General features: G+C 35.6%; 45 protein-coding genes, 2 tRNA genes, 5 pseudogenes and 1 riboswitch. Of the genes and pseudogenes, 25 read left to right on the top strand and 27 right to left on the bottom strand.

Annotated elements, in window-relative coordinates; genetic code table 11:
• Positions 1–8: 8 nt before the first annotated feature.
• From JCM6256_RS04855 to JCM6256_RS04820, 8 genes are all read right to left on the bottom strand, one after another.
• Complete coding sequence (locus JCM6256_RS04855; protein ID WP_025080650.1) at positions 9–749, bottom strand: amino acid ABC transporter ATP-binding protein; 741 nt, start codon at positions 747–749, stop codon at positions 9–11.
• On the bottom strand, positions 742–2,232 hold the full coding sequence (locus JCM6256_RS04850; RefSeq protein ID WP_025080649.1) for an ABC transporter substrate-binding protein/permease: 1,491 nt from the start codon (positions 2,230–2,232) through the stop codon (positions 742–744). The genes JCM6256_RS04855 and JCM6256_RS04850 overlap by 8 nt, the downstream gene beginning before the upstream one ends.
• Before the next feature lie 105 nt (positions 2,233–2,337).
• A complete protein-coding gene (locus tag JCM6256_RS04845; protein WP_025080648.1) occupies positions 2,338–3,171 on the bottom strand; it encodes a hypothetical protein in 834 nt (277 codons plus the stop codon).
• A 15-nt stretch (positions 3,172–3,186) separates the two neighbouring features.
• Positions 3,187–3,870: a TetR/AcrR family transcriptional regulator gene (locus JCM6256_RS04840; RefSeq protein ID WP_025080647.1), complete on the bottom strand. Its 684-nt coding sequence runs from the start codon at positions 3,868–3,870 to the stop codon at positions 3,187–3,189.
• A 157-nt stretch (positions 3,871–4,027) separates the two neighbouring features.
• Positions 4,028–5,014, bottom strand: a complete 987-nt coding sequence (locus JCM6256_RS04835) for a ribose-phosphate diphosphokinase (protein WP_025080646.1) — start codon at positions 5,012–5,014, stop codon at positions 4,028–4,030.
• Between the two features lie 135 nt (positions 5,015–5,149).
• Entirely contained in the window at positions 5,150–5,788 is a 639-nt protein-coding gene (locus tag JCM6256_RS04830; protein ID WP_025080645.1) for an NAD(P)H-binding protein, read from the bottom strand.
• A gap of 78 nt (positions 5,789–5,866) precedes the next feature.
• Complete coding sequence (locus JCM6256_RS04825; protein WP_025080644.1) at positions 5,867–6,523, bottom strand: alpha/beta fold hydrolase; 657 nt, start codon at positions 6,521–6,523, stop codon at positions 5,867–5,869.
• A complete protein-coding gene (locus tag JCM6256_RS04820; RefSeq protein ID WP_025080643.1) occupies positions 6,507–7,373 on the bottom strand; it encodes a glycosyltransferase family A protein in 867 nt (288 codons plus the stop codon). Before JCM6256_RS04820 ends, JCM6256_RS04825 begins: the two co-directional genes overlap by 17 nt.
• Positions 7,374–7,536: 163 nt before the next feature.
• On the opposite strand from JCM6256_RS04820, the gene JCM6256_RS04815 reads away from it, so the two are divergent.
• The 3 genes from JCM6256_RS04815 (at position 7,537) to cls (ending at position 11,026) form a co-directional block, all read left to right on the top strand.
• Positions 7,537–8,502 carry a DUF1002 domain-containing protein gene (locus JCM6256_RS04815; protein ID WP_025080642.1) on the top strand — a complete coding sequence of 322 codons (966 nt, stop codon included), beginning with the start codon at positions 7,537–7,539 and terminating at the stop codon, positions 8,500–8,502.
• A gap of 109 nt (positions 8,503–8,611) precedes the next feature.
• Positions 8,612–9,550: an alpha/beta hydrolase gene (locus tag JCM6256_RS04810; protein ID WP_025080641.1), complete on the top strand. Its 939-nt coding sequence runs from the start codon at positions 8,612–8,614 to the stop codon at positions 9,548–9,550.
• 18 nt (positions 9,551–9,568) lie between these two features.
• The gene (cls, locus tag JCM6256_RS04805) at positions 9,569–11,026 is read left to right on the top strand and encodes a cardiolipin synthase (RefSeq protein ID WP_025080640.1); all 1,458 of its coding nucleotides are present in this window, start codon (positions 9,569–9,571) and stop codon (positions 11,024–11,026) included.
• Positions 11,027–11,059: 33 nt separating this feature from the next.
• On the opposite strand, the gene JCM6256_RS04800 is transcribed toward cls, so the two are convergent.
• Positions 11,060–11,548, bottom strand: coding sequence for a hypothetical protein (locus JCM6256_RS04800; protein WP_420835900.1), 489 nt, complete (start codon positions 11,546–11,548; stop codon positions 11,060–11,062).
• 89 nt (positions 11,549–11,637) lie between these two features.
• Between JCM6256_RS04800 and JCM6256_RS04795 the strand changes: the two genes are divergently transcribed.
• The 3 genes from JCM6256_RS04795 (at position 11,638) to JCM6256_RS04785 (ending at position 13,694) form a co-directional block, all read left to right on the top strand.
• Complete coding sequence (locus tag JCM6256_RS04795) at positions 11,638–12,342, top strand: NAD-dependent protein deacylase (RefSeq protein WP_025080638.1); 705 nt, start codon at positions 11,638–11,640, stop codon at positions 12,340–12,342.
• A 61-nt stretch (positions 12,343–12,403) separates the two neighbouring features.
• On the top strand, positions 12,404–12,919 hold the full coding sequence (locus JCM6256_RS04790) for a methylated-DNA--[protein]-cysteine S-methyltransferase (protein ID WP_025080637.1): 516 nt from the start codon (positions 12,404–12,406) through the stop codon (positions 12,917–12,919).
• A complete protein-coding gene (locus tag JCM6256_RS04785; protein WP_025080636.1) occupies positions 12,906–13,694 on the top strand; it encodes a TerC family protein in 789 nt (262 codons plus the stop codon). The genes JCM6256_RS04790 and JCM6256_RS04785 overlap by 14 nt, the downstream gene beginning before the upstream one ends.
• Here the strand turns inward: JCM6256_RS04785 and JCM6256_RS04780 are convergent.
• Positions 13,689–14,048: a DUF488 domain-containing protein gene (locus JCM6256_RS04780; protein ID WP_025080635.1), complete on the bottom strand. Its 360-nt coding sequence runs from the start codon at positions 14,046–14,048 to the stop codon at positions 13,689–13,691. The two genes, JCM6256_RS04785 and JCM6256_RS04780, sit on opposite strands and share 6 nt — an antisense overlap.
• Positions 14,049–14,090: 42 nt before the next feature.
• On the opposite strand from JCM6256_RS04780, the gene JCM6256_RS04775 reads away from it, so the two are divergent.
• The 4 genes and pseudogenes from JCM6256_RS04775 to JCM6256_RS04760 all read left to right on the top strand — a co-directional run bounded on the left by JCM6256_RS04775 (position 14,091) and on the right by JCM6256_RS04760 (position 18,497).
• On the top strand, positions 14,091–14,729 hold the full coding sequence (locus JCM6256_RS04775; RefSeq protein WP_025080634.1) for a DNA-3-methyladenine glycosylase: 639 nt from the start codon (positions 14,091–14,093) through the stop codon (positions 14,727–14,729).
• Between the two features lie 65 nt (positions 14,730–14,794).
• A riboswitch (Lysine riboswitch) is annotated at positions 14,795–14,970 on the top strand.
• Positions 14,971–15,077: 107 nt separating this feature from the next.
• A pseudogene (locus JCM6256_RS09815) lies at positions 15,078–16,690 on the top strand (ABC transporter substrate-binding protein/permease).
• On the top strand, positions 16,690–17,445 hold the full coding sequence (locus JCM6256_RS04765) for an amino acid ABC transporter ATP-binding protein (RefSeq protein WP_025080633.1): 756 nt from the start codon (positions 16,690–16,692) through the stop codon (positions 17,443–17,445). Before JCM6256_RS09815 ends, JCM6256_RS04765 begins: the two are co-directional and overlap by 1 nt.
• Positions 17,446–17,546: 101 nt before the next feature.
• Positions 17,547–18,497, top strand: coding sequence for a DUF805 domain-containing protein (locus tag JCM6256_RS04760; RefSeq protein WP_025080632.1), 951 nt, complete (start codon positions 17,547–17,549; stop codon positions 18,495–18,497).
• Positions 18,498–18,545: 48 nt separating this feature from the next.
• Here the strand turns inward: JCM6256_RS04760 and JCM6256_RS04755 are convergent, their stop codons facing one another.
• From JCM6256_RS04755 to JCM6256_RS04735, 5 genes are all read right to left on the bottom strand, one after another.
• Entirely contained in the window at positions 18,546–19,463 is a 918-nt protein-coding gene (locus tag JCM6256_RS04755; protein WP_025080631.1) for an HNH endonuclease, read from the bottom strand.
• A 3-nt stretch (positions 19,464–19,466) separates the two neighbouring features.
• Entirely contained in the window at positions 19,467–20,108 is a 642-nt protein-coding gene (locus JCM6256_RS04750; protein WP_025080630.1) for a YfbR-like 5'-deoxynucleotidase, read from the bottom strand.
• Positions 20,109–20,238: 130 nt separating this feature from the next.
• A complete protein-coding gene (locus JCM6256_RS10690; protein WP_155833163.1) occupies positions 20,239–20,379 on the bottom strand; it encodes a hypothetical protein in 141 nt (46 codons plus the stop codon).
• A 79-nt stretch (positions 20,380–20,458) separates the two neighbouring features.
• Positions 20,459–22,243: a glycerophosphoryl diester phosphodiesterase membrane domain-containing protein gene (locus tag JCM6256_RS04740; RefSeq protein WP_025080629.1), complete on the bottom strand. Its 1,785-nt coding sequence runs from the start codon at positions 22,241–22,243 to the stop codon at positions 20,459–20,461.
• Positions 22,244–22,338: 95 nt separating this feature from the next.
• On the bottom strand, positions 22,339–22,740 hold the full coding sequence (locus tag JCM6256_RS04735; RefSeq protein WP_025080628.1) for an iron-sulfur cluster biosynthesis family protein: 402 nt from the start codon (positions 22,738–22,740) through the stop codon (positions 22,339–22,341).
• A gap of 192 nt (positions 22,741–22,932) precedes the next feature.
• Here JCM6256_RS04735 and JCM6256_RS04730 point away from each other — a divergent pair, with 192 nt between their 5' ends.
• The 3 genes from JCM6256_RS04730 (at position 22,933) to htpX (ending at position 25,604) form a co-directional block, all read left to right on the top strand.
• Entirely contained in the window at positions 22,933–24,033 is a 1,101-nt protein-coding gene (locus JCM6256_RS04730) for an SLC13 family permease (RefSeq protein WP_025080627.1), read from the top strand.
• 101 nt (positions 24,034–24,134) lie between these two features.
• Complete coding sequence (locus JCM6256_RS04725) at positions 24,135–24,695, top strand: LemA family protein (protein WP_025080626.1); 561 nt, start codon at positions 24,135–24,137, stop codon at positions 24,693–24,695.
• Between the two features lie 18 nt (positions 24,696–24,713).
• Complete coding sequence (gene htpX / locus JCM6256_RS04720) at positions 24,714–25,604, top strand: zinc metalloprotease HtpX (RefSeq protein ID WP_025080625.1); 891 nt, start codon at positions 24,714–24,716, stop codon at positions 25,602–25,604.
• A gap of 35 nt (positions 25,605–25,639) precedes the next feature.
• On the opposite strand, the gene JCM6256_RS04715 is transcribed toward htpX, so the two are convergent.
• Positions 25,640–26,581, bottom strand: coding sequence for an AraC family transcriptional regulator (locus JCM6256_RS04715; RefSeq protein ID WP_025080624.1), 942 nt, complete (start codon positions 26,579–26,581; stop codon positions 25,640–25,642).
• A gap of 167 nt (positions 26,582–26,748) precedes the next feature.
• Here JCM6256_RS04715 and JCM6256_RS09810 point away from each other — a divergent pair.
• From JCM6256_RS09810 to JCM6256_RS04695, 4 genes and pseudogenes are all read left to right on the top strand, one after another.
• Positions 26,749–28,127 (top strand): annotated as a pseudogene (locus JCM6256_RS09810) (ATP-binding cassette domain-containing protein).
• A pseudogene (locus tag JCM6256_RS09805) lies at positions 28,111–28,765 on the top strand (energy-coupling factor transporter transmembrane component T family protein). The pseudogenes JCM6256_RS09810 and JCM6256_RS09805 overlap by 17 nt, the downstream one beginning before the upstream one ends.
• A gap of 9 nt (positions 28,766–28,774) precedes the next feature.
• The gene (gene pepI, locus JCM6256_RS04700; protein ID WP_025080623.1) at positions 28,775–29,656 is read left to right on the top strand and encodes a proline iminopeptidase; all 882 of its coding nucleotides are present in this window, start codon (positions 28,775–28,777) and stop codon (positions 29,654–29,656) included.
• Positions 29,657–29,734: 78 nt separating this feature from the next.
• Complete coding sequence (locus tag JCM6256_RS04695) at positions 29,735–30,280, top strand: CAP domain-containing protein (protein ID WP_025080622.1); 546 nt, start codon at positions 29,735–29,737, stop codon at positions 30,278–30,280.
• A gap of 88 nt (positions 30,281–30,368) precedes the next feature.
• Here the strand turns inward: JCM6256_RS04695 and JCM6256_RS10755 are convergent, their stop codons facing one another.
• The 10 genes and pseudogenes from JCM6256_RS10755 to yycF form a co-directional block, all read right to left on the bottom strand.
• Positions 30,369–31,394: an SLAP domain-containing protein gene (locus JCM6256_RS10755; RefSeq protein ID WP_035438309.1), complete on the bottom strand. Its 1,026-nt coding sequence runs from the start codon at positions 31,392–31,394 to the stop codon at positions 30,369–30,371.
• A 104-nt stretch (positions 31,395–31,498) separates the two neighbouring features.
• The gene (locus tag JCM6256_RS04685; RefSeq protein ID WP_025080620.1) at positions 31,499–32,167 is read right to left on the bottom strand and encodes an Rgg family transcriptional regulator; all 669 of its coding nucleotides are present in this window, start codon (positions 32,165–32,167) and stop codon (positions 31,499–31,501) included.
• A gap of 4 nt (positions 32,168–32,171) precedes the next feature.
• On the bottom strand, positions 32,172–32,444 hold the full coding sequence (locus tag JCM6256_RS04680; RefSeq protein WP_025080619.1) for a helix-turn-helix domain-containing protein: 273 nt from the start codon (positions 32,442–32,444) through the stop codon (positions 32,172–32,174).
• 34 nt (positions 32,445–32,478) lie between these two features.
• Positions 32,479–32,958 (bottom strand): 23S rRNA (pseudouridine(1915)-N(3))-methyltransferase RlmH, encoded by a 480-nt coding sequence (gene rlmH / locus JCM6256_RS04675; protein WP_025080618.1) that lies wholly within the window; start codon positions 32,956–32,958, stop codon positions 32,479–32,481.
• A 451-nt stretch (positions 32,959–33,409) separates the two neighbouring features.
• A pseudogene (locus JCM6256_RS09795) lies at positions 33,410–34,632 on the bottom strand (S1C family serine protease).
• 73 nt (positions 34,633–34,705) lie between these two features.
• Entirely contained in the window at positions 34,706–35,503 is a 798-nt protein-coding gene (locus JCM6256_RS04665) for an MBL fold metallo-hydrolase (protein WP_025080617.1), read from the bottom strand.
• A gap of 11 nt (positions 35,504–35,514) precedes the next feature.
• Positions 35,515–36,339 carry a two-component system regulatory protein YycI gene (locus tag JCM6256_RS04660; protein WP_025080616.1) on the bottom strand — a complete coding sequence of 275 codons (825 nt, stop codon included), beginning with the start codon at positions 36,337–36,339 and terminating at the stop codon, positions 35,515–35,517.
• Positions 36,340–37,688: pseudogene (locus tag JCM6256_RS09790) on the bottom strand (YycH family regulatory protein).
• Positions 37,669–39,534, bottom strand: a complete 1,866-nt coding sequence (walK, locus tag JCM6256_RS04650; protein WP_025080615.1) for a cell wall metabolism sensor histidine kinase WalK — start codon at positions 39,532–39,534, stop codon at positions 37,669–37,671. The pseudogene JCM6256_RS09790 and the gene walK overlap by 20 nt, the downstream one beginning before the upstream one ends.
• Positions 39,535–39,600: 66 nt before the next feature.
• Positions 39,601–40,317, bottom strand: a complete 717-nt coding sequence (yycF, locus tag JCM6256_RS04645) for a response regulator YycF (RefSeq protein ID WP_025080614.1) — start codon at positions 40,315–40,317, stop codon at positions 39,601–39,603.
• 175 nt (positions 40,318–40,492) lie between these two features.
• Here yycF and JCM6256_RS04640 point away from each other — a divergent pair.
• From JCM6256_RS04640 to JCM6256_RS04600, 8 genes are all read left to right on the top strand, one after another.
• A tRNA-Lys gene (locus JCM6256_RS04640) sits at positions 40,493–40,565 on the top strand.
• 139 nt (positions 40,566–40,704) lie between these two features.
• Positions 40,705–40,929: a hypothetical protein gene (locus JCM6256_RS04635; protein ID WP_025080613.1), complete on the top strand. Its 225-nt coding sequence runs from the start codon at positions 40,705–40,707 to the stop codon at positions 40,927–40,929.
• A 121-nt stretch (positions 40,930–41,050) separates the two neighbouring features.
• Positions 41,051–41,126: transfer RNA gene (locus tag JCM6256_RS04630), tRNA-Lys, on the top strand.
• Positions 41,127–41,275: 149 nt separating this feature from the next.
• Positions 41,276–42,049, top strand: a complete 774-nt coding sequence (locus JCM6256_RS04620) for a lysophospholipid acyltransferase family protein (RefSeq protein ID WP_025080612.1) — start codon at positions 41,276–41,278, stop codon at positions 42,047–42,049.
• An 8-nt stretch (positions 42,050–42,057) separates the two neighbouring features.
• On the top strand, positions 42,058–42,891 hold the full coding sequence (locus JCM6256_RS04615; RefSeq protein ID WP_025080611.1) for a glycosyltransferase: 834 nt from the start codon (positions 42,058–42,060) through the stop codon (positions 42,889–42,891).
• Between the two features lie 15 nt (positions 42,892–42,906).
• Entirely contained in the window at positions 42,907–43,857 is a 951-nt protein-coding gene (locus JCM6256_RS04610; RefSeq protein ID WP_025080610.1) for a glycosyltransferase family 8 protein, read from the top strand.
• Between the two features lie 19 nt (positions 43,858–43,876).
• Positions 43,877–44,743, top strand: coding sequence for a lysophospholipid acyltransferase family protein (locus tag JCM6256_RS04605; RefSeq protein WP_025080609.1), 867 nt, complete (start codon positions 43,877–43,879; stop codon positions 44,741–44,743).
• Positions 44,744–44,839: 96 nt separating this feature from the next.
• Positions 44,840–45,067: a cytochrome b5 domain-containing protein gene (locus JCM6256_RS04600; protein WP_025080608.1), complete on the top strand. Its 228-nt coding sequence runs from the start codon at positions 44,840–44,842 to the stop codon at positions 45,065–45,067.
• An 81-nt stretch (positions 45,068–45,148) separates the two neighbouring features.
• Here JCM6256_RS04600 and JCM6256_RS04595 read toward each other — a convergent pair.
• On the bottom strand, positions 45,149–46,244 hold a 1,096-nt coding region (locus tag JCM6256_RS04595; RefSeq protein WP_025080607.1), incomplete at its 5' end, for an FAD-dependent oxidoreductase.

The following is a 46,244-nucleotide window of genomic DNA, read 5'->3' as shown; positions in this document are numbered from 1 at the left end:
TTACTTTGCTATAAAACTTTTGATAAGAAATCCTTTGCCCGGTCGCTAGTTGGATGTTCGAAAAATTGTTTAGGCTCTCCTTTTTCTTGCAAATAGCCGTCAGCCATAAACCAAATTTCATCCGCAACTTCACGAGCAAAGCCCATTTCATGCGTTACAACAACCATTGTCATCCCTGAATCAGCTAAGTCCTGCATAGTTTTTAAAACTTCGCCAACCATTTCTGGATCAAGCGCGCTTGTTGGTTCATCAAAGAGCATTACTTCTGGTTCCATCGCCAAAGCTCTGGCAATCGCCACACGCTGTTGCTGTCCACCGGAAAGGCTACTTGGATATTGTTTGGCACGATCTGCTAAACCAACTTTTTCCAAAAGTTCCAAGGCAGTCTTTTCGGCTTGAGCTTCATCAATACCCTTGACTTGCATAGGAGCTAACTTAACATTTTCAATTACATTCATATTTGGGAAAAGATTGAAGCTTTGGAAAACCATGCCCATCTTTTCTCTTAATTTATCTAATTCTTTACCATCTTTTAAATGTGCCAAATCTGTCCCATCGAAAATGATTTTTCCAGAAGTTGGTCTTTCTAAAACATTTAGGCAACGCAAAAACGTACTTTTACCTGAACCTGAAGGCCCAATAATACAAATTACTTGTCCTTTATCGACTTCGGCTGAAATGTCTTTTAAAACCTCATTTTTGCCAAAAGTCTTTTTAAGATGGTCAATTTCAATCATTGCTTTAGTCATTGTGCTTCATCCGTTTCTCAAAATGATTCAAAATTCTTGATAAAGTAAAGGTCATGATGAAGTAAAGAATCATGGCAATAAATAATGGCAATACACCCTTATACGTAGAAGTTTGAATCAATTGTGTTTGATACATTAATTCTGAAACTCCGATTACTGATACCAAAGAACTATCCTTCAATAAAGTAATAAACTCATTGCCAAGAGCTGGCCAAATATTCTTCAAAGCTTGAGGAATAATAACAAAACGGTAAGTCTTCGCCTGACTTAAGCCAAGTGAACGTGCCGCTTCAGTTTGACCTTTGGCAATTGAATTAATCCCTGACCGAATATCTTCGGCAACATACGCCCCAGAGTTAAGTCCAATGGCAATAATACCTGCAACAACGGCTGACAAGTTAGAAATCAAATATCCCACACCGAAGTAAACAAACAAGATTTGTACCATTTGCGGTGTACCACGGATAAATTCAATGTAGCAAACTGCAATCCAATGAATAATCTTGATCTTTGACAAACGCATTAATGCTAAAAGCGTGCCAAGAACTACCCCGATTATAACTGAAAAGATAGTGATAACAATCGTGTACCAAATACCCTTTACAAAGTAGGGAATATATTTGGACATGCCATTGTTTTTATTAGCTGTCTTCATATATTTGGCAGCTGCTGGTAAATAATCTTTATCAATTAAATTGTCTTTTTTGACATGATCAATAGTTTTATTAACTTGTTTAACTAAATCGTCTTGCCCCTTAGCAATTGCGACAGCGTTGCCGGCTTGTGATTCTTTCAAATCAGATTTAACTGCCAACAAATTCTTATTGTTTTGCGCATACGCCTTAGCAATTAATTCTTCGACAACAACACCGGCCACTTTGCCTGATTGAAGTGCCAAAACCAAGTTATTAATTTTTCCTAGCCCTTTAACAGTTGAGCCCTTCATCTGCTTTTGCACTAATTGGTATTGCATACTGCCCGTTTGTGCACCAACTGTTTGGCCTTTAAAGTTGCGGATGGATCGGTATTTATTACGGTCTTTTTTATTAATTAAGAAATATTCGCCACTTGGTTTATAGTAAATTTTTGAAAAATCTACGCTCTTTTTACGTTCAGGACTTGGCGTCATGGCAGAAATAACCATATCTACCTTTCCTGTTTCCAGAGCAACCAAAAGTGAATCAAAACTCATATTTTTGATCACCAATTTGGCATGCAAATCTTTAGCAATATCTTTTGCTAATTCAATATCTACGCCAACATATTTAGTATTACCATTTTGGCTGGCTGTGAACTCAAGTGGCGGATAGTCCGCTGAAGTTCCTACTACTAATGTTTTTGTTTTCTTAATCTTCTTTAAAACAGTACCTTCAGCCACTTTCTTGTCGCTACTTGCGGCATAAGTTGGCTTACTAAATGAAAAAAGAAGAGAAAACATCATAAGCAACGTCATAAACATTGCTGCAATTTTAGTTTTTCTCATAAAATCTCACCCGCTAGCTTTATTAAAAAATAATTAAACTATTGCACTAGTATAACATGGACAAACTAAAAGAGTCTAGAGCAAATGCCCTAGGCTCTTTATTTATTAATTTGGGGTAGTTGCCTGCCATGGAATTGCACAAACAATATACATGACAACACCGACAATTACGAAGTCTAAAAAGATGCTGCTGGCAATTTCTAACCAATAGCCTACATCACCCAACAATAAACTTTCTAAATTAAAGAAGATTGGAATAACTGATAACAAGCCAAAAATAAGAATTATCCAAAATCCGCTCCACATTCCCGCGGCTGTAATGTCATGAATAAGTTCTTTTAAACCGCTTTTTGACTTCATATCACTGATTAATGAAATAAAAGAAATAAATGTCACAATGACAATAATCACATTCACAACAAATAATAATGAGCAAATATTGGCGCCCAAAGTAACCACGCTCAAATCAAACGCGCGGCTCACCGCATAAGGTGCATTACTTTTTGTCTTTTTAAGTTTTTTACTTACGATCTGCGCATCGCTAGAAGCACCTTTATCAATGCTGGCATTAATATCGTTTAAAATTTGCTTGGCTAAATTGAGGTTGCTTACCTTTACCCAGTGAACTCCTAAAGCATAATCAATTACATGATCTGCAATTGGTTCTGCTTGATCAATAGTAAGCAAATTAGAATCTTCCTCATGATCTGCACCAATTAAATCTGCTAAGCGATCAAAATGTCCATTAACTTGCCGAACAATAACTGCACGATTGTTGCTTGTCCTAATCTGCTTCTTCATGAAAAAAGGATTCAGAAAAGTTGTTGTAATCATTGTTAAGGTCGCAATGATAAAAATAACAAAAGCAAGTATGCGTTTGTATTGGCTATTTTGCTCCTGATCCATTCGGCGCAAATCGGCTCGTGAGCCATTAACCATAAGCTCTCCCCTTTATTAGCTGATAATTTCTTTACCTTCATCAAACATTGTATCAATTGCACGATGAACTTTTTCCATATCAGCTGATTCAATAATATCGTGACCATCTTTCAAAGCTTGGTCAATTTCTTCTGGTTTACAGTGACAAAAACTAAACATTAAAGAGCCTGTCGCATAATCTGCCAATTGTTCTGCATTCAAATGATGCTTTTTACGATCATGATACAAACGACCCACACCAATTGTTACAAAAGAAATGCCGCTTTCTAATTCATCTTTGCTGGTATTTACTTCATCAAATAAATGAATGTCGCGTACCCAATCAAAAAGCATTATGCTCCAGTTATCTAAAGTTTCGTTATTGGTAAAAGCTTGAGAAATAATACGATCTAAGCCTTCATCTTTCATCCCTAAAACACCAATTGTATAGATAAATGCCTTCATATGTGCATATGGTGAACAATTGTTGATTTTATCATAGCTATCGACTTGTGAGCCGAGCGTAGTGAACAAGTTGCGTACAATATCACTGATCAATTTTGACTTATGTGGGTAATATGACTGAAGCAAAGATTTTGAAATACCTGATTTTTCCGCAATCATTTGCAAGGACACATTATCCATCCCGTTTTCTCTGATTAAACGAAAAGTATTCCCAAGAATAACTCTTCGTCTTTTCATATTTTTGCGTCTTGCCATTCGCTTTCTCCCTACATATCCCTTTATATAAAATAATTAGTTTTATTATATCAACGATAAAATATTATAAGAATACAAAAAGATCAATCGTTTCGATAAAAATAATCCCCAAATATTGAGGATTATTTTTTATTATTCAAACCAAATCAGATTAAAACTACTTCAAACGGTTTTGTTCATCAAAAATTTGGTGAATTGAACGATCGTTATAAACGTAATCAATACCGCGTGCAAGCAATTGATCAACAGAAATTCTTACCATTCTGTCTGGGTAGCGACTGTGCTTAATAGTGTCAGTTACAACAATTTGTTCAACTGGCAATTCGTTAAGAACTTCAGTTGCGTCTTTAGAAAGAAGTGCGTGAGTTGCAGCAACATAAACTTTCTTAGCACCTGCAGCCAAAACTGACTTGGTTGATGAGGCAATACGTGAACCTGTATCAATCAAATCATCAACGATAATACATTTCTTACCCTTAACGTCACCGATCATGTCATGAACTTCAGTATCGTAACGTGCGCCACGTTGATCAACAATAGCAATTGGAGCATCGAAGTATTGACCAAAGTTACGTGCAAGCTTTGCGCCTGAGTGATCTGGTGAAACAACAACGATATCATCGTCACCCTTAACTGCAATACCATTATCCAAGAAGTATTGTGCCAAAAGTGGCATTGCGTGCAAGTGATCAACAGGAACGTTGTAGAAACCTTGAATTTGTGAAGCATGCAAGTCAACGGCGATCAAACGATCCATACCAGTTAATTGAAGCAAGTTTGCGATCAACTTAGCAGTGATTGGTTCACGTGAACGGGTCTTAGTATCTGAACGTGAGTATGCCAAGTATGGAACAACAACGTTGATGGTATGAGCTGAAGCACGGTGCAAAGCATCCAAGATAATTTCAAGTTCCATGAAGTTTTCATTAACTGGATCTTGAATTGATTGGATTACGAATACATCACAACCTCTGACAGATTCACCAATGTTAACTTGAATTTCACCATCGCTGAAGTGATGAACAGCAGTTTCAATCAATGGTTGATTCAAAATTGCTGCAATCTTTTCGTTTAATGCTGGATTACCACCCAAACCAATAACTTTCATTGGGTGCAATAATTCATGAAGTTCTTCCTTGTTCATAGCTACCTCTTTTAAATAAAAATTATATATATGCACGTCTATTATAACCAAAAAAGCGTATAAAAGCTTGTAAAAAAGAAAATCGCTTCTCTAAATTGAGAAACGATTAATCATTCTTATTAAATTAGCTATTAATTAATACCAACTTGGCTTGTCGCCTTCAGTATTAGGCTTACCCAATCCAATTGATTGCTTAACATCTTCTTTAGGATTCTTAATCAAATGGTAAACGTAAGCAGCAACTGATTTTCTAGAAACTTCAGTATCTGTAATTGGTTCACCCTTCTTGGATTTTTCATAGTCAACTTCATTCTTATCGTCCATCCATGTTGGACGAATAATGGTGTAATCAAGATCAGAATCTTCAATTCTCTTAGCTGCCTTGGCATATTCAGTAATGTAATCGCCTAAAGTTTCCTTATTCCATTCACCAAATTTGCCTGGAACTTCATCGTAGATTCCCAAAGTAGAAATCCAAATAAGACGCTTTACATTTGCATTATGCATAGCTTCAACCACGGCTTCAGCTTCAAGGTCGATGTCATCTTTGCCACCTAAGTTTGCATAAACGATATCCTGACCCTTCATTGCCTTTTCAAGTTGAGCAGCATCTGTTGCACTACCATCAATAATGGTTGCTTCATTCTTTTTATCAGCCATACGTTCTGAATCACGTAAGAACAAAGTAGTATCTACATCTTTGTCTGCAAACAAAAATCTTTCTGCAATTTGTGCTACTTTTCCATGAGCACCAAGTACAACAACTTTGACCATTGATTTTCTCCTTTAATTAAAACTTATCCTTATAACTGTACTTTATCACAATATAATAGAAAGTTATACCAATTATAATTATTTGCAAAAAGTTTTAATTAAATCAAGAAGCTTCAAGCTTTTAACTGCGTAACTATCATGGGTTTGACGTGGCATAAGAATCAAACGACCATTAGGTATTAATTGACTATACCAACGAACATGTTCAACTTTAACCCAATCTTTTTCACCAACTACGCAAAGAGTTGGAATCTGAATTTTCTTTAAATTATCTTCCGACATGAAGCTTTCAGTTAATTCAACACGGCTATCACGATCTAATCTTAAAAAGCGATGGAAACCTTCTGTTAGATAATGGTAAGGACGAATCCCCGCACCATTAACGAAAACTCCAGCAACGATCAATTTTTTAAAAACATGTGCATGTTGACTAGCAAGCATTAGCGCCACCAAGCCACCAGCATCAAAGCCAAAGCAACAACAGCCTTCAATGCCAACTTGCTTAATAAAAGAATAAACGTCTTCAACTTCAGTTTGATAGTGTTCCGCAATATCGCCATTACTTAAGCCATGTCCACGCATATCAAGCACGTACACGGTAAAATACAGCGAAAGTGGCGCAATAATTTTATCAAACATACCACCATCTAAGTGATGACCATGAAGAAGAAGAAGCGGCGCTCCTTTTCCTAATTTATGATAATAGAGATCAACTCCATTAACCTTTTCTTTCATTACTATTCCCTTCATCAATACTGATCAAATTGCTTTGAGATCGACGAGAATTCCTCTTATGTTCATTCCATAAACTTGAAAGGATGATTTTCCAAACAATATAGTTTGCTTTGAAATTATCTGGCACCATTTTCAAATTAAAGTTATGAACCATGCTGTCATTACGTTGCCAATAATGGTATAAAGATACGCTATCACAGTAAAAACCATCGGTTAATGAAAGATATCTAACATTAAAAATTTGATCTTCCATAAAGGCAAGTTTCTTCACAAAACGCAAATTGTGCTTACGAACAACAGAAGTTTTATAGCCTTTATTCCAAGTATAGCCTTTAACAGGTGATACAAATGCCTTATTGAAAAATAGCGATCCTAAAAAGTTCACTATTTGACGATAAGTCTGAGCCTTAGTAAGCATTCGATGAATTGGCTTTTTAGTAGCCGGAATTGAATCCTTGCCATTTTTATCTTCATAATCAATCCAAAAGCCACAACTAACCATTGCAGCTTCCGGATGTTCATGAAAAGCACGTACAAAATAAGCAGTATAACCAGGATCAACCCAATCGTCGCCATCATGAAAAGTAAAGTATGGCGTATCGACATTATCCATCCCAACATTACGAGTATCAGATAAGCCACCATTTGGCTTATTAATTATTCTAAAATACCGAAACTTGTCACGATAACTTTCTGCAATTTCTCTTGTTTTATCTTTTGAACCATCGTTAACAATTAGTAATTTAAAATTGGAATCATTTTGTGCAGCTAGATGATCTAAGGCTCTAGCTAAGTATTTTTCCATATTGTAAACTGGCATAATCACAGTTAATTCAGGTTGATCTAACATATATTTTCCCCCATATTGTTAACATTATACCATCTAAAGTAGTGGAATACATTTTGACCATAATTAAGCTTTTACAAAGCTTCTTAAATTTAAATCAAGGCTTGACCTTTTTATTTAATCGTTTAGTATAATAGCGTTACATATAAAGGAGAAAATAAAAATCATGAAAAAAGCAATTACATTTTTGACAATTTTACTTGTCAGCACGGTCGCGTTTTTCAGTAATTTTGAGACCAAAACGGTGCATGCCGATGATGATCAAACCCCTGTTGTTACATTAGGAACATCCCTTACTGATAGTCAAAAACAAGGAACAATCAAAACCTTGACTGCTCCATTAAACGGTAGCAACTATCAGACCATTACAGTTACAGGTGAAGACCTAGTTAAATATTTGAATCCATCCGGTGACAACTTCACAACATCTTCTGGAGTTTGGTCAAGTGCGATGATTCAAAAAACAAGCTCTGGTTCAGGAATCAACGTTAAAATTCTTGACTATAACGGCAAAAACAATATCACAGCAATTACTGCCAACCAATATAAAAATGCTGCTTTAACAGCGGGAATTACCGATGCCAATATTTACGTTACAAGTGCAATTCCAATTGACGGTTCGGGCGCACTAGCCGGCGTTTACGCAGCTTATGCGAAAAACGGCAATGCTTTAAATCAAAGCCAAGTTAATGCCGCACAAGATGAAATGAATACTTTAAGTGGCATTACCAAGGAAAACAAGAATAAAGACGGCTATACTGATGCTCAATTGAATAATGCTGTCGCTGGTGCTAAAAACGATATGGCTAAAATCGGCAATAATATTTCTGACAGTCAAATTCGCGACATTGTTAACAACCAAATCAAGATCAACCACTTAGGTGACACTATTAACAACAATCAAAAGAATCAAATTGTTAATATTTTGATTGAAATTCGTGACTCTGGTGCCCTTAAAAATGGCCACTTCAAGGAGCAAGCGGCTGCACTTTCTCAAAGAATTCAAAACAGTGCTAAAGGCATTTTTGATAAATTGAATACACCAGAAAATCAAAATGCTCTTCAACAATTGTGGAACAGCATTGTTAACTTCTTCAGTCATTTATTTGGTGGCGTAATCGTAATTAAGTAATAGAAGCTAAAAAGAGTTTGGATCTCCAAGCTCTTTTTTGTTATTCTGATGCATCTAAATATTTTAGTTCAATGTTAGAATAGAATTATTATGCAAAGGTGGTGGAACTATGTTTTTCAATTCTAAAAAATATGCTGAAGAAGCTGAAAAAAATCGTAAACACAATTTATGGCAGGAACCTAGCCTTTTCAACATGATTTCTTTAGGATTAATCGCTAGTTTTGCCCCTACTCGTATCTTTTTGCGCATGCATAGAAAACACATTGAAGATCATGTAACTGTTGAAAAGAAAAAAGGCAACTTTGAACAAATTCCTATTATTTACTTCCATGGTTTTCGCGGCGGTGACTATACAACCAAAGTTATGGTTGATCAAGCATTAAAGGACACACACAAGCAAGCAGACAAATTTTTGAAAGTAACTGTTGATCTCTTTGGAAATTTTCGGCTTGAAGGTACATGGACCGGCGACAAGCAACCGATTATCCAAATCGCTTTTCGTCAGCGTATTGTCGGCATCTATGGCATTGATTATTATTTAAGCTTTGTCTTACCGTTTTTATCCAAACGTTACCATTTCAAAACCTATACAGCTGTTGCCCATTCACTCGCCTGTCCTTGCGTAATTCGAACAGAAATGAAACATTCCTGGCAAAAAAGTTTTCCGCATCTCAACAAATGTGCATTTATTGCCGGACCTTTTGATGGTGTAACTTACTTAGGCGATATTCCTAATGTTAACGTGTTGAACGAAAAAGGTCGCCCATCAGTTATGAACCCGCATTATCTATATCTTTTATTTAGACGAAAAAGATTTAATTCCAATATTTCTGTTTTAAATATTTACGGCAACGTTCTGGACGATACGAATACTGATAAATTCATCTCTGTTGTTTCCGCCAAAAGTATTCGCTACATTCTGGCTCCGCAAGCACATTTTTATCAAGAAGTTGAAATCCGGGGCGAAAAATATGCCGAACATAGTTGGATGCATGACAATCCTTTTGTAATCGACATTGTTGACAAATTTATTGGCATAAAGAAATAAGAAGTTAGGGGGAAAATTGTGATCTGGCTCCACGATCTTTGGCGCGTTATTGTCATTACTAACACCATTTTAGCCTTTTACATTGTCTTTCACAGACGACGCTCAGTTTCAACAACATGGGCTTGGTTGATTATTTTATTAGTACTGCCGGCTTTAGGCTTAACTTTATACGCTTTCTTCGGAAGAGGAATTTCACAAGAAGATATTTTTGCCATTAATCGCCAGCATCACCTTGGATTACAAAATGTTTTAAAAGAAATTGACAAAGCCCCGAGAAAAATCAGTCCTTCAGATACTTCAAATAAAGGTGAAATTGCTGTCAATTTTTTTAATAAAAACGGTGAAGTACCGCTAACCAAGAATAATTTAGTAAGACTTTATACTGACGGACGCGAAATGTTCGATGGTATGATTCGTGATATCAAACGTGCCAAAAAAACTGTAAATGTAGAGTTTTATACTTTTTATAATGATCAAATCGGCAACGAAATTCTTGAATTGCTTATCCAAAAGGCAAAACAAGGCGTAAAAGTTCATGTTCTCTATGACGCTTGGGGATCAATGGGGGCTACTAAAAAATGGTTTGATCAACTGCGCGACGCTGGCGGTAAAGTTTTACCATTCGTAACGTCACGCAACATGATTACGAGATATCGTATTAACTATCATTTGCACAGAAAAATCGTTGTTGTCGATGGAAAGATTTCATGGACAGGTGGCTTCAATATTGGTGATCAATATTTAGGAAGAAAAAAGAAATTCGGTTATTGGCGCGACAGCCAGGTGCGTATCGTTGGTTCTGCTTCGCTCTTTTTACAAGAACGCTTTGTAATGGACTGGAATGCATCAATCAGAAAAAACACTGACGTTATCACCTATAACAGCCTATTTTTCCCAGATTTAGATGAAAATCAAATCACTGAGGACTGCGTTTCAACGCAAATTGTATCTGATGGCCCAGATCGTTATGAACCATATTTGCGTAACGGGGTCATGCGCTTGATGCTATTAGCTAGAAAAAGATTATGGATTCAAACGCCATATCTCATCCCTGACGACGCCGTTTTTGCTGCATTGCAAACAATCGCTTTGTCTGGAGTTGACGTGCGAATCATGATTCCTTGCATGCCTGACCATCCATTCATTTATCGCGCAACACAGTGGTATGCCAACGAACTCACCCGTTACGGCGTAAAAATCTATATTTACAATAATGGTTTTATTCACGCTAAAACAACAATTGTCGATAATCTTTATTCTACAGTTGGATCAATGAATCAAGATTATCGTTCTTATGATCTTAATTTTGAAGATATCGCTGTCTTCTACGATAAAAATTTCAATAAAAAAATGGCTGATTCTTTCAAAAAAGATATGCAGCAATCTACTCTACTTACGAAGGAAATGATTCAAAAACAAGGACGCTGGCTACGCTTTTTACAGAGAGTTTCTAGAATGCTTTCGCCAATTTTATAGCAACCAAAAAATAGCCTTAGGTTAATCCCTAGGCTATTTTTGTAATTCTCGTACTTCTACACGAATGTTGTGATCCATATGTTGTTTTAAAACGCCCAATACTTGGTTAACATCCGCATTAAAGCGTAAATAATATTGTCTGCCTTTTGAAGTCCCCATGATACAGGCAACAGTTGGCTTTTTTAAGCCATTAATTTTTAACAAAAGAAGACTTTCAACTTCAGAATATGAAACTGTTCTTTTAAAGTATCCTGAAACAACTATTCTCTTTGATGCAAAACCTGTATATCCGTCAATAATACTGATTAATAAAAGTAAGGCTAAGAAAATATTTATTCCCGTATCGCTTTTTTCAAAATAATTCCAGCTAAAGCCTAGCCAAATAATTATAAGCGTCCAAATCAAAATAGAAATGCGATATTTTCCTCGCAATTCTAATTTTGCTTGCCAATACCAACTATAACAAGCATAGACAAGCAATAATATATTGATAATGCTATAAAAAGAATCCTGCATTTCTATTTTTCCTCTCTAATCATCTTCCATCCATTATATCAAATTGCGCTCTATAATTAATTTAATAGACGTTTTTAAGAGAAAGAGTGTAAATAGTGGACAATTCAGATGAAATTATAGCTTTAAAAAATGATCTTAATAATGCTAAACATGTTGTATTTTTAACCGGAGCAGGAGTTTCTACTCACTCAGGAATTCCTGACTATCGTTCAAAAAGCGGAATCTACAATGGTGTTTCAGAAAGTCCTGAAACAATTCTAAGTGCTGAAACACTATTCAATCGTCCTAAATTTTTCCACAATTTTGTCATGAACAATATGTACTTTCCTAATGCTAAACCTAATATTATTCATGAAAAGATTGCCAAAATATGTAATAAAAAAGGAACGTTAATTACTCAAAATATTGATAGACTAGATAGTAGAGCAGGAAATAAAAATGTCATCGAATTTCATGGCAATTTATATGACATTCATTGTCCTAAGTGTAATAAGCCTGTCTCATACGAAGAATACAGTCAAAGCTACCAGCATAAAAATTGTGGTGGAATTATTCGCCCTGGAATTGTTTTATACGGGGAAGCTATTAATCCAGAAAATTTGAATAGATCGGTAGAAGCAATGCAAAAATCTGATTTAGTTATTATTTCAGGGACAAGCTTTGTCGTCTATCCATTTGCTCAGCTTTTAGCTTATAAAAATCCGCAAGCAAAAGTTTGGGCTATTAATAAGACGGAAATTCCTGCTTCGGGAATCAACGCAATTATCGATGATGCTATTGATGTATTTGATAAATTATAATTGAAATCAATTTATATACTTGTTATTCTGTAATTTAAATTTTTTTAGGGTGGTGAGGATAATGGATGAAATACTCTACTATGATAATGTAGAAATTGCGCCTTGGACTTACGTTTTAGCGGCAACACGCGACGGCTTGGCTTACGTAGGCGTTAAAAATGATCAAGGAATTTCTATTTACAGCTATTATCCAAACCGCATGCTTATTCGTGATCCTGAACGGTTAAAGCCTTATGTAAAAGAATTAAAAGAATATTTTTCTGGAAAAAGACAAAAGTTTGATTTACCAATCGATATTTCAAGTTTTGGAACACCATTTCAACGAGGAGTTCTTGAAATGGTTACCAGAGTTCCTTACGGAACAACAGTTAGTTATGGTGACATAGCTGCCTCGCTTGATAATGCACGTTCTGTTCGTGCTGTTGCACACGCTGTGGCATTAAATCCTGTATTAATTGTTATTCCGTGCCATCGGATAATTATGTCTAATGGTAAAATTGGTGGATATCGTTTAGGTGCAAAAGAAAAATTACGTTTAATTAATTTAGAAAAGAGTTATTTGCATGGCAATTATTAAAATGTATGCCCCTTTTTTTGATTTTCAAAATTGGGGACACGTTCTTACTAGCGGCAAAGATTGGATGATCATTCTTACTTTGATCATTATGGAATGTTTGCTATCAGTAGATAATGCCGTAGTGTTAGCTGCACAGACACAAGTTTTACCTACTAAGGCCGAAAAGGAAAAGTCACTTTTATACGGATTATGGGGCGCATACTTATTCCGGTTTATTGTTATTGGAATTGGTACTTACTTAATTAATTTTTGGGAAATTAAATTAGCCGGCAGTATCTATTTATTTTACCTTTGCTTCAAATTTTTCTATGACCAACGTCACCCTAAGCAAGCTGCAGAACGTGAAAAAGAAAAAGAAGAACGTGAAGAAGCTCGTCATAAAGGCAAAAAAAAGAGAAAGCATGTACTTTCTCTTTTCTGGCGAACAGTTATTTCAATCGAATCAATGGATATCGTTTTCTCAATTGACTCCGTATTAGCTGCCTTAGCTGTTTCTGACAATCCAGTTGTTGTTTTAATCGGTGGAATGATCGGAATCTTATGCATGAGAGGCGTAGCCGAAATTATTATTAAGCTCATGGAAATCATCCCTGAACTTCAACCAATGGCTTACGTTCTTATTGGCATTATTGCCTTAAAACTTCTATTGGCTCTCCCACCGCTTCATTATGAAATGCCAAACACTGCTTTTGCCATCATTGTTTTCGCGGTTTTAGGTTTAACTATTTTATTCCACTTCTGGCGCATCAAACGTCATGGCAAAAAACATTTATAATTTATTTTCAACATAATTTTTGAGCACGACTGCTTGGTTGTGCTCTTTATTTTTAGCTCCGTATAAAAATAAAACATCACTTTTGCTTAAAGCATTTTTTACTGTTTTAATGAACTCGGGTGTAAAATCATTTTGATCAAGTTCCGCAATGTATTTCTTTTCAAATTCTGGAAATTTTTCATCATCATGATTAAACCATTTGCGAAGATCGTTGCTAGGACCAATTTGCTTATCCCACTCATCAAGTTTAGCATTTACTTTACTCATACCGCGTGGCCATAAGCGATCAACAAGAATTCGATAACCCTCTGGCTGTTCATGTTCATAAATTCTAACTAATTTAATTTCTGACATTTGTATCCCCCTTTTTCTTAAGTGTAATACAGAAAGGAAAATATGGATTATTCAACTTATTTTACTAATCATTCAACAGACGAAATAACTAAGGATTTAATTGGCCGCCCTTTAACCTATACTTATAAAGGCGAAAAACTTGGCGGATATATTGTCGAAGCTGAAGCTTATATGGGCAAAGACGATCGCGCCGCTCATTCATATAACGGACGTCGCAGTCAAGCTAATGAAGGCTTGTACCGTGCTGGCGGAACAATATATATTTATTCACAACGCCAATACTTCTTCTTTGATGTTTCCTGCCAAGAAGAAAATGAACCGCAGGGAGTTTTGGTTCGGGCAATCGAACCAGTTTGGGGTTTAGAAACAATGAAGAAGAATCGCAACGGTAAAGACGGTGTTTTACTAACAAACGGTCCTGCTAAAATGATGCAAGCCTTTGGTATTCACAGTCGTCATTGGGATCTTCATTTCCTTTCTGATTCACCTTTCACAATTGATCTAAATGATAATCATAAAAAAATTGCCCAGGAAATAATTGCTGCTCCTAGAGTTGGAATTAATCAATCTGATCCAATTTGGGCAAACAAGCCTTTACGTTATTATGTTGCTGGCAATCCATATGTTTCTGACATGAAAAAACGTTCCTATGACAAAAATAACGGCTGGAAAACGTTTTAATAGCTGAAGCTTATTGACAAAAGATTAAAAATCATTTAATCTTTTCAACAGTTAAATAAATATCCCAATGCAATAGAGGTTGCGGTAATCACAAAGTTAATGTGAGTTCACGAAAGCTAAGATCATTAATTTTAGGTTTATCGCCGAAACAAACTGCTTTTTCGTGAAAACAGCTTGTTGGGCTACAGAACAATATTCTGTAGACTGTCCTGGTTCGTCCCCAGGGAGCGCTATAAGATTTGGTTTAATTACTGATGATTTTATAACCTCGCTTGCTTTGGCAAGTGAGGTTTTTATTTACGCTTTTATTGTATTGGCTTTAGTAGAAAACATTTGGAGGTTTTTTCATTGAAGTCAAGATTTCGTTGGATCATTGCCTTATTGACAGTGCTCCTAAGCATATTTGTTGGATTTAGTTTTAACAGCCATTCAACTGAAGCTGCTAAAAAAGATTCTAATGTATTAAAAATCGGTATGGAAGCTAACTACCCTCCATACAACTGGACTCAAACCAATGATGCTAATGGTGCTGTTCCTATCAGTGGCTCGCATTCATATGCTAATGGTTATGATGTTCAAATTGCCAAAATTATTGGTAAGAAACTTCATCGTAAGGTCGTTGTAGAAAAGACTGAATGGGACGGTCTTCTTCCTGCTTTAACTTCAGGAAAAATCGACTTAATCATTGCAGGTATGAGTCCAACTCCTGAAAGACGCAGAGCCATTAACTTTTCAGAACCATACAGAAAGAGTACTTTTGTTGTAATTACGAATAAAGCAAGCAAGTACTCAAATGCTAAGAAGTTGACTGACTTTAAGGGTGCTAAATTAACTGCTCAACAAGGTACTTTGCATTATGGTTTAATTAAGCAATTAAAGGGTTCACACAGAGAACCTGCCATGCGTGATTTTTCAGCTATGCGTCAAAGTTTGTCATCAGGCACTATTGATGGATATGTTGCTGAAGACATTGAATTCCAAAGCTACCACAACGTTAACCCTAATATTATTGCTGTTAACTTAAACAAGATGGCTGGCTTCCACGTTGATCACGATGATTCAATAACCAGTATTGGTGTTAAGAAAGGCAACACTAACTTTTAAATGACGTTAATGCTGCTTTAAGAACCATTTCTACTAAGAAACGTGACCAAATGATGGCCACAGCTATTAAGGAACAACCTAAGGCTGGCAACAGTGCTAAGAAAGAAAATTGGCTTGTTTCTACTTGGAAGCAATACGGCAACATGATTCTTAGCGGTATCGGCATGACTCTTCTTTTAGCCTTAGTCGGTACTATCATTGGTTTCTTTATCGGACTTTTAGTAGGCATCGTTCGTACAATTCCTACTCCAACAACTCGTGGCAAGCGTTGGGCTCTTAATGTTATCAAATGGTTATTGTCAGTCTACGTTGAAATCTTCCGTGGTACGCCAATGATGGTTCAAGCTGCCGTTATCTACTATGGTATTGCTCAATTCTGGCATTTAAACTTGAACAGAACTGTTGCAGCTTTGATTATCGTTTCCATCAACACTGGAGCTTACCTTGCCGAAGTTATTCGTGGTGGTATTATCTCAACTCCAGAAGGTCAATTTGAAGCTGCCAGTGCACTTGGTATGTCTCACAACCAAAGAATGTGGCACATTATCTTGCCACAAGCTATTAAGAACTGCTTGCCATCCATTACTAATGAATTTATCGTAAACATCAAGGATACCTCAGTATTGAGTATCATTTCCGTTTCAGAATTGTTCTTCGTTGGTACAACTATTGCGAGTCAAACATTCCAATTCTTCCCAACCTACTTATCAATTTCTGTAATTTACTTAGTATTGACCTTTACTATTACTCGTATTTTCAACTTTATTGAAAGAAGACTCGAAGGCAATAAGAACTACAATTTGATGGCCAACCAAGTTCAAGTTGGTACACCTAAGGATGCGGAGGCTAACAACTAATGACTGAAAGTAATGAAATAATTTTAAGCTTAAAGCATATGCAAAAGTCCTTTGGTGATCACAAAGTTTTGCGTGACATTTCTTTTGACATCAACAAAGGTGAAATCGTAACAATCATCGGACCTTCCGGTGGTGGTAAGTCTACTACTCTTCGTTGCATTAATTTGCTTGAAGAACCTACCGGCGGTGAAATTGATTTCCATGGTGAAAACATTTTATCTCCAGGCTATGACCGTAATAAGTTCAGATCTAAAGTTGGCATGGTTTTCCAACAATTTGACTTATTCGAAAATAAAAATGTACTTCAAAACTGCATGATTGGCCAACAATTAGTTTTAAAGCGTTCAAAAGATGAAGCTAAGAAAATCGCTTTAGAAAACTTGAAGAAAGTTGGCATGGATCCTTTTATTAACGCCAAGCCAAGTCAATTATCCGGTGGTCAACAACAACGTGTAGCTATTGCTCGTGCTATTTCAATGGATCCTGAAGTTCTTTTGTTCGACGAACCAACAAGTGCTTTGGACCCAGAAATGGTTGGTGAAGTTTTGGACGTTATGCAAAAACTTGCCACTACTGGTTTAACAATGGTGATCGTTACTCACGAAATGGGCTTTGCTAAACAAATTTCTGACAATGTTTTATTCGTCAGCGATGGTGTTGTAACCGAACAAGGTCATCCTGATCAATTATTCGATAATCCTCAAAATGAAAAGACACAAAAATTCTTGCGTAACTTCAGAAAGATGGATTTCTAAAATAGAATAAATAATATCTAAGACAGAGGTAATGCGCCTCTGTCTTTTTTGTTAAAATTATATTAAACTATTAGCAAAGTTTTATTTCTTGGAGGAAAAATATGACTAACAGAGATTATTATTTCATTAAGCCATATGACGAAAATTTGACTATGCCACCTAAAGAAAGCTTTAGTCAAATTTTAAGCGAAGTATATTTGCATCCCTTCACTTGGAATGCTCGCACAACTCGTAAGTCATATTGGTGGAGCGTTTTAATTAACGCCATTTTATCAATTTTATGCATGATCATTTTAAGCTATGCTTTTAATAGCAATATCAATTTGGGCCTAAAATGGATCGACGGTGTAATTGTCGGCGTGATTCTGATCTGGTTATTTTTAGCTAATTTAGGACAAGCTATTCGTCGTCTTCATGACGTAAATTATAGTGGTTATTGGTATTGGCTTTGCCTTGTTCCAACAGGACAATTCTTCTTGTTCTATTTAAGCTTGCAGCCATCCCTTCAACGTCCGGTAAAATGGAATCAATATTTATTTACTGTCGATCAAAATTCATCTTCTGCTTATTATAATCAACCATATGAAGAAGAAAACGATCTTGATGACACTCCTGTACCAACAATTAGTCAAATTTTGAAAGAGCACTTCTTTGATTGCTTCAAATGGGACGCAAGATCAACAAGAACTTCATTTTGGGTTGGCACAGCAATTAATTCTGTCGCTTCCGTGATTCTTGTAATTTTCCTTTATATCTTTGGTTTTATTTTATTTCTTATTCCATCACCTAATGAAGAATTACACGGACTTTTCCCATTCCTAATCATCTTAGGAATCATCTTCATTGCCGCATTAGTTTGGTTGTTCTTAGCTCAACTTGGGCACACTGTTCGTCGTCTGCACGATGCCAACTTCATTGGTTGGTGGTACTGGATAAGCCTTGTACCATATGTGGGAGATTTGCTTTTAGCATTTTTCCTCTTCCATCCAACTGTAAAGAAAGATGTTAAATGGAATAGATATTTGTTTAAACCAAAGGATCGCATTAGATAATAATTTTCCAAATGAAAAAGCCTCGAGAATTTTCTCGAGGTTTTTTCGTTAAATAATATCTTGTTTTTGATTTTCTTCAGCAATCTTCCAGCCAGTATTAAAGTAGCTCTCACGCATTTTTCTCAAAGAGTCATAATCGCTTTGCAAGCTATCAATCGCGTCCTGAAGCTTCTTATTCTGCTTTCTAATGGCATTTAATTCAGGATCATTAACTACGCCTTTTAAATGCATTTTAACAGCCAGCTCACGCCGATGCCTTTCAAACTCGCCTTGTAAAGTTCCTAACGCATTTTCATATTTAACTAGTTTTTTATTGATGTCAGAAATATGGTCATTTAGCTTTTTAAAAAGTTTAAATGGCATATTAGACTTAATTCGATTGCATTCTGAACAAGACAAAATTAAATTATCTAAACTATTATTATGAGAAAGCGACACGGGATCCTTATGATCAACGCTATGACCACGTCTACCGCAATACTGACAGCGATAATGATACTTCGCTCTAATTCTTTCACGATTAATATAGTCTACTTCATTTAACTGAAAGTCGACTTTTAAGCCAAGCTGTTCCAAATTATATTGAAAATCTCGACCTTGATCTGGAACATAGTCAATTTCACCATTTTCACTTTTAATAATGGCTGCATTGAAATCTTTACGATCGAGCTGTTGTTCAGCTAATTCATTGCCATCGTAATCTTGTAAAAAGGCTTCGTAATGTTTACGATCTTGTTTAGTTTTGACGAAAAAGTCCTTTTCTTCATCATCGCCATCTTTACCGACAAAATTATAAAGCAAAGCCTCGGCAAAAGTCGCCACTGCATTATTTGCATAATCTTCCGCTATTTCTCCGCGTTGAAGACAAATGTCACAAATGCTGGTGAGTTTCGGATTCATTAATCCTGGTTGTTTAAAATGAAGTGAGTCCATACGTAATCCGCACGAACTGCATTGAAATTTCACGTTTTATTCCCCCATTAACAAGATGCTAAAAGCAATTCTTTGCATCTTATCCTTACCGGCGAAATCTCCCTTAAATAAATCAGGCAAAATATGTTTGATAAAGTATTGCACACAAACCAAATCATCAAACTTTTTAATGGTTTCAAGGCTTTCTTTAAACATTTGCATATATACCGGATTAGGATTTCCCAATTCAATTTCGCCATACGCTTCATAAAGTAAATCCAGCTTATCACAAATTGAAAGAATCTTGCCTTCCAACGTATCATCTTTTGCTTCAGATAAACGCTTTTTATAAATTTCTTGGAATTCTTCAGGAATTTCATCCTTAATAAACTTATGCGTCATTGTTTCTTCAACATCACCTATCATCTTGCGAAGTTGTGGTGTGGCATATTTAACAGGAGTTTTAATATCGCCAATAAAACGTTCAGTATAGTCGTGATTTAAACTCTTTTCATAGAGGGCTTTCCAATTAACTTTCTTCTTACCCTTAACTTCTTCAATATCTCCCATCATTTGAGCAAGTTCAGCTGTTCTGAAGCAGTGATCCGCCACAGAGTGATGATGATACTTGAAATAACCTGGTGCACGATCAATTGACTCCAAACTATTAAAACCTTGAATATAAGCATTTAATCCCATAATTAGTCCTCCTTAGTGAAAAAAGTTTAAAAATTTTTACTATGTTACCAAAGAAATAACAGGAATGCAAGATACAAAAAAGCTAAGGCAATGTATGCCTTAGCTTTTCATTTTATTATTTAAACAGAGACTACTTGTTTTCGTCTTCTGCGGCCTTGTTCAAGAAAGCAACAACTGCTGCTACGTGAGCAACACGCTTCTTTGCGTTTCTCTTGTTCTTAGGTCTTTGGTTTGGTTCACAACCAGTGTTGTAATTTTCACCTTTACGCATAGTACTATACTTCCTTTCAGATTTTCGAAATCTAGTTTAGTTTAACATGCATATAGCTTCAGATCAAGTTTTTCTGGAATTAAACCTCTAATTCACTGCGAGTGGGCAACACCATAATGTAATTTAAGATTCTATTAGCATGATTGCTGTTGTCTTGAAAATCGCGAATTGCTTTCTTTGCCATTGATAAACGATCAGTAATAATTCCATCAACTTGGTCATAGCACATTTGCTTCATTAGCTTTTCATCATTAATTGTCCAAGCATAAACAGGATGATCTTCGGCATGAGCCTGCCAAATAAAATCTGAATTAAGCGTTGAATATTCCATAGAATAACCATCGGCAACACTATGCGGATAAGTGAAATTGTACGGCTGAATGTATAGAACAAATAATTTCGGATTAATTTCATGCAAGCCTTCAATTACACGATAATCAAGCGATTGAACCTGATATTTATTCTTAATGATCGTCTGACCATATTTTTTATTAAAGCGCTGTAAGATCTTTTTAGAGTCTTTAGGCGTGGTCTTAATTTCTATTAACAATTTTTGATGCAGTTTTTGAGCAGCTGCTAAATATTGATCAAAACTAGCAATTTTTGCTTCGTGACCATTTTCTTTTGCCGTAAGCTTTGTTAACTCTTTTAAAGTTAATTGACTTGGAAGTTTTCTTACTCCAGTTAATTCTTCTAAGCTTTCATCATGCAAAACAACGAATTGCTTATCTTTAGTTTCATGCAAATCAATTTCTACATAATCAGGCTTTAACTTAGCTGTTTTCTTCAAAGCAGGAATTGTATTTTGAACGCCATTTTTGTCATTAACACCGCGATGTGAAACTGTAACTGGTCCTTTACTATTAGTGCCATTAATATAGAGAATATTTGTAGCAACTGAGCCTGCAGTTAAAAGCAAAGCTAAAATGCTAGTAAAAACAATCGTCTTTGCCGAGAAATGCTTTTGGGAATTTTTATCATATTTCAGTTTTAAGGGTGCAAAAAGTATCAAGAAAGCAATAATCATTGCCCAAATCATTACTAGCTCACTACCAATTTGAATCAATGATAAGTTAACGATCGCCATAAACCAAGAAAATTTCCCAGGCAATAAATCCCATAAAATTTGGAACAAATAAATCGCAATATAGAAAACGGCAAGAATAATCATTGAAATAATTGCTAAAATAAGCAAACGACTTAAGATTTTCCACCAGTTCCAGTTTTTAGTTGCCTGCCAGCTCGCTTTCATTGCGGACCAAGTCTTTTTCTCTTGAAAAATCATAATCGGCAAAGTTAAAATCAGCCGAATTCCCATAACAAAAATTATGATATATGCAGCAATTAGGATTCCAAGCAAAATAGGACTTCTTGTCATATAATCCAAAATAAATTCTGGAATTTGAATTTTAGACAAAAGCGGCGTTCTAAAAACTATGTCTGCAAACGGCATAATTAATAAAAAGTATGCCGTAAGAAGCAACACTGAGCCTGCTCTAATCTTTTTAATTCTTTGCCATGTTTGCTTAAAAATATCACCTAAATGAAAATCTTGATTATCAATTGCTTTAATTGATAAAAGCAAAAATGCAAATTGTGCGTAAATTACAATCAATAATAGGATCAGTTCAATTATTAACGTGACAAAAACCAATGTATTTGTCGTAATAATAGTTACAACATTTTGATACGAAACAAATGGAATAGCTCCCGCTTGTAAAACAAATGTAGTCACGTATCGAAAAAGCGGAATGATAATTATTTGATTAAACAAATCCAAGCTTAATAATAAAAGCACATATTGCAGCAGGTTCTGCTTAAACTTATCAGAATATCCTCTGATTTCATTAATTGCTGTCTTCATTGCTCTCTCCTTACATTTATAGCCTTCTTCCAGTTTAGTTTAATAACAAAAAAGACGGAAGTCTTGCTTCCGTCACAATCATTCATGTTCAGTTTTTAGCAAGATTTGCCTTCAAGTAAATCCTTAGCTGTAATTTCTGATGGTTTCCAATTAACAACCGTTACGCCGCCATCAATAATGCCACTATCTGATGACAAGCTTAATGTTACGTTGCGCGCATTGACTACCAAACCATCTTCAAAGAAGCTAGTTTCTGGTTCTGCAGTATACAAGTTCAAACCTGCATTGTTATCAATTTTGATATTATATTCGGGATCTTTTTTATCTAAGATTACAAATTGAAAACTATCGCCAATTGTACAAGTTCCACCTTGCTTTGAATATTTAGTAGAACCGTCATTTAAAGCTAAAAGAACGATTTGGTTATCATTATCCATTTTGCTTTTAATGAATTCTGCAGCTTCTGGCTTAATATTGATTGAAATCTCTTTAGTCATAATTAATTCCCTTTCATGTCTTATCCTTATTTACCCAAAATTATAGTCTGATAGCGCTCTTATATACAAAGAATATGCTTAAATCCCAGATATCTGCAGATTTTTCCTAATTAATTATTGCGAACATTGCAAAAAAGGCTCAAAATGGTAGATAGGGTTTTAGACGATTGTAATATGTGAGGGGGACCTTTTATGACCGTCTTAAAGAATATTGCTAAAGATAGAATTTTACAGTTTACTGTGCTGGTTACAATAATCAGTCTTTTTTTTGCTAGACCGCGGCTTGAGGATATAAACTTTCATACTTTATTCTCAGTTGCCGCAATGCTTACCATCATTCAAATCTATGCGTACTTGCACGTTTTGGATGTTCTTGCATACAAACTAACTAGCATTGCTGATAATACACGGAAGTTAAATATTTTATTCACGTTGTTATCAATTATTTCTGGTATGTTTTTAGGCAACGATATTACTGCATTAACTTTAATACCGCTATATTTGAACATAGCTAAAAAGTATAAATTGCCACAAATTTTACCAGTCACATTAATTGGTATGGGAGCCAATATTGGTGCCGCGTTAACGCCTTGGGGAAATCCACATAATATTTTCTTGGTTAGCCGCTATGATGTTAACGCTGTTACTTTCTTTTCATGGTCAATCCCTTATTTAATTGCATCCATGATTATCTTGGGAATAGTATTTTTCTTTATCCCCAAAGAAACTATCCCTATTCAAAAAGCTCAAAGCATTAGAATTAGTTGGCGCCCAACTTTAATTACTACAGCTGTATTTATCTTCTTTTTCTTCGGAGTATTCCGCGTAGTGCCAATTGTTATTCCAATGATTGTTTCAATTGTATTAGCGCTTTTGATCAATCCACGAATTATGCTTAAGATTGACTACGCATTGCTTTTAACTTTCACTGGCTTCTTTATTTTTATCAGTGATATTCAGCAAATTCCAGCTATTGTGGGCATTATTCATATGTGGGTCAACTCAGAGAACTCAACTTACCTCACTTCAATCATTTCAAGTCAGGTAATGAGCAATGTTCCTTCAACTATTTTAGTTGGTAAATTTACCAACTACGCAGAAGCTTTATTCTTAGGTTCAAATATTGGTGGTTTTGGTTCTGCAATCGGATCTATGGCCAATATGCTTGTGCTTAAGACTTTCAACCAACACGCTAGCGTGAACAAATCTAAATTCTTTAAGCAATGGACGCTTATGCAATTTGCAGGTTTGATTATTTTAACTATTGTTGGTTGGCTTCTTCTTCAAATTTAATTCATGAAAAAACATTAAGATGTCGCTTGACGGCATCTTTTTTATTGCCTAAAAACCGCGGTATAGATACAATTAAGTAAAAATATTACGGAGGTAAATTTATGTCACCATTATTATGGATAATTTTAATTATCATTGTCTTAATCGCTGCGATTTATATTACGGCATACAACGGTTTGCAAAAAGCTAAAGTCTACACTGAAGAAGCTTGGAGTCAAATTGACGTACAACTTAAGCGTCGAAACGACTTAATTCCTAACTTGGTAGAAACTGTTAAGGGTTATGCTAAGCACGAAAGTGAAACTTTAGAAAAGGTGGTTGGCTTGCGTAATCAATTAACGCAAATTCCAGCTGATGATCACCAAGAAATTCAAAAAGTTTCTAATGAAATCACTGACTCATTAAAGACAATCTTTGCTTTATCAGAAAATTACCCTAACTTAAAGGCAAACGAAAACTTCTTAAACTTACAAGAAGAATTGACTAACACAGAAAACAAGATTGCTTATGCACGTCAGCTTTACAACTCAAGTGCTGCTCAATACGATCAAAAGCTTCTTACTTTCCCATCTAATATCATTGCTAAGATTCACCACTTTACTAAAGTTGATTACTTGGAAACTCCAACTGAAGAAAAAGAAGTTCCAAAAGTTAAGTTTTAGAATCTAGGTAAGAAAAAAATGCTGCATCAACAAATTGCACAAAATAAACGCAAGACCGTTATCGTTATGGCTGCGTTCGTAATTATTCTTACTTTAGTAGGTGCTGGTTTCGGCTATTTCTTTAGCAACACGCCCTGGTCAGGAATTATAATTGCCCTAATCGGTAGTTTAATTTACATGTTTTTAGTAATGCGCAATCCGGCAAACATGGTTATGAGCTTGAATCAAGCGCATGAAATTCATGAACAAGATAATCCTGAACTATGGCATATCGTTGAAGATATGGCTATGGTTGGTCGAGTTCCAATGCCAAGAGTCTTCATTATTCCTGATCAAAGTCCTAATGCGTTTGCAACAGGAAGCGATCCAGATCACAGCGCCGTTGCTGTTACACAAGGTTTGCTTGATATGATGAATCGTGAAGAACTTGAAGGTGTTTTAGGACATGAAATTTCACATATAAGAAATTACGATATTCGCCTCTCAACAGTTGCTGTTGTTTTAGTCGGCGTAATTTCATTTCTTTCCGGCATGGCATCCCGCCTAATTTGGTGGGGCGGAGGCAGCAGACGTGATGATGATAACGATAATAACAATGCTTTTACAATGATTTTTAAAGTTGTCGCAATCCTATTTGTATTAATTTTAGGACCATTATCTGCGTCTCTTGCGCAGATGGCTTTATCACGCAATCGCGAATATTTAGCGGACGCAAGTTCCGTGGAATTAACGCGTAATCCGCAAGGGCTAATTTCGGCTTTAGAAAAAATTGAAAACAGCAATCCAATGAAAGTGGCTGATCGTTCAAGCAGCGGCATGTATATTGAAAATCCATTTAGACATGCTGGAAGCCTGTTTGATACTCACCCACCAACAGCTGATCGTATTGCAAGACTTGAAAAAATGTAAGAAAAAAGCTTTCAACGTTGTTGAAAGCTTTTTATTTACTTCAAATTAATGTTTGCTTCTCTAAATAAACGATTACGCATTGCGGCTGGCGTTTCACCATAAAATTGATTAAATTTCTTATAGAAGAAAGACTTGCTTGAATAACCTACTCTTGCAATAATTTCTTTCAAAGAAATATCAGGTTGAGCAAGAAGTTCACGAGCTTCCTGCATTCTCCGTTCATCAACATGATCAACGAAGCTCTTGCCAGTCTTTTGCTTAACCATATTAGAGAAATAATTAGGATTAAAGCCAAAGTATTTAGCTGCAGCTGTTAAATTGATATCTGCATAATGTTCATCAATATAGCTATCTAAAACGCTGCCTTCAAACTTAGTCTTATCTAAACTAGTTGGCGTAGCCATTCTTTGTGCTCTAATTGAAAGAATGAGCATAACGGTTAATTCTGCACCAATTAATGCACGCATGAACAAATCATTATTCAAATAGCCATCGATAATATGTTGCATAACTTGTGATGAACGAGTAACTTGGCTGGTTTTGAGCCATAAAACATGTTCATTCATCAGACTATCAATAATTTGATCAATGACATTTTGCTCTTTTTGGCCCTTATAAGCAAAATCTTTAAAGAATTCACGATATCTAAAGCCGGGATTAAATTTTAATTTGGCTAAAACTGTACTATCCGTTTGATTTTCAACGCGATAATTGCTGCCTTCCGTAAGCAAAAGAATATTGCCGACTTTCATATCAATGCTTTTTTCACCGCTTTTAATCGTTGCACTGCCACTAACTACATATAAGATAGTGGATACATCCATATCATAAGCATGAATGCCATTATTATGATTTTCAAGGTAGATGGTAAAAAGATCAAATTCTGGATTACCTGCTTTTAACTTTATTTCATTGATTCCACTTCTATCGGAACGCAAAATACTCTCAAGATATTGATCTAAAGCTACAGCTGCCATACGTCCACCTTCCTATCAATAAGTTTCATAAATAAATAACTATAGCTTTATTATATATCAAAAATAGGTGTAAATCATAGCTTAAAGCTAGCTTTGCACACATTTGCAAATAGACATGGTCTCTTTGCTTTTGTACAATCATCTTAAAAAGATATCTTGGTGCAAAAATGACAAAAATTACTATTTCACACCTTTCTTTTGCTTATCGAAAGAAAGATTTAATTATCAAAGATCTTAATTTAGAAATACCGGCTGGTCTCTCTTTACTCACAGGCCCTACTGGATGCGGCAAATCAACTTTGCTCAAATTAATTGCGGGGCTTTATCCGAAATACGCAGGACACAGGGATGGTCAAATCGTATTGAACGGTTTAACTAAGGCAATGATGTTTCAAAATCCTGCTGAGCAATTTACAATGGCAACGCCACGCGAAGAAATCATTTTTGCTTTGGAAAATCTAGGATTAAATAAAGATGAATATGAAAGAAAATTGGACTTTGCGGTAAAGTTTTCACAAATTGACAAATTTCTTGATCAAAAGATCATTACTTTGTCTGGCGGTGAGAAGCAACGTGTAGCTTGGCTGTTCTGGTCGCAATGGACGTTGATTTACTTTTATTAGACGAACCTTTTGCCAGTGTTGATCCGGAAGCACGCAAGTTTTTAATTGAGAAGCTAAACGAACTTAAAAATTTAGGTAAAACAATTATTATTAGTGATCACGTTTTTGATGACTATCAAAACATTTGTGATCATGTCTTTTCCTTTAAAAATCAAACTGTTTACGAATTATCTTTTGAAGAAACACGGAAGCTTTTTGATATTAAAGCAAGCGATAAAAAGTCTATTTTTGCTTTACCTACTTTAAATAACGCAAAAGTTTTTTCTTTAAAAAATACCGAAATAAGACAAAATCGACTTCTCTTAAAGCAAGATGATTTAAAGATTTATAAAGGCAAAATCACCTTAATTACTGGCCCAAACGGTGTAGGCAAATCATCATTTTTTAAAGCTTTAACCAAAATGATCCCCTATGAAGGTTCAATGACCTTTGAAAATCAGGAAATTGCTAAATTAAAAGCTAGAAAATATTTGCTTCATGTTGCGCAAATCTTTCAATGTACTGATGATCAATTTTTAGCTGTTACAGTACAAGACGAGATTAATTTAAGCAAAAAAGATCGTAATCCTTATTTTACCGATGAGCGGATCAAAGAAGCATTGAAGCTATTGGATTTAGATACCCATCTTGACCAAGTAGTTTATTCCCTATCTGGCGGTCAAAAGAAAAAGTTACAAATCTTGCTTATGCTTATTACCAAACATGAAGTTTTGCTTATTGACGAGCCTTTATCTGGTTTAGATAAAAATTCAATTAAGCAAGTTGTTCAACTCATGCGAGAAGCGCAAAAATCGCTGCAACAGACGTTTTTAATCATCAGCCATCAGATAGACGAGTTGGCAGATTTGTGCGATTATCGGCTTAATTTGGACGATCAGCAGTTAAATTACATTAGTGAGGCTCCGTATGAATCCAAGTCTTAAATTTTTATTGGCGTTCATTATTTCCCTGGAAATATCTTTGAAGGCAAGTTTAATCACCAATTTGATCGTTATTGCTTGTGCGTTTATTTTTTTATTGATTAAAAAAAATTAAAATCAAAGATTTACTTCTATTGGTTTTCGTACCATTAATCGCAGCTTTTACGGTTTTTGCGACGCTTTATTGGTTTAATGATCATCCTGACCACTATTACGCTTGGGTCTTATCAAGTCGTATCTATGTTTACGTCTTTACGATAGCCTGCGTTGTCAAAACGACAACAGCAACTGAATTGGCACGCTCCCTTGAACAAAATATGCATTTACCAAGCAAGTTTGCCTATGGCGTTTTGGCGGCACTGAATATTATTCCAAGAATGAAAATGGCCGTGAAGCAAATTCGAACAGCTGGAATGATGCGTGGATTATATCTTAGTTTTTGGTCACCGATGCTTTATTTTAAGGCTATCCTAGTCGCCTTATCATCGGCGGAAAATTTAGCACAAGGCATAGAATCTCATGGCTATGTAGAAGATCAAAAACGTTCAGCAATTATAAAAATTCCATTAACTAAACAGGATCGGGGTCTTTTTATATTTGTTTTAATCGTATTCAATGTTTGTTTATTTATGTTTAAGTAGGTGAAAAAGATGGAAATTATCAAACGCAAAATTTCATTCATGGGTTATGAAACTTACTATCGTAGCGTAGGTCAAAGAAATGAAAAGGCTCCGCTTGTTCTTCTTCATGGTGGCCCTGGTTCAAGTCACAATTATTTTGAAGTTTTGGACAAATTGGCAGAAAAAGATGATCGTCAAATTATCATGTATGACCAATTAGGTTGCGGAAACTCTAGCATCCCTGACGATCATCCTGAGTTTTATACCAAGGAAACATGGGTCAAAGAATTGGAAAATTTGCGTGAAAGACTTCATCTTCACGAAATACACTTATTAGGTCAATCTTGGGGCGGCATGCTCGCTATTATCTATATGTGTGACTACCATCCCGCAGGAATCAAAAGTTTGATCCTTTCTTCTACCTTGTCTTCAGCAAAATTATGGTCAAAAGAACTTCACCGTATGATTAAATACTTGCCTGTAGAAGAACAAGCTGTAATTCATCGCGCTGAAATTACGCATAATTTTTCTGATCTCGACTATCAAAAAGCTAATGACCATTTCATGAGCCAGCATATTATTAAGATGACAGAAGACCTGCCTGAGTGCGTTCGCCGTGAAAAAATCGGTGGAACAGTTGCTTACGAAACGGCCTGGGGACCTAACGAATATACTCCTGAAGGCAATTTGCACGATTACGAATATACTGAACAATTAAGCAAGATTAAGGTTCCAACTTTGATTACGAGCGGAACGGACGATTTATGTAGCCCATATGTAGCTAAAACAATGTACGATCGCATTCCTAATAGTGAGTGGGAATTATTTGAACATTGCGGTCATATGCCTTTTGTACAAAAGACTGACGAATATATTGATTTACTAAAAAAATGGCTAGATAAGAACGATTAATTCAAAATACAATCTTTTTCCTACTCCAAAAACTAGTAAAATTGAATTGAAACATCGAATGAATTAGGGAGTATATTTATGAAAATCAAAAAATTACTATCTATGATTGCTGCAGCAAGTTGCTTAGCTATGGGCGGTTTTGTAGCAAACAAAATTTCTAAACCTGCAACTGTTCAAGCTTCAGTTCAATCAACTGAAGTAAAAACTTTCACTAACTTGCTTAACCAATACCGTTCTAAACGTGGCGCAAGAAAGTTGCATACCAAGGCATGGTTGACCAAACGTAGCAAAGTTCGTTTCAACGAATTCGTGCGTACTTTTAAGAAAACAGGAACTCTGGATGGACATAAAAGACCTAATGGAACGATGTGCTTTACAGCATTTGGCAAATACAAATACCGCATTAGTGAAAACGAAGGTTATTTGTACAGCTCAAGCACTATTAGCCCTAAAGATGCTGCTACACAATTATTTGACCAATTTATGTATCACGATGCTGGCAGTCATTGGGTTCACCGTGACAACTTGCGTAACAAGCAAGCCAGATATTTATTCGTTCATTTCGCCACTGTGAAAAAAGACGGTATAAATAATTATTTGGTAATGGCCCACACTGGTAAGTAAATATTTGTAAAACAAAAGATCATCATTCTAAGTCTGAATGATGATCTTTTTCATTGTGATTATTACTTTCTTAGTGTGAGCCTAGGGATTATTCAAAATTTACCACTTTGACATAGCGTTTGTTAGTGGCTGTGGCGCCTTCAATTCTGTAGTAACGTTTACCGTTCTTGAATTTGTATGAGCCACCGTATGTTGTGATTGTTTCGCCCTTTTTAAGAACTGTTCTGTCTGCACGACGTTTGCTTGTTGCGTAGATGTAGGCATTCTTGGTTAATACTCGACCTACGCCACTGATATTAGTTGCTTTAATGTATGCATCCCTATTGGCCAATTTATAATATTTAGTACCGTTGATGGTAACAATTGAAGCATTAACAGTTACTTGTCGATATGAGTTATATTTTTCACCTAATGAATCACCATTTTTATTATACAAAAGTGCTGTGTGCATCACTCTCATAGTAGCTGTCTTCGTCTCAGCATCAGAAGTTGTAGTTTTGCTATTTGCTAAATATTTAGTGGCAACCCATTTTACTGAATTGTTAGTGGCATTTTGTGATTGATTAGAAATTCCAGTAAAGAATTCTCCTCTTGCAAATCTTACGTTGTTAGTAATGTAATATTCTTGACCTTGGTAAACAGTATCCGTATCACCTAATCCTGTCACATAGCTTTGTGGCAAATTCAATTGGAAAAGTCCAGTTGGCTTCACAAATACTTGATAAGAAATAGTTGAATTATTTACTCCTGATAATTGAACTGTGAAACTATCGCCAGCTTTTGACGTGTCAACAGGATTTGAAACAACTGAAACCTTGCCTGAAATTTTTACTGTATCACCATTAGTTAAAGTGATATTAGTTGGATCAAAAGTAGAATTTGCCGCAATTTGGAAAGTTTGATTATTTGGATCAATTTCTTCAGTTTTACCATCGTGAGTATATTGAGCTGAAATTTTTTGTTCAGTTTCACTTGTAGTTGTTTGTGTATTATTTGATGTAACAGTATTGCCTGTCTGTGTAGCATCTGTGGCACTTACAATTGAAGTTGAAACAATTGGCGCAACAGCTAAAAGTGCAGCTGCAGTCAAGCTAATAATTTTTGCTTTTTTCATAAAGATCCTCTTCTCTATATCTGATTAAAAATGAATCCTTATTTTAAATTATAATCTATTTAATTTATACAATTATTAAAACTTCCCATATATGGGATTAACATTTAAAAACCATAAATATTTTTCATTTGAGAAAATCCAAGTGCAAAATCATTTGCCTGTTGTATTAAACCTATAGATTTTAAATCAGCTAAAAAATCATCCATTTCTTGCGTATTTTTTCTTTTTATACAAGAAAAAACTTTCTCAGCATATTTTATACGAATTTGACTAAAATGAAGCTCATTAATACACTTCAAATGCTTAATTTGAGTTAAAAGTTTACAAGCTTTCTTAATGGATTTTTTCTTTATCAAAACAAAAACTGCATTCAATAAACTAGTTACAGCCATTTTATTAATAAAATCATCATCATTTTTATTATCTATCAAACAACTTAATAATGATCTGGCAGTTGCATAAACGTATTCACCATCTAACAGCAATTGTACATTACCAAAAATAACGATATTTTCTCTTGTCCAATTTTTTATGGATGAAAAGTATGCTCTTAAACGAAGTACATCATTTTTATTCAGTAAATTTATATTAGTAAAATCCATATAATAATTACATGCTATGGCAGCTTGAAAAAATACTTTCTTATTTTTATGATCTAAATAATAAATATTCAAAAGATTACTAGCCATATCTTTTAGTTCGTTTATATCATTATTTTGATAAGCAACTGTAACATTTTTAGTATAAACTTTTAAATCATTTAAACTTCTCACAAATTCATCTGGTTGTACATGAACTTTTTTTAAGCAATGCCATTACTTTTTCAATCGACATTTCCCCCTGACCGTTTTCCCAACGTTGCAGGCTTGATTTAGAGGTTATTCCTTCTGCAGCTTTATATATATTAATGCCTTTAGCTTTTCTAAGCTTTCGAAATTTTTCACCTAACATAAAGTTCACCGCTATATTACTATTCCGTTTTATTGTAACTAATTCATTGGAATTATCTGTCGATATATCCCAGATATGGGATTTTTTATTATTAAACAAAAAGCATTATCCACACAACATGGATAACGCTTTTTTACTTATGATACGGACTGCCGCTATTAATCATAAATGCACGATAGATCTGCTCAATAAGCACAACACGCATGAGCTGGTGAGGCATAGTCAACTTACCAAAACTAATCATATCATCCCCACGCTTGTTGACTTCATCACTTGTCCCCAAGCTTCCGCCGATGACAAAGGTAATATCAGAATGTCCATAAGTTCCAAGATCCGCAATTTCTTTGGCAAATTCTTCGCTGCTGCGTTGTTTTCCTTTAATCGCAGTTACATACACGTATTCCTTATCCTTAATTTTGCTTAGAATTCGCTTGCCTTCGATCTCTTTAACTTGTTCATCCTGCGCGTCGCTCAACTTTTCCGGTGCCTTTTCATCCGGAACTTGAACAATCTTCACCTTAGCGAATCTGCTCAAACGTTTTTCATATTCTGCAATCGCATCTTTAAAATACTTTTCTTTTAGTTTTCCTACACAAACAATCTTAATATTCATAGTGTCTATTTTATTCCCTAATTATTATTGTTTCCACTTTACTTTTTCTTTCAACATTTTGTGGTTAAGACTTATGAACAGTAGCATAACTTGTGGTTAAAAAATTATTGAAAAAAGTTACCCACAATTTTCTTTAGTGTACTGATTTTTCACAAACTTTAGGCGTGAAAACCCCATTTTAAAGCTATGAACGCTTGTTTTAATTAACTTTTCTTCACTATTTATTACAAAAAGTTTTAAATTTATCCACAGATTTCGATATGTTTTTCTATTCAAGTTATCCACAATCCACAGTTTTATCCACAAGTGCTGTTGATTTCTGTTTTTAACTCAACTTGACAACAGCAATTTCCGAACTTTTTAATGTTACACATTTTTATAGTTAACAAAAAGACTCTGAAATACGTGAAACACGCATCACAGAGCCTTTAAAATTTTGCTATTATTTTGTTTAGTTACCTTCAAGCTTAACCTTCATGGTAATATCTCTACCATTTCTGTTAACAGTTACATTCACGGTATCACCGACTTTATGGTTGTACAAGATACTGTGTAACGAAGCTACATCAGAAACTGATTTGCCGTCAACCTTAGTAATAACATCCTTGGCTTTCATACCTGCACGAGCAGCTGAACCATTCTTGCTTACTGAGTCAACATAAATGCCATTCTTCAAGCTTGAATGAATACCTAAACGACTTCTATAAGCAGATGGAATGCCATTTAATGCAATTACTCTTATGCCAAGTTGTGGACGAGTAATCTTACCATTCTTAACTAATTGGTTAACGATAGTCACAACTTCGTTAGATGGAATTGCAAAGCCCATACCTTCTACAGAAGTTCCGTCACTAGATTGTGACAATTTCATTGAGTTAATCCCAATTACTTGGCCAGCTGAGTTAACTAATGCACCACCGGAGTTTCCTGGGTTAATAGCCGCATCTGTTTGAATTACAGTTTGTTGGTTTGATGAAGTTGTAATTGTTCTGCTTGGAGCTGAAATGATCCCTTGCGTTACCGTAGAAGCGTATTCGCTGCCAAGTGGAGAACCAACGGCAATTACGCTTTGACCAGCTTGTAAGCTCTTAGAATCGCCAAATTCAGCCGTTTGAGTTACATACTTCGCATCAATTGAAAGAACTGCCAAGTCAGTTGCGCTATCTGTACCAACAATTTTGGCATTTACAGTCTTACCATTAGCAAGCAAAACTTGGATAGCGTCACTGCCAGAAACAACGTGATTGTTAGTTACGATGTAACCCTTGCCGTTTGACTTCATGTAAACAACGCCGGAACCTTCACTGTAGGTTTCAAGCTTATCGCTCTTCTTGCTGCTATTATCATCACTACCACCAAAAAGGCCATAAAAATCGCTCGAGTTGATGATTGTTGACGCTTCAAATTAATTACGGAAACAACAGCACCTTTAACATCATTGTAAGCAGTGGTCATTGTGCCACTATTTTTAGCACTATTTTTTGAAACCTTAGCACTGTTTGAACTAATTGAAGTTTGCGCTTGGTCGTTATTAACTTGCGTATTATTTAATTGATCTAATCCATAGTAAGAAATTCCACCACCGATTAAACCTGCTACAACACCAACAATAGCTGTCTTAGCAATCATGCCATTGTTTTTTCTTGGTTTTTGATTGTTTGAATTATTTTCCATATTCAATCCCCCTTGTTTGTATTAACTATACCGATAAAATTTGAAATTTGTATGAAACATTTATGTTTATTCATTAAATTTTTATCAAATCCGTCGGCTTATTCGGCTCTGTATCAATGATCTTTACGTCAGAATCCAAATTAGTATCCCCCTCCACCAGCATTTCCTTAGCTGTTTCATGAGCTAAATACTCAGTATTATTATGCTGGCTGCGATGAGCTAAAAAGATATGCTTGGTTTTAGGCGTCACAACATCGACAAGCGCCTGTCCTGCCTCTTCATTTGACAAGTGGCCAACATCAGATAAAATTCGCTGTTTAAGCGACCAGGAATACGGGCCATCACGAAGCATCATTGTATCGTAATTAAATTCCATCATATATGCATCCGCGTCCTTAATCGTACCTTCAACCTTTTCCGAAACGTAGCCCGTATCTGTCAAAAAGGCAATGCGTTTACCACCACTTTCAAAAACATAATATTGTGGTTCGGCCGCATCATGACTAGTCGCAAATGCCGTTACGTCTAAATCACCGAAAGTCTTTGTCTGACCTGGTTCAATCGTGTTCATCTGCTGAACGGGAAGTTTGCCAATTTTATTAGTATCAAGCAAATAATCCCACGTTCCTGTATTCGCAAAAGCGTCAATTTTAGGATAACGCCGCATTAAAACACCCAAGCCAGCACTATGGTCGCTATGATCATGACTTAAAAAGGCCATATCAATATCATTAATATCTACGCCAACTTCGGCAAGCAAAGCCTTCGTCTTTTTTCCAGACAAGCCAGCATCCATTAAAATTTTATGCTGTCCGGTAGTAATTAAACTTGTATTGCCCGTCGAACCACTAGCTAAAATAGAAACCTGCACGTAAATCCCTCTTATTTTTCAACATTATATGACGTATTGGTTTGAATCATTTGCGCCGTATAAGCGTTAACTCGCTTTAGCGTTACATTCTTTGTTGTTTTATTTTCAACCCAAACTAACCAAGTTGGAAGCAAAATCGTACTGCCACGAACTTCAGTTAATTTTGAATAGCCTAATTTTACCTTAGTAACGCGAGAATTGTTAGCTAATTCTCGATCAGTATACATTGCCCTGACAGCATGCCAAGGTGAAATTGTTGATTGAAGTTCACGTACCGGACTAACAGGCCCAATATAAGACATCGTGTAGTTTTCAATCATATGATCCTTAACATTTATCGTAAGCAAGGCTGAATTGTCATATATGCTGCCGTATTCAGATGTTTGTACGAAAGTATAGTTATCATCGCCTGACATATTGGCTTCATATTTAAATTGCATCCCGTAAGGAACATTACGCGAATCATTTTTAAACATATCAAGCCGCTTCAAAACATCTTTTTTATTACCCTTAAGCTGAATCACATCTTTGGGTGTAGCAGTTAAAGTGTTGGTGCTCTTAGAATAAGAAGCATCCACTTGGGTAAGTGATGAGATTTTATCAGATAAATAATCGCGATTTTTCGCAGCCAAATAATATCCTGATTCTTGAGACGTTGAAATATTATTAGGTAGTTCAATTCCATCCGCACGCATTTCTACACGAATATTGGAATTATTCATATTAGTGTTTGTATTAGACAAGCTAACGGGTGAACGTAAAATTTCAATACCAAGATAAATATCAATTAACAGGAAGACAATTAAAAATAACCATTCAATTCTTTTATGATCCATTTATTTTGTCACTCCTTCAGTTTTTGCAGTCTTATAAACGCTCATATCTTGTTTCGACCATTCACCAGCACTCTTCCATTCACCGTAAGCCTTAACGTAATAAGTTGGAATCAAATTGATTAAGCTATCGTGCTATTATCTTTTTCAACTCTAAAGCCAACTAAGACTTTTTCAATATCATCTTTATTTATGCCATGATTTTGCAAGTTCTTAATCATCTGTCCAGTAGATTCCAACTTTTCAGTTTGACCATCGAATGGAATTGGAATTTGGAAATTGATGCTGTTAAAAGCGATTGAAACCGCTCCTGTTGAAAACGTTGTATTTACTTGTACATCATGTTGATTCAAAAATACAGGAGTTCCTTCAATATAGTTCGTATAACTAACGCTATTATTATCTGCATCAAAGAAACGCAAATCTTGCTCAGTTAATCCCAAATTATGAACATAGTAGACGCTATCAAGCAGACGGTTTGTCGTGCTAGGGATTTTGCCCTTTTCATAACTGGTATAAAGATAATTGTGTTCAGGATTCTTGCCTGCTTTTGGAACTCTTAAACGATTAGAGTAATTAAGCGAATAGGTCGTCTGTCCATCTTTAGAAGTTCGGCTGGACACTCCTGAAGTACCTAATAAACGATTTACAAAGTAAGAATCTGATTGATGATTAGTTAAATAGCTATAAACCTTCCAATCGATTTCTTTACTATAAAAAGTTGAATATCCTGATTTCAAGCGTACAAACTCAACCTGATCATTGTAGCTGGCATCCTTGGCATACTTACGCAAGCGATCGAAATTGCCATTTTTAAGCGTTACACGATAAAGCTGATTAGTTTCATCATCGCCTAAATAGATCCATTTATTTGAGCTAGGAATAAAAATCCTATTAAACTCTCGATTACTTTTTCCGCGACTATAATCACCAAAAAGCTTCAAAGTAATTTCATCAGGATAAGTAAGTTGAATAAAATTAGGATTGTTTAATAGCTGTTCATAGCTGGACTGATTGCTTTTTTCCGATGAAACATTATCTACCTTTGCTCTCTTTAAATCTTTAGAAAATTCAAATGGTAGATTGTTTTTAGAATCATATAGGCGATAAACTTTGCCGTTTTTAAAACCATAAGAATTAGTAGGAATGTATAAATCATACAAATCCTTAGTATTGCGGTTTCTAAGCTGTTCTTTATCAACACTTGAGCTGCGTTGCTGATCAATATGACTAAAGCGTTGATCGTTAGTCATAATGAAAATCCAAAGCACGATTGACAAGATAATTGCAAGTGCAGTTCCTAGGAATAGGAAAAAATTGCCGAATTTAAATTTAAACTTCATCCCAGTCATCCTCCTCACTCATTGGTTCATAAGGCAATGAAATATAGAAGGTAGAACCTTTGCCTTCACTACTGTCAGCCCAAATTTTTCCATGATGGGCTTCTACAATTTCTTTGGCAATTGCCAAACCTAAGCCTGTACCACCTTGAGCACGCGAACGTGCCTTGTCAACTCTGTAGAAACGATCAAAGATTTTATCCAAATCTTTTCTTGGAATACCTAAGCCTTGATCAGAAATACTTAAAATGACATGATTTTGATTTTGAACCAAACGAACAGTGATTACCCCACCATCAGGAGAATATTTAATCGCATTGTTCATGATATTATCAATTACTTGCATCATCTTGTCAGTATCAATTTCAACCCATAATGCTTGATTGCCTAGTTCTCTTTTAATGGTGTATTTCTTCTTTTTATCTTTACCGTTCTTTTCGTCGTTTTTAACAATCATGTCAAAACGATTAAGAATATGGGCAACGAAATCATTTATGTTAACAAGTTCGGGCTCCATCTTGGAAACACCACGGTCCATTCTGGATAGGCTAAGAAGGTCATTGATCATTCGAATCATCCGCTCAGTTTCTTCTTGCGTAACCTGCAAGAATTGTGGCGCTATATCAGGATCTTTCCAGGCTCCGGCATTCAAGGTATCAATATAAGCCCGCAAACTAGTTAAAGGCGTTCTCAACTCGTGCGAAACATTAGAAACGAATTGTCGCTGTGAATTTTCATTCTTTTGTTGTTCAGTAACATCGTGCAAAACGCAAACACTACCAGAAACAAAGCCCGTAACTCTTTTAATTAAAGAAAAGCTAGCATGCAAAATCATTTCATCACGTGTGCCACCATTAACAGTTACGACAATTTCCTTTTGATTAGAAATAAGATCTTGGGCAGATTCATCTAGACCTAAAACTTCATTAATTGGTTTATTGATAATATCTTTTTCTTTAGTATTTAAGAAATTAAGTGCCATTTGGTTAACAACACTAACATTGCCGTGACGATCTGTAGCTAAAACACCGTCTGTCATGTGTGACAAAACGCTGTCCAGTCGTCTTCGTTCACTGTCGGATTCTTCTTGAGAACGTTCAATTCTAATTGATAAAGTATTAAACGCCTTACCCAATTGTCCTAATTCATCGTTAGAATAAATTTTAACCTGATTAGAATAATCTCCATCCGCGATGCTTAAGGCTTGTTCCTGCATTTCTTCAATCGGACGCGTGATTGCTCGTGAAATAACTAAAGCCAAAATTGCTCCCAAAATAGCCGCAATTAATGAAGCAACAAGGAAGGCAAATGAAGTATTTCGCAAATCATTGAATAAGCTTTGCATATTTGCTCTCACATAAATTGCTCCAACATTGTTAGTTGAACCATTGCCGCTGCTAAGTGGAGAAACCTGAATCATGTAATTAGTTCCATGATCATTAATTACTTTTGTAACTTGCCGTCCTGTTGAAGTTACCTGCTTAACATCAGTATTATTTACTCTTTGGCCTACTCGACCTTTGTCGTTTAACGTCGAAACAGCACGAATAATATCCTTATTATCAACAACAACAATTTCACTAATTGAAGAACTGTTGCTGTAATCGTTAATAATTCCATTTAAACGATCATCCGTGTTTTTATTGTTTCTAGCCAACTGATTTGACAATTGATTAGTCACAATTTGCGGAATTTGAATCGATGATTGAAAATTTTCAATATTATTCTGTTCTAGTTGTCGTGTAAAATATGCTCCAATGACTTCAATTGTTGCTAAAAGCATGAGCATGAAGACAACTGCCAATTTAGTGTTAATTGAATTAAAAGTCTTTTTTATTTTCTTTTTTAATCTATCCATTTGCTTTCAAAAAATAGTAATACAAAAAGAAAGCCACATACTTAGACAGTCTTGTGGCTTTCTTAATTATTCTTCGGTTGGCTGTTTTACATAGTAACCAACACCACGACGGGTAATCAAAATTTGAGGTTGGATTGGATTATCCTCAATCTTCTCCCGTAAACGGTGAACAGTTACATCCACAGTACGCACATCGCCAAAATAGTCATAACCCCAAACAGTTTGTAATAAGTGTTCTCTAGTCATAACTTGACCCATATGTTGAGCTAAGTAGTAAAGAAGTTCAAATTCACGGTGAGTAAGTTCAATCTTTTTACCATTCTTTTCAACAATGTAAGCATCCGGCATAATTACCAAGTTGCCGATCTTAATATTCTTATCGGTTTCATCTTGAGTAGCAGCTTCTGCTTTTTTAACAATGTCACGACGACGTAAGTTAGCCTTTACTCGGGCTACTAACTCACGATTTGAAAATGGCTTGGTAACGTAATCGTCCGCACCCATTTCAAGTCCTAAAACTTTATCAATTTCAGTATCTTTAGCAGTTACCATGATGATGGGCATATCATGAGTTTGACGCACTTCACGTGCAACTTCGAGTCCATCTTTTTTTGGCAACATTAAGTCCAAAATCATAAGATCTGGATCATATTCGTCAACTTTTTTAACAGCCTCTTCACCATCATAGGCAGTGTCGACGTCGAAGCCTTCCTTAGTTAAGTTAAACTTAATGATATCGGAAATGGGCTTCTCATCATCGACGACGAGAATTTTCTTTGGCATCGAAATGTGCCTCCTTTGCCCCTATATTATACTGAATTTTGTAATATTAGCCAACGTTACGTCCCTTTTTTAACCTTAATGTAAGGCAATTGAAAAATCTTTTTGATATTTTTCACAAAAAAAGCTTGCATTATTTTGCAATTGGTTGCATAATAATAGCTGTCGGTTATGACATGGGTGGCTAGCTCAGCTGGCAGAGCAACGGACTCTTAATCCGTGGGTCCAGGGTTCGATCCCCTGGCCACCCATAATTTAGAAACACTGCTTCGGCAGTGTTTTTTTGTGCCGTAAAACTTAAATATTTCTTAGCTCTCTTGTTTTAATAAGCTTTTATGATCAATTGTTGATAAAATATAGGTAAGAAATATTTAATAAGGGGGCTTTCCTATGAACAATGAAAATGTATTCTTTAATCCTGGCGATGCCATTGCCTCTTCTCACGATTTTAAAGAGGCTCGTCGCAGTGCTCAAATTATTAAGGCTGATAAACCAACCGCTGGCCAAATTGTAATTGCCAAGAACACAAAGAATGGTACTTATGCAATTTATCTCGCTGATAAAATCCGTGATGATAAACAAGGTGAGCCATACGAAATTAAGGATAAACTTTAGTTTTTTAGTCGCTAATTAGCGACTTTTTTATTTTTCTAAACTTTTTTATAAAAAACTCTTGCCAAAATGTCGATTACTTGATAATATATTTAACTGTCAGCGATGAACTGATACGAAATATGGGTGGCTAGCTCAGCTGGCAGAGCAACGGACTCTTAATCCGTGGGTCCAGGGTTCGATCCCCTGGCCACCCACCAATATGGAAATGGCACTGCGAGAAGTCGGTGCTTTTTTTGTGCCAAAAATTAAGGCGGAACGTAATTTGATACGTTTCGCCTTTTTTATTTTTGAAGATTATTCATATGATAAAATTAAGTAACTTTATTTAAAAAGGGAGGGAGAATACATGAAAACTTACTACTATGAAAAAACAACCGATGATGTTGTTAATTCTGCTCAGCAAGATTTTGCTCTACCCGACGATTATCAAATTCTCCCCACTTCTCTTCCATCTCGCATTTGGAATAAAATTGCGCGGATATTAGCCACTGGATTTGGCTGGATTTATTCTCGCGGATTTTTGCATGTTCATGTTGTAGGAAAAGAAAAGCTTCAGCAAATTCATAACCAAGGCTATTTTGTTTATGGCAATCATACTCAACCAATGGGCGATGTTTTTACTCCTTTAACTGTTTTTCCGATAAAAAACTTCTATGCCATTGCAGGACAAGCAAACTGGGGCATCCCTTTTATTGGAAAGCATCTTGTCCGTTACGGGGGACTGCCAGTTGGAAATGATATTAAGCAATCCATTAAATTAATTAAAGCTATTCAAACTATCATTTCTGATAAAAAAGGCGTGGTTTTGATTTATCCTGAGGCTCATGTTTGGCCATACTATACACAAATACGTCCTTTTGATGAAACCAGCATGCATTTTCCAGTTTCATTAAATGCTCCAAGCTTCACTGCGACAAGTACTTATCGCAAATCTAAACTTTTCAAAAGACCTAAAATTACAGTTTATATTGATGGCCCTTTTTATCCTAATAAAAATTTATCCAAAAAACAGGCACAAAAGAACTTGTACGAGCAAATTTGGAAGAGTCTTACTAGTCGTGCTAAACTAAGCAATTATAATTACTATAATTATGAAAAAACAACCAGAAATAAAAAGTGAGAAGTTATATGAACATACTTTTTTGTGGCGATCACAATGCCGAAGATGGAGTTTTAATTTCAACTCTGTCTTTGTTAAAAAATACCAACGCAGAATTACATTTATATGTATTAACAATGTACATTCAAAGCGACGAAAAACAATATCAACCCTTTTCCAAACATGCGGCTGATTATATTCGTTCATTGTTGGTTAAAAAGAATCCTAAGAATACTTTGGAATTAATTGATTGTACCAGCCTCTTTATTCAAGAGCCACCGTCAGCGAACATGGGAACACGTTTTACCCCTTACGCCATGCTCAGATTATTTGCGGATCAATTGCCACAAATTCCTGACCGTATTCTTTACTTGGATGATGATATAATTGTCCGCCAAGATCTGACGAGTTTTTATGAACAAAATTTGGACAATATTGAGCTTGTCGGGGTTCTCGATTATTGGGGAAGATTTTTCTTCCATAACTTTAAGCAACGAAAAGCATTTGATTACCTAAACTCTGGCGTCTTGCTTTTAAACATGAAAGAAATCAAACAGACTAAATTATTTGCTCGCATTCGGCACATGATGCAGGTGAAAAAAATGTTTTTCCCAGATCAAACTGCGCTCAACAAATTGGCTGTGAAAAAGAGAATTATGTCGAGAAAATATAATGAACAATATCGCTTGCATCCCGACACAGTTATTCAGCATTTCACTACTAGCTTCCGGTTTAAGCCATATTTTCATACTCAAACAGTTAAGCCTTGGGATGTTGAACGGGTTCATAGCGTATTGAAGCTTCATGAATATGATGACCTGCTTAACGAATATCTAACAATAAAAAATAATCTACACAAATAATTTGGAGGAAAACACATGACTATTCCTATTTTTTATACTATCAGTGACAACTACACACCTTACGCTTCCGTATCAATTCAATCGTTAATTAACCATACTAGTCCTGAAAATGACTACACCATCACTCTTTTAGTTCAAAGTATCAGTGATGAACATAGAGAAAGTTTAGAAAACATGTCGACTGAAAACGTCCACGTTAATGTTTTCCATATTAACGATGACATGGTTAAACCAATCCACAATAGTGAAGAGAATTACTTACGTGGTCAATTCTTCACTATGTCTATTTTTTACCGTTTATTTATTCCGGAACTTTTCCCACAATATGATAAGGCTGTTTACTTAGATGCCGATACTATTGTTAATACAGACATTGCCGAAATGTACAATATCGACATTGGCGATAACATGTTTGCTAGCTGTCCTGACTTGTCCATTCGTTACATGCCTCTTCTTCAAGAATATATTAAAAAGTGCCAAGGTATTTTCCCACCAGAAAAATACATCAACAACGGGGTAATCCTTTTTAATACGAAAGCCTTCCGAGACAAGCACTTCATCGATAAGTTCTATTACTTAATTGAAAAATATCACTTCGATAATGTCGATCCTGATCAAGCTTACATGAACGAAATTTGTGAAGATAAAATTTATCATCTTCCTAAAGAATGGGACGCAATGCCTAACGAAAGTATCCCTGAAATTGAAGATCCTAAGATCGTTCACTACAACCTTTTCTTCAAGCCATGGCATTTTGACGATGTACAATATGGTAACTATTTCTGGGAAGTTGCTAAAGATAATGAATACTACGACGAACTTCGTCAGCAATTAGCCGAATTTACCGATGAGGATCGTCAACGCGCTCGCGATGACTTAGCTAAAATGGCCGAAAAAGTTAAATCTATCGAAAAAGAAGAATACACTTGGGCTAAAGTTAAAAAGTTTGAAAACGTTCGAATCTAATTAGAAAGAAGCATGTCTAATGATTATTGGCGACAATCGTGAACAAGTAATTGAAAATATAAAAAAAGCCGCAAACGATCGCAATTTCACAGCAAAGGTGGAAATTGGCGATCCTGTTATGAGCCTAGATGAACGTTTAAAGCTAGTAAATGATTTTTGGAAACATCAAAATAGCTTTTCTAGCAAGTTGAACAACGGAATTGGTCATTTAATGCTTCGCGCTTTTTCTCACACAATTACTGCTTCGACTGAAGTTAAGGGTACCGAAAACTTGCGTGATTTACCTCGTGGCGGTGCAATTGTAACTTCTAATCATTTCAACCAAGTTGATGCTTTGACTATCAAGCGTTTGGCTGAACATGAACATCGTAAACTTTCAATCGTAATTGAAGACACTAATTTAATGTTGCCTGGCTTTTTTAGATACTTAATGAATTATATTGGTACCATCCCTTTGGTAAATAGTCCGAATTATATCGGCGGTCCTTTCATTCAGCATCTCCATAACGCTCTAGATCGCAATAATTGGGTGCTTATTTATCCTGAACAAGAGATGTGGTGGAATTACCGCAAGCCTCGCAAGCCACAGCGAGGAGCCTATTATTTCGCCGCTAAGCAGAACGTACCTATCATTTCTGTTTTCGTAGAAATTCAAAATTTGCCTAAATTAGAAAAGAAAAACGATCATTTTTACCAAACCAAATATATCGTTCATGTCCTACCAGTCATTTATCCAGATGTAACTTTGAGTGAAAAAGAAAATTCTATTCAAATGATGAAAAAGGATTATGAACAAAAAGTTGCCGCATACGAAAAAATCTATGGTAAAAAATTAGATTATGACTTTAAAGCAGAAGACATCGCCGGCTGGCGAGGTAATTTGTAAGAAAGTAATAAGAGTTTTCAAATTAATAGCATATACAGTGACACGGTGTTACCATTATATTAACGTATAAATTTACTTATGAAAGGAGTCCTCTATATGAAAGAATTTACTTTAGAAGACTTAAAGCAAAATGACGGTAAAGATGGTCGCCCTGCTTATGTAGCAGTTGACGGCATCGTATATGATGTCACTAACAATAATCATTGGGCTGGCGGTAACCACCACGGCAATCAAGCTGGCTGCGACTTAAGTGATGCAATTTTAAAATCCCCACACGGCAAAGATATTCTTAAAAAGATCGACAAAGTTGGCATTTTAAAATAAATAATATTAATTAACTATTTTTTACTTACTTCACACAAAAACGCCTAGGAATTTTTCCTAGGCGTTTTATTTTCGTTATTTTTAATGTTGAGAAGCTCCGCTAGTTGCATCAGATTCTTCCATATCATCATAAGCTGTATTAGCAGCAATTCTACCAAAAGTAAAGATATCAGCCAATGAGTTTCCACCTAAACGATTACCAGCATGAAGACCGCCAGCATTTTCACCAGCTGAGTAAAGGCCCTTGATTGCTTGTCCTGCATGGTTTAAGACGCGCGCTTTAGTATCAATTACGAGTCCACCCATAGTATGATGAATAGCAGGCCGACGAGGAGTCGCATAAAATGGGGCAACTTCACATTTAAGTCCCAACACATTTTTATGAAATTCTGGATCATTGCCTTGATCAACATAAGAATTATAATTTTTAATAGTTTTAACCAAAATATCTGGGTCCATGCCTACTTGTTTGGCTAAATCTTCAAGAGTATCTGCTCTAAATAATGTGCCAGCCTTTACTTGTGCATCAATCGACTCCTGTGTAGTGTTATAAGCCGTCTCCTTGATTTTATCATCGGCAATAAGATAGAATAAGCCACCGTTAGAAATCGCCGCCTTAGCCAAAGTATCACGTTCTGCAAATTCGTTAACGAAACGTTCACCCTTTTGGTTTACCATAATAAAGTTAGCAGGAGGCGTTTGAAGTCCAGTAAATAATTCACCAGTCTTTGGATCAGAAACTGGCATCAACTGAATAAAGCCCATTCCAACTAAATCAGCACCTGCTTCAAGTCCTAAATTAATACCATCTCCCGTAATAGCTGGAGAATTAGTAGTCGCGATATCATCATCAATATGCTTCCAATAAGTATTGTATTTTTGGACCATCTTAGTATTAGCGCCAAAACCACCAGCCGTTAAAATAACTGCCTTAGCATGAACCGTAACTTTACTACCATCTTTTCTTTCGGCAATTACGCCTTTAATAGCATCATTTTCAATAATCAAATGCTTGACACGTGTATCTGTAAAGAGATGGGCACCGTGTTCCTTAACCCAATCTCCTAAAATATGAATATATGCATAACCCATAGGTTCAACTGGTTTATGACCACGACGCCAAAGCCCACCAACAGGTTCAGTAACATCATTGTTATCAAATTTCACGCCCAAATCA

The sequence above is a fragment of the Lactobacillus hamsteri DSM 5661 = JCM 6256 genome, from assembly GCF_000615445.1.
GTDB lineage: Bacteria > Bacillota > Bacilli > Lactobacillales > Lactobacillaceae > Lactobacillus > Lactobacillus hamsteri.
The sequence above is the reverse complement of the archived record's forward strand: the minus strand, read 5'-3'. Positions and strand labels throughout refer to the sequence as shown.

Bases quoted from the DNA above. Each gene is read 5' to 3' on its own strand.
- JCM6256_RS04855 (WP_025080650.1), bottom strand. From the start codon at position 749: ATGACTAAAGCAATGATTGAAATTGACCATCTTAAAAAGACTTTTGGC.
- JCM6256_RS04850 (WP_025080649.1), bottom strand. From the start codon at position 2,232: ATGAGAAAAACTAAAATTGCAGCAATGTTTATGACGTTGCTTATGATG.
- JCM6256_RS04845 (WP_025080648.1), bottom strand. From the start codon at position 3,171: ATGGTTAATGGCTCACGAGCCGATTTGCGCCGAATGGATCAGGAGCAA.
- JCM6256_RS04840 (WP_025080647.1), bottom strand. From the start codon at position 3,870: ATGGCAAGACGCAAAAATATGAAAAGACGAAGAGTTATTCTTGGGAAT.
- JCM6256_RS04835 (WP_025080646.1), bottom strand. From the start codon at position 5,014: ATGAACAAGGAAGAACTTCATGAATTATTGCACCCAATGAAAGTTATT.
- JCM6256_RS04830 (WP_025080645.1), bottom strand. From the start codon at position 5,788: ATGGTCAAAGTTGTTGTACTTGGTGCTCATGGAAAAGTAGCACAAATT.
- JCM6256_RS04825 (WP_025080644.1), bottom strand. From the start codon at position 6,523: ATGAAAGAAAAGGTTAATGGAGTTGATCTCTATTATCATAAATTAGGA.
- JCM6256_RS04820 (WP_025080643.1), bottom strand. From the start codon at position 7,373: ATGTTAGATCAACCTGAATTAACTGTGATTATGCCAGTTTACAATATG.
- JCM6256_RS04815 (WP_025080642.1), top strand. From the start codon at position 7,537: ATGAAAAAAGCAATTACATTTTTGACAATTTTACTTGTCAGCACGGTC.
- JCM6256_RS04810 (WP_025080641.1), top strand. From the start codon at position 8,612: ATGTTTTTCAATTCTAAAAAATATGCTGAAGAAGCTGAAAAAAATCGT.
- JCM6256_RS04790 (WP_025080637.1), top strand. From the start codon at position 12,404: ATGGATGAAATACTCTACTATGATAATGTAGAAATTGCGCCTTGGACT.
- JCM6256_RS04785 (WP_025080636.1), top strand. From the start codon at position 12,906: ATGGCAATTATTAAAATGTATGCCCCTTTTTTTGATTTTCAAAATTGG.
- JCM6256_RS04780 (WP_025080635.1), bottom strand. From the start codon at position 14,048: ATGTCAGAAATTAAATTAGTTAGAATTTATGAACATGAACAGCCAGAG.
- JCM6256_RS04775 (WP_025080634.1), top strand. From the start codon at position 14,091: ATGGATTATTCAACTTATTTTACTAATCATTCAACAGACGAAATAACT.
- JCM6256_RS04765 (WP_025080633.1), top strand. From the start codon at position 16,690: ATGACTGAAAGTAATGAAATAATTTTAAGCTTAAAGCATATGCAAAAG.
- JCM6256_RS04760 (WP_025080632.1), top strand. From the start codon at position 17,547: ATGACTAACAGAGATTATTATTTCATTAAGCCATATGACGAAAATTTG.
- JCM6256_RS04750 (WP_025080630.1), bottom strand. From the start codon at position 20,108: ATGGGATTAAATGCTTATATTCAAGGTTTTAATAGTTTGGAGTCAATT.
- JCM6256_RS10690 (WP_155833163.1), bottom strand. From the start codon at position 20,379: ATGCGTAAAGGTGAAAATTACAACACTGGTTGTGAACCAAACCAAAGA.
- JCM6256_RS04740 (WP_025080629.1), bottom strand. From the start codon at position 22,243: ATGAAGACAGCAATTAATGAAATCAGAGGATATTCTGATAAGTTTAAG.
- JCM6256_RS04735 (WP_025080628.1), bottom strand. From the start codon at position 22,740: ATGACTAAAGAGATTTCAATCAATATTAAGCCAGAAGCTGCAGAATTC.
- JCM6256_RS04730 (WP_025080627.1), top strand. From the start codon at position 22,933: ATGACCGTCTTAAAGAATATTGCTAAAGATAGAATTTTACAGTTTACT.
- JCM6256_RS04725 (WP_025080626.1), top strand. From the start codon at position 24,135: ATGTCACCATTATTATGGATAATTTTAATTATCATTGTCTTAATCGCT.
- htpX (WP_025080625.1), top strand. From the start codon at position 24,714: ATGCTGCATCAACAAATTGCACAAAATAAACGCAAGACCGTTATCGTT.
- JCM6256_RS04715 (WP_025080624.1), bottom strand. From the start codon at position 26,581: ATGGCAGCTGTAGCTTTAGATCAATATCTTGAGAGTATTTTGCGTTCC.
- pepI (WP_025080623.1), top strand. From the start codon at position 28,775: ATGGAAATTATCAAACGCAAAATTTCATTCATGGGTTATGAAACTTAC.
- JCM6256_RS04695 (WP_025080622.1), top strand. From the start codon at position 29,735: ATGAAAATCAAAAAATTACTATCTATGATTGCTGCAGCAAGTTGCTTA.
- JCM6256_RS10755 (WP_035438309.1), bottom strand. From the start codon at position 31,394: ATGAAAAAAGCAAAAATTATTAGCTTGACTGCAGCTGCACTTTTAGCT.
- rlmH (WP_025080618.1), bottom strand. From the start codon at position 32,958: ATGAATATTAAGATTGTTTGTGTAGGAAAACTAAAAGAAAAGTATTTT.
- JCM6256_RS04660 (WP_025080616.1), bottom strand. From the start codon at position 36,339: ATGGATCATAAAAGAATTGAATGGTTATTTTTAATTGTCTTCCTGTTA.
- walK (WP_025080615.1), bottom strand. From the start codon at position 39,534: ATGGATAGATTAAAAAAGAAAATAAAAAAGACTTTTAATTCAATTAAC.
- yycF (WP_025080614.1), bottom strand. From the start codon at position 40,317: ATGCCAAAGAAAATTCTCGTCGTCGATGATGAGAAGCCCATTTCCGAT.
- JCM6256_RS04635 (WP_025080613.1), top strand. From the start codon at position 40,705: ATGAACAATGAAAATGTATTCTTTAATCCTGGCGATGCCATTGCCTCT.
- JCM6256_RS04620 (WP_025080612.1), top strand. From the start codon at position 41,276: ATGAAAACTTACTACTATGAAAAAACAACCGATGATGTTGTTAATTCT.
- JCM6256_RS04615 (WP_025080611.1), top strand. From the start codon at position 42,058: ATGAACATACTTTTTTGTGGCGATCACAATGCCGAAGATGGAGTTTTA.
- JCM6256_RS04610 (WP_025080610.1), top strand. From the start codon at position 42,907: ATGACTATTCCTATTTTTTATACTATCAGTGACAACTACACACCTTAC.
- JCM6256_RS04605 (WP_025080609.1), top strand. From the start codon at position 43,877: ATGATTATTGGCGACAATCGTGAACAAGTAATTGAAAATATAAAAAAA.
- JCM6256_RS04600 (WP_025080608.1), top strand. From the start codon at position 44,840: ATGAAAGAATTTACTTTAGAAGACTTAAAGCAAAATGACGGTAAAGAT.